This is a genomic window from Kistimonas scapharcae (genome assembly GCF_039540975.1).
Taxonomy (GTDB): Bacteria; Pseudomonadota; Gammaproteobacteria; order Pseudomonadales; family Endozoicomonadaceae; genus Kistimonas; species Kistimonas scapharcae.
On sequence record NZ_BAABFL010000469.1, the window covers coordinates 1 to 51,618 of the forward strand.

48 protein-coding genes are annotated in these 51,618 nt (G+C 53.3%); 24 read left to right on the forward strand and 24 right to left on the reverse strand.

Going from position 1 to position 51,618, the window contains the following annotated elements; genetic code table 11:
* Positions 1–248: 248 nt before the first annotated feature.
* From ABD892_RS23085 to ABD892_RS23100, 4 genes are all read right to left on the reverse strand, one after another.
* Positions 249–461 (reverse strand): DUF2061 domain-containing protein, encoded by a 213-nt coding sequence (locus ABD892_RS23085; protein WP_345198590.1) that lies wholly within the window; start codon positions 459–461, stop codon positions 249–251.
* Positions 462–593: 132 nt separating this feature from the next.
* Positions 594–1,265 carry a TIGR04211 family SH3 domain-containing protein gene (locus ABD892_RS23090; RefSeq protein WP_345198591.1) on the reverse strand — a complete coding sequence of 224 codons (672 nt, stop codon included), beginning with the start codon at positions 1,263–1,265 and terminating at the stop codon, positions 594–596.
* A 114-nt stretch (positions 1,266–1,379) separates the two neighbouring features.
* Positions 1,380–1,676 carry a YciI family protein gene (locus ABD892_RS23095; RefSeq protein WP_345198592.1) on the reverse strand — a complete coding sequence of 99 codons (297 nt, stop codon included), beginning with the start codon at positions 1,674–1,676 and terminating at the stop codon, positions 1,380–1,382.
* 59 nt (positions 1,677–1,735) lie between these two features.
* Entirely contained in the window at positions 1,736–2,323 is a 588-nt protein-coding gene (locus tag ABD892_RS23100) for a septation protein A (protein ID WP_345198593.1), read from the reverse strand.
* Between the two features lie 124 nt (positions 2,324–2,447).
* On the opposite strand from ABD892_RS23100, the gene ABD892_RS23105 reads away from it, so the two are divergent.
* The 6 genes from ABD892_RS23105 (at position 2,448) to rluB (ending at position 8,151) form a co-directional block, all read left to right on the forward strand.
* Positions 2,448–3,362, forward strand: a complete 915-nt coding sequence (locus tag ABD892_RS23105; protein ID WP_345198594.1) for a PHP domain-containing protein — start codon at positions 2,448–2,450, stop codon at positions 3,360–3,362.
* Between the two features lie 46 nt (positions 3,363–3,408).
* Complete coding sequence (locus tag ABD892_RS23110; protein ID WP_345198595.1) at positions 3,409–4,032, forward strand: L-threonylcarbamoyladenylate synthase; 624 nt, start codon at positions 3,409–3,411, stop codon at positions 4,030–4,032.
* 102 nt (positions 4,033–4,134) lie between these two features.
* Entirely contained in the window at positions 4,135–5,349 is a 1,215-nt protein-coding gene (locus ABD892_RS23115) for a tryptophan--tRNA ligase (protein ID WP_345198596.1), read from the forward strand.
* Between the two features lie 9 nt (positions 5,350–5,358).
* Complete coding sequence (locus ABD892_RS23120) at positions 5,359–6,222, forward strand: segregation and condensation protein A (protein ID WP_345198597.1); 864 nt, start codon at positions 5,359–5,361, stop codon at positions 6,220–6,222.
* On the forward strand, positions 6,219–7,175 hold the full coding sequence (gene scpB / locus ABD892_RS23125; protein ID WP_345198598.1) for an SMC-Scp complex subunit ScpB: 957 nt from the start codon (positions 6,219–6,221) through the stop codon (positions 7,173–7,175). Before ABD892_RS23120 ends, scpB begins: the two co-directional genes overlap by 4 nt.
* An 85-nt stretch (positions 7,176–7,260) precedes the next feature.
* The gene (gene rluB, locus ABD892_RS23130; protein ID WP_345198599.1) at positions 7,261–8,151 is read left to right on the forward strand and encodes a 23S rRNA pseudouridine(2605) synthase RluB; all 891 of its coding nucleotides are present in this window, start codon (positions 7,261–7,263) and stop codon (positions 8,149–8,151) included.
* A 70-nt stretch (positions 8,152–8,221) separates the two neighbouring features.
* On the opposite strand, the gene ABD892_RS23135 is transcribed toward rluB, so the two are convergent.
* The 6 genes from ABD892_RS23135 to ABD892_RS23160 form a co-directional block, all read right to left on the reverse strand.
* Complete coding sequence (locus ABD892_RS23135) at positions 8,222–8,506, reverse strand: DUF406 family protein (RefSeq protein WP_345198600.1); 285 nt, start codon at positions 8,504–8,506, stop codon at positions 8,222–8,224.
* A 214-nt stretch (positions 8,507–8,720) separates the two neighbouring features.
* Positions 8,721–9,032 carry a hypothetical protein gene (locus tag ABD892_RS23140; RefSeq protein WP_345198601.1) on the reverse strand — a complete coding sequence of 104 codons (312 nt, stop codon included), beginning with the start codon at positions 9,030–9,032 and terminating at the stop codon, positions 8,721–8,723.
* Between the two features lie 94 nt (positions 9,033–9,126).
* Entirely contained in the window at positions 9,127–9,921 is a 795-nt protein-coding gene (locus tag ABD892_RS23145; protein ID WP_345198602.1) for a hypothetical protein, read from the reverse strand.
* A gap of 158 nt (positions 9,922–10,079) precedes the next feature.
* On the reverse strand, positions 10,080–10,544 hold the full coding sequence (locus ABD892_RS23150; protein ID WP_345198603.1) for a YjiG family protein: 465 nt from the start codon (positions 10,542–10,544) through the stop codon (positions 10,080–10,082).
* The gene (locus tag ABD892_RS23155) at positions 10,537–11,274 is read right to left on the reverse strand and encodes a nucleoside recognition domain-containing protein (RefSeq protein ID WP_345198604.1); all 738 of its coding nucleotides are present in this window, start codon (positions 11,272–11,274) and stop codon (positions 10,537–10,539) included. The genes ABD892_RS23150 and ABD892_RS23155 overlap by 8 nt, the downstream gene beginning before the upstream one ends.
* A gap of 379 nt (positions 11,275–11,653) precedes the next feature.
* Complete coding sequence (locus ABD892_RS23160; protein ID WP_345198605.1) at positions 11,654–12,934, reverse strand: hypothetical protein; 1,281 nt, start codon at positions 12,932–12,934, stop codon at positions 11,654–11,656.
* 219 nt (positions 12,935–13,153) lie between these two features.
* On the opposite strand from ABD892_RS23160, the gene ppc reads away from it, so the two are divergent.
* The 15 genes from ppc (at position 13,154) to ABD892_RS23235 (ending at position 32,128) form a co-directional block, all read left to right on the forward strand.
* Positions 13,154–15,787 (forward strand): phosphoenolpyruvate carboxylase, encoded by a 2,634-nt coding sequence (gene ppc / locus ABD892_RS23165; RefSeq protein ID WP_345198607.1) that lies wholly within the window; start codon positions 13,154–13,156, stop codon positions 15,785–15,787.
* Positions 15,788–16,118: 331 nt separating this feature from the next.
* Positions 16,119–16,772 carry an adenylate kinase gene (adk, locus tag ABD892_RS23170; protein WP_345198608.1) on the forward strand — a complete coding sequence of 218 codons (654 nt, stop codon included), beginning with the start codon at positions 16,119–16,121 and terminating at the stop codon, positions 16,770–16,772.
* Positions 16,773–16,952: 180 nt separating this feature from the next.
* Positions 16,953–17,627 carry a tRNA (adenosine(37)-N6)-threonylcarbamoyltransferase complex dimerization subunit type 1 TsaB gene (gene tsaB / locus ABD892_RS23175; protein WP_345198610.1) on the forward strand — a complete coding sequence of 225 codons (675 nt, stop codon included), beginning with the start codon at positions 16,953–16,955 and terminating at the stop codon, positions 17,625–17,627.
* 17 nt (positions 17,628–17,644) lie between these two features.
* Positions 17,645–18,448 carry an undecaprenyl-diphosphate phosphatase gene (locus ABD892_RS23180; protein ID WP_345198611.1) on the forward strand — a complete coding sequence of 268 codons (804 nt, stop codon included), beginning with the start codon at positions 17,645–17,647 and terminating at the stop codon, positions 18,446–18,448.
* Positions 18,445–19,260, forward strand: a complete 816-nt coding sequence (locus ABD892_RS23185) for a class I SAM-dependent methyltransferase (RefSeq protein WP_345198612.1) — start codon at positions 18,445–18,447, stop codon at positions 19,258–19,260. Before ABD892_RS23180 ends, ABD892_RS23185 begins: the two co-directional genes overlap by 4 nt.
* 80 nt (positions 19,261–19,340) lie before the next feature.
* Positions 19,341–19,622: a peptidylprolyl isomerase PpiC gene (ppiC, locus tag ABD892_RS23190; protein WP_345198614.1), complete on the forward strand. Its 282-nt coding sequence runs from the start codon at positions 19,341–19,343 to the stop codon at positions 19,620–19,622.
* A gap of 313 nt (positions 19,623–19,935) precedes the next feature.
* Positions 19,936–21,543: a methyl-accepting chemotaxis protein gene (locus ABD892_RS23195; protein ID WP_345198615.1), complete on the forward strand. Its 1,608-nt coding sequence runs from the start codon at positions 19,936–19,938 to the stop codon at positions 21,541–21,543.
* A 190-nt stretch (positions 21,544–21,733) separates the two neighbouring features.
* Positions 21,734–23,782, forward strand: a complete 2,049-nt coding sequence (locus ABD892_RS23200; RefSeq protein WP_345198616.1) for a methyl-accepting chemotaxis protein — start codon at positions 21,734–21,736, stop codon at positions 23,780–23,782.
* Positions 23,783–23,859: 77 nt separating this feature from the next.
* Complete coding sequence (locus tag ABD892_RS23205) at positions 23,860–24,345, forward strand: chemotaxis protein CheW (RefSeq protein WP_345198618.1); 486 nt, start codon at positions 23,860–23,862, stop codon at positions 24,343–24,345.
* On the forward strand, positions 24,335–25,705 hold the full coding sequence (locus ABD892_RS23210) for a CheR family methyltransferase (RefSeq protein WP_345198619.1): 1,371 nt from the start codon (positions 24,335–24,337) through the stop codon (positions 25,703–25,705). Before ABD892_RS23205 ends, ABD892_RS23210 begins: the two co-directional genes overlap by 11 nt.
* Before the next feature lie 53 nt (positions 25,706–25,758).
* Positions 25,759–26,496 carry a chemotaxis protein CheW gene (locus tag ABD892_RS23215; RefSeq protein WP_345198621.1) on the forward strand — a complete coding sequence of 246 codons (738 nt, stop codon included), beginning with the start codon at positions 25,759–25,761 and terminating at the stop codon, positions 26,494–26,496.
* A 13-nt stretch (positions 26,497–26,509) separates the two neighbouring features.
* Positions 26,510–29,473: a hybrid sensor histidine kinase/response regulator gene (locus ABD892_RS23220; protein WP_345198622.1), complete on the forward strand. Its 2,964-nt coding sequence runs from the start codon at positions 26,510–26,512 to the stop codon at positions 29,471–29,473.
* Positions 29,470–30,522, forward strand: a complete 1,053-nt coding sequence (gene cheB, locus ABD892_RS23225) for a chemotaxis-specific protein-glutamate methyltransferase CheB (RefSeq protein ID WP_345198623.1) — start codon at positions 29,470–29,472, stop codon at positions 30,520–30,522. Before ABD892_RS23220 ends, cheB begins: the two co-directional genes overlap by 4 nt.
* On the forward strand, positions 30,519–31,562 hold the full coding sequence (locus ABD892_RS23230) for a diguanylate cyclase (protein ID WP_345198625.1): 1,044 nt from the start codon (positions 30,519–30,521) through the stop codon (positions 31,560–31,562). The genes cheB and ABD892_RS23230 overlap by 4 nt, the downstream gene beginning before the upstream one ends.
* Positions 31,563–31,576: 14 nt before the next feature.
* Complete coding sequence (locus ABD892_RS23235; RefSeq protein ID WP_345198626.1) at positions 31,577–32,128, forward strand: response regulator; 552 nt, start codon at positions 31,577–31,579, stop codon at positions 32,126–32,128.
* A 33-nt stretch (positions 32,129–32,161) separates the two neighbouring features.
* Here the strand turns inward: ABD892_RS23235 and ABD892_RS23240 are convergent, their stop codons facing one another.
* From ABD892_RS23240 to exaC, 7 genes are all read right to left on the reverse strand, one after another.
* Positions 32,162–33,319 (reverse strand): lysophospholipid acyltransferase family protein, encoded by a 1,158-nt coding sequence (locus ABD892_RS23240; RefSeq protein ID WP_345198627.1) that lies wholly within the window; start codon positions 33,317–33,319, stop codon positions 32,162–32,164.
* 15 nt (positions 33,320–33,334) lie between these two features.
* Positions 33,335–34,627 (reverse strand): glycerol-3-phosphate 1-O-acyltransferase PlsB, encoded by a 1,293-nt coding sequence (plsB, locus tag ABD892_RS23245; protein ID WP_345198629.1) that lies wholly within the window; start codon positions 34,625–34,627, stop codon positions 33,335–33,337.
* Positions 34,628–34,770: 143 nt separating this feature from the next.
* Positions 34,771–35,148 (reverse strand): hypothetical protein, encoded by a 378-nt coding sequence (locus tag ABD892_RS23250; protein WP_345198630.1) that lies wholly within the window; start codon positions 35,146–35,148, stop codon positions 34,771–34,773.
* 50 nt (positions 35,149–35,198) lie between these two features.
* Complete coding sequence (locus ABD892_RS23255; protein WP_345198631.1) at positions 35,199–36,056, reverse strand: methyltransferase domain-containing protein; 858 nt, start codon at positions 36,054–36,056, stop codon at positions 35,199–35,201.
* Between the two features lie 157 nt (positions 36,057–36,213).
* Complete coding sequence (gene dapE, locus ABD892_RS23260; protein ID WP_345198632.1) at positions 36,214–37,350, reverse strand: succinyl-diaminopimelate desuccinylase; 1,137 nt, start codon at positions 37,348–37,350, stop codon at positions 36,214–36,216.
* Between the two features lie 132 nt (positions 37,351–37,482).
* Positions 37,483–38,115, reverse strand: a complete 633-nt coding sequence (gene nth, locus ABD892_RS23265) for an endonuclease III (RefSeq protein ID WP_345198633.1) — start codon at positions 38,113–38,115, stop codon at positions 37,483–37,485.
* Between the two features lie 135 nt (positions 38,116–38,250).
* Entirely contained in the window at positions 38,251–39,771 is a 1,521-nt protein-coding gene (gene exaC / locus ABD892_RS23270; RefSeq protein ID WP_345198634.1) for an acetaldehyde dehydrogenase ExaC, read from the reverse strand.
* Positions 39,772–40,045: 274 nt separating this feature from the next.
* Between exaC and ABD892_RS23275 the strand changes: the two genes are divergently transcribed.
* Positions 40,046–42,529 carry an Rcat domain-containing protein gene (locus ABD892_RS23275; protein WP_345198635.1) on the forward strand — a complete coding sequence of 828 codons (2,484 nt, stop codon included), beginning with the start codon at positions 40,046–40,048 and terminating at the stop codon, positions 42,527–42,529.
* A gap of 167 nt (positions 42,530–42,696) precedes the next feature.
* Here the strand turns inward: ABD892_RS23275 and ABD892_RS23280 are convergent, their stop codons facing one another.
* The 6 genes from ABD892_RS23280 to rsxA are packed head-to-tail and all read right to left on the reverse strand — an operon-like array spanning position 42,697 to position 48,659.
* Positions 42,697–43,410: an electron transport complex subunit E gene (locus tag ABD892_RS23280; RefSeq protein ID WP_345198636.1), complete on the reverse strand. Its 714-nt coding sequence runs from the start codon at positions 43,408–43,410 to the stop codon at positions 42,697–42,699.
* A complete protein-coding gene (gene rsxG / locus ABD892_RS23285; protein WP_345198637.1) occupies positions 43,397–44,059 on the reverse strand; it encodes an electron transport complex subunit RsxG in 663 nt (220 codons plus the stop codon). Before rsxG ends, ABD892_RS23280 begins: the two co-directional genes overlap by 14 nt.
* 2 nt (positions 44,060–44,061) lie before the next feature.
* The gene (gene rsxD / locus ABD892_RS23290) at positions 44,062–45,123 is read right to left on the reverse strand and encodes an electron transport complex subunit RsxD (RefSeq protein WP_345198638.1); all 1,062 of its coding nucleotides are present in this window, start codon (positions 45,121–45,123) and stop codon (positions 44,062–44,064) included.
* Positions 45,124–45,125: 2 nt separating this feature from the next.
* A complete protein-coding gene (rsxC, locus tag ABD892_RS23295) occupies positions 45,126–47,468 on the reverse strand; it encodes an electron transport complex subunit RsxC (protein WP_345198639.1) in 2,343 nt (780 codons plus the stop codon).
* Positions 47,465–48,064 carry an electron transport complex subunit RsxB gene (rsxB, locus tag ABD892_RS23300; protein ID WP_345198640.1) on the reverse strand — a complete coding sequence of 200 codons (600 nt, stop codon included), beginning with the start codon at positions 48,062–48,064 and terminating at the stop codon, positions 47,465–47,467. Before rsxB ends, rsxC begins: the two co-directional genes overlap by 4 nt.
* A gap of 10 nt (positions 48,065–48,074) precedes the next feature.
* Entirely contained in the window at positions 48,075–48,659 is a 585-nt protein-coding gene (rsxA, locus tag ABD892_RS23305; protein WP_345198645.1) for an electron transport complex subunit RsxA, read from the reverse strand.
* 447 nt (positions 48,660–49,106) lie between these two features.
* On the opposite strand from rsxA, the gene ABD892_RS23310 reads away from it, so the two are divergent.
* A complete protein-coding gene (locus ABD892_RS23310) occupies positions 49,107–50,066 on the forward strand; it encodes a hypothetical protein (RefSeq protein WP_345198641.1) in 960 nt (319 codons plus the stop codon).
* Between the two features lie 26 nt (positions 50,067–50,092).
* Entirely contained in the window at positions 50,093–50,488 is a 396-nt protein-coding gene (locus ABD892_RS23315) for a calpain family cysteine peptidase (RefSeq protein WP_345198642.1), read from the forward strand.
* Positions 50,489–50,535: 47 nt separating this feature from the next.
* Here ABD892_RS23315 and ABD892_RS23320 read toward each other — a convergent pair whose 3' ends face one another.
* Positions 50,536–51,540 carry an MBL fold metallo-hydrolase gene (locus ABD892_RS23320; RefSeq protein ID WP_345198643.1) on the reverse strand — a complete coding sequence of 335 codons (1,005 nt, stop codon included), beginning with the start codon at positions 51,538–51,540 and terminating at the stop codon, positions 50,536–50,538.
* Positions 51,541–51,618 lie beyond the last annotated feature (78 nt).

The following is a 51,618-nucleotide window of genomic DNA, read 5'->3' on the forward strand; positions in this document are numbered from 1 at the left end:
ATGAAAGCATGAGCGGTAGCAACATACTGCGGATTTTCAGGCTTGGTTCAAGGCTTTCAATGAAACGTCAACAGCCCCTAGTATGAAACAAGGGCAAATTAGCAAATGCTATGGTAACAATCACTGTCCGTTATGTTATGTGATCTTACATTGTAGGCTCGTGGTATTTGTTGAGGTTTTTCAGACAATCCAAGAAGTAAGCAATAGGCATGCGTGCTGTTTTTTATTGATGCTTTAGCTTAGGAATATCATGCATGCAGGGGGGATAGGTAGCTATCACCCGCCTGCTTTTTCTTCTTAAAATACTCCCAAGCCTTTTCATGGAAGAAATAGGCGGCTGTATTACAGGCCGGTTCAATTAAAGCAACCAGTCCGCCAATGGCAAGGCTTCCTGTCAGAAGGTAGACAACAGTGAAACCAATAAAAAAATGGATGCCGGCAAAGGTGAGGGTCTTGGTCATGGGGCCAATCTCGTTATTCAGGGATTGGCTAAATAATAGTGATTATCATTTTTGTTTTTAAGTGAATCCGCCCTATTGGACTCATTAGGGTTTTTAATGGGCTGGATGAGCCAGCCCATCTCCCAGGCTGTATCAGATCCAGCTGGATTTCTTTTTGGGCTTCAGCAATGGCCCAAACAGGCCTAGCAGAACACCGATCAGCAGGGTCAGGGCGCCGTAGAGATACCAGCGCTGCTGTGTACTGTCCGAGAGTTGCTGGTTTTCCACCTGCAGGGTATTGAGTTGTGCTTTCAACTGCTCGTTGTTCACGACCAGTGTCTTGTTACGGCTGTCGATTTCCAGACTGTTGGCGGAGACTTCCCTGATACGGGTCAGTTCCTGTTCCAGTTTACGGATTTTCTGGGTGCTGTCGTTGAGCTTGTCCGTCAGTTCCCGGTTGCTGGCTTCAAACGCGTCCAGCTGCTTACGGTATTCTGTGTTTTGTGACGCCAGTTTACCGTTTTCTTTCTGAGCTCGCTCCAGCTGGTCTTTGGCGGGCTCCTCTTTCAGCAGGTATTGAACAGGGATATAGCCTTCGTTACCGGATCGTGTACGCACCTTGGCGTACTCTTCACCGTTGTCAGCGCTCGCTTCTTCGAGGACTTCCAATGCCGTACCGGTTTTCAGACCACGGTGAAGGATCCGGTACTCGTTGCCGGGACCAGCCCGAAGGGGGACATACAGGGTATCGGAGATATAGCGGGTTTCTGCCTGAACGACGCTGGCGGTCATGATGGCCATTAAAAAAGGAATCAGTCTTTTCAAGGCTGTGCTCTCTATCGGGCTGCCAAAAGATGGAACTATGACATAAATCTAGGCAGTAAAACCACAGCGCGTCGATAGTGATCGCTCGTACTGCGGCTTTGTTGCTGTAGTGGCTTACAAAACGACCTTAAAGGGTTTTACGGTCACTTGTGCGTAGACGCCTGCTTCAATATAAGGGTCGTCATCAGCCCAGGCCTGAGCGGCTTCAAGGCTGTCGAATTCAGCGATGACCAGGCTGCCGGTAAAGCCGGCATCGCCTGGGTCGGCTGTATCAATGGCGGGGTGTGGCCCAGCCGTCAGCAGGCGGCCTTCAGCGCGCAAGGCTTCCAACCGGGCAAGGTGAGCCGGTCTCGCGGTCTTGCGCAGCGCCAGACTGTTTTCAATATCTTCACTGATAATGGCGTAATACATCGTGTACTCCGGTTAACACAGGGCAGCTGCTTTCGTGGTTCAGGAAAGGCTGGCTTGTGTCAGGTGGTCTTATCTGTGTCTTCCTGCTTGATATAACGGGCCAGAAAGAGAAACTGAATGATTACAAAGGCAAACGTCAGGCCGAGGCTGCCGAAGACCTTGAAATCGACCCAGATGGTCTCGAAGGTAAAGGCCACGTAGAGGTTCGCTGCCCCCAGCAGAATAAAGAATATGGCCCAGCTGGTGTTGAGGCGTGTCCAGATGGCATCGGGCAGACTCATGGCATGGTCCAGCATCCGTCGGATCAGCGGCTTCTGGCCAATGAACTGGCTGGCCAGAAACGCCACGCCGAAGATCCAGTTGACGATAGGTGCTTTCCATTTCAGGTAGGCTTCTTCATGGAATGCCAAAGTCAGGGAGCCAAACAGCAGTACGGCAACGAGTGTGATCAGCTGGCTCTTTTCCAGGCTTTTCTGCTTCAGGTAGAGCAGGCCGTAGACAATCACAGAGGCAACAATCAGTACCATGGTTGCGCTGAATATGCCGCCGAACTCAAATTCATGGCCAGCCAGGCTGACGGTCCGGGGATCAATCTTGTAAACAATGAAAAAAACCAGCAATGGCAGGAAATCAATAAACTGCTTCATAGGTGAATTGGCTCGTCCTGTTTCAGGTCTGTTACCATGCATTGCTGCTACGTTGAACTGTAACGGCAAGGTTGGATCAAAAGATCTAGTTTACTGGGTGTCTTCGTCAGGATAAAGAACACAGATGTATAGTCGTGCTGACCTGCATTGTCATACTACCGCCTCGGACGGTGTCCTTGCGCCGGGACAGCTGCTGGCCCGCGCCCGGGAAAAGGGGGTGGATCTGCTGGCCGTGACGGATCATGACACGGTGGCCGGTGTCAGGCATCTGTTGTCTCTGGATGAAGACCCCGGGTTGACCCTGGTTGCCGGTACGGAGCTGTCCTGCCTCTGGGGAAACCTGGAAATTCATGTGGTTGGGTTGGGGTTCCAGTTGTCAGAGCCGGGCGTTGATGAGTGTCTGGCGCGTCAGCACCAGGCCCGCTGGCAGCGTTGTGAGCGAATTGCTGACAAGGTGGCTAAGCGGCTGCCGGGTATTACGGCGGATCAGATCCTGGCCGGCGCAATGGCGTTGGCCAGAGACGCCCAGCGTGCTACTGGCACCGATTTTGTGCCGGGTCCTGATACGCTGCAAATTGGTCGCCCCCATTTTGCTGACTGGCTGGTGCAGGAAGGACTCGTTCCTCACCGCGAGGCCGCGTTCAAGAAATACCTTGGAAACAAGCATATGGGTAACGCAAAATCTCACTGGCCTCATATCACTACGGTGGTGGGCTGGATTCGCAGCTGGGGAGGCGTGCCGGTACTGGCGCATCCTGGAAAGTACAAGCTGAGCGGGATGAAACTACAGGCGCTGGTTGAAGACTTTGCCAAAGCGGGCGGGCTTGCCATGGAAGTGGTTGGTTGTCTGCAGCCATGGGGTGAGCGTGATAAACTGGCCCAGTTATGTGGTCAATACCATTTGGCGGCCTCGCTGGGTAGCGACTTTCACGGTCCCTGGTCCGACCGGATTGAGCTGGGCCGACTGGGACCGATTCCTGAGGGCTGTCAGCCGGTCTGGGAGCTTTTTGATGACAGAGTCTTACCGGTTGCCTCCTGAGTTAGCATATAATCGCGGTTCTCCTTCCACTGATTGAAGCCTAGCCGTGAGCCAGTTTTTTCAGATTCACCCAGACAACCCCCAGGTACGCCTGATTCGTCAGGCCGTTGATATCGTGCGCTCCGGTGGCGTTATTGTGTACCCCACGGATTCTGCGTATGCCCTGGGTTGCCGCATCGGGGAAAAAAAAGCCATTGAACGCATTCGTCGCATTCGGCAGCTGTCGGACCGGCATAACTTTACGCTGGTTTGCCGGGACCTGTCTGAATTGGCGAACTATGCCAAGGTGGAAAACAGCGCGTACCGCTTTCTGAAAAGCAAGACCCCGGGGGCCTGGACCTTTATCCTGAAGGCGACCAGCCAGGTGCCGAGGCTGGTGTTGCATCCCAAGCGCCGAACCATCGGTATCCGGGTGCCGGACAGCGCCATTGCCCAGGCGTTGCTGGCCGAGCTGGGTGAGCCGTTGGTCAGCACCACACTGATCCTGCCGGGTGATGATTACCCCATGATTGATCCCTATGAAATCCGGCAGGTGCTGGAGCATCAGGTTGACCTGGTCATTGATGGCGGCTTTTGCGGCATGGAAGCGACCAGTGTGGTCAGCCTGGTGGAGGAAACGCCGGAGATCCTGCGCAATGGCAAGGAAGATACAACCGAGTTGGTGGACTGATAGGGATCCTGCGGCGTTCCGGCATATCAGGAACTTTCAAAACCGGATACACTCTCACGTTATTAGAACCGACTGAAAAAAACGGACTTCCTGGAGAACCTCTTGAGCGCCACAGACCCCGGTTCGCGGGTATTATCAGGCATGCGGCCGACCGGACAGCTGCACCTTGGCCATTATCACGGTGTGTTGAAGAACTGGCTGACCCTTCAGCATCAGTATGACTGCTTCTTTTTTGTGGCAGACTGGCACGCGTTGACAACGCACTACGACAACCCTGGTGATATCGAGAGCCATGTCCTGGAAATGGTGGTGGACTGGCTGGCGGTGGGCGTTAATCCCGGGCAGGCCACGTTGTTTGTTCAGTCAAAGGTGCCGGAACATGCGGAGCTGCACCTGCTGTTATCCATGATGACACCCTTGTCATGGCTGGAGCGTGTGCCCAGCTATAAAGATCAGCAGGAAAAACTGCGGGAGCGGGATCTGTCGACCTATGGTTTCCTGGGATACCCGTTGCTACAGAGCGCCGATATTCTTATCTATCGCGCCGGTCTGGTGCCGGTTGGCGCCGATCAGGAAGCTCACGTTGAAATTACCCGGGAAATTGCGCGCCGTTTCAACCATCTTTACGGCCGGGAGCCGGGGTTTGAAACCATCGCTGAGCAGGCCATCGGAAAGATGGGGCGCAAACAGGGAAAGTTGTATCGCAGTCTTCGCAAGGCGTACCTTGAAAGCGGTGATCATGAGGCATTGGAAACCGCTCAGGCGTTGTTGAAAGAGCAGCAGAATATCACCTTGGGTGACCAGGAGCGCCTGCTGGGTTATCTTGAAGGAACCGGCAAGATGATTCTGCCTGAGGCGCATGCTTTGTTGACGCCCATGGCCAAGATGCCGGGACTGGACGGTCAGAAGATGTCGAAGTCCCTGAGTAATACTATTGGTCTTCGTGATGACAGTGATACGGTGGCGGAAAAAATTCGTCGTATGCCGACGGATCCTGCCCGGGTTCGGCGCAATGACCCGGGTGAGCCGGAACATTGTCCGGTATGGAATTTCCATAAAGCCTATTCTGATGAGAAGACCCATGAGTGGGTGCAGTCTGGTTGCCGTAATGCAGGGATCGGTTGTGTTGACTGCAAACAGCCGGTCATTGAGCAGGTGATCAGTGAGGTTGAGCCGATTCGCCTGAGGATTGCGGATCTGGAAGATAACCTGGATGAAGTGCAGGGCATTATTGCCGAAGGGAATGAGCGCGCCCGTGATGAAGCGCAGGATACCCTCAAGGATGTACGCGAGGCTATGGGACTGGCTTACCGTTAGGATATGAGTATGGATGCGGACACGATTGATCAATCGGCGACACCGGATGAACAGGTGCCAGAAGCGCCCGCTGAAACCGTAGAGGGCGCACTTGAACAAAGTGTGCGTCTGGCGGTATTCCGTGGTGAGATTCTCAGCAAGCTGCCGGATGATCTGTATATTCCGCCGGAAGCTCTGGAAGTATTTCTTGAAGCCTTTGAAGGGCCGCTGGATCTTCTGCTCTACCTGATCAAGCGCAATAACGTTGATATTCTCGAGATGCCGGTGGCAGAAATTACCCGGCAATATATGAGCTATGTAGAACTCATGCAGGCGAGCCAGTTTGAACTGGCGGCAGAATACCTGGTGATGGCAGCGACACTGGCGGAAATCAAATCCCGGATGTTGCTGCCACGTCAGACGCAGCTCGATGATGAGGAAGAGGATCCCAGGGCCGAGCTGATTCGTCGTCTGCAGGAGTATGAGCGTTTCAAGATTGCCGCGGAAGATCTGGACAGTATACCGCGGCAGGGCCGGGATTTTTACCTGGCCAGTGCGGAGCCGCCCAAACTGGAAACGCAGAAGATTCATCCGGATGTGGATCTTCGTGAAGTGCTGCTGGCTTTGTCTGAAGTGCTGGGCCGGGCTGACTTGTTTGAAGACCACCATATTGAACGTGAAGCACTGTCAACCCGTGAACGCATGGCACAGGTGCTAAGCCGACTGAAATCGGATGGATTTACCCCGTTTGTGGCCCTGTTCACCGTCTCAGAGGGGCGGTTGGGTGTGGTTGTGACATTTCTGGCTATTATGGAATTAATAAAAGAATCTCTGGTCGAGCTGGTTCAGACCGAGCCCTTTGGTCCCATTCATGTCAAGGCACGCACGGAATGAGTAACGAAGAGCCATCGGTAAAACTGATTCTGGAAGGCGCCCTGCTGGCGGCGGGCAAGCCTATGAATCTGGAGCAGCTTGCCCATTTGTTTGATGAGCATAAGCGTCCGGATAAGCCCACTCTCAAGGCGGCGTTGGAAGAGATTGCTGTCGACTGCCAAGGGCGCGGGTTTGAGCTGAAGGAAATTGCCAGTGGCTGGCGTTTTCAGGTGCGACAAGAATTGAGTCCCTGGGTGGGGCGTCTTTGGGAAGAAAAACCCCAGCGTTACACCCGGGCGATGCTGGAAACCTTGGCACTGGTTGCTTACCGACAGCCGATTACGCGGGGTGAGATCGAAGATATCCGTGGTGTCAGTGTGAGTTCCAATATCATGCGTACCTTGCAGGAGCGAGACTGGGTGCGTATTGTGGGGCATCGCGATGTGCCTGGCCGGCCGGCGATGTTTGCGACCACACGGCAGTTTCTGGATTACTTCAATCTGCAGAACCTTGATGAATTGCCGCCGCTCAGTGAAATCCGCAACCTGGATGAAATGGCCGCTTCGCTGGAGGGGGACGTTGCAGCGTTACCTGAGGCTGCACAGCAGGCATTGCAGGGGCTGGAAGCGGAAGGTGGAGACTCTGCTGATGAATCCGTCAGCACTGAGCAGGCCCGTCAGCCTGCTTCGTTGGTAGCAGTGGCCCAGCAGTTTCAGGAAGAAAGTGAACAAAACGTTGAGCGGTTATTTGCCGAGCTGGATGACCTTGAAGATGGCCTGAAGACCAACTTTACCGATATGGCCCCACGCTATAAGGATGATGCGTGTGACGATGCTGAAGGGATTGAAACCGATGACGCAGTTCGTGTTGAGATAACCTATGATACACACGACAGCGGTGATGAAATTCAGTCATCTGATGAGCCAGAGCAGGATGAAGAAGATTCTTCTTCCATTGCTGATCTGCGGGGCTGACACCGATTAACCATGAAAGAAAATTGACCGGGGTTTTCGGCCTGATGCCGGAACCCCGGTCTTGTTTTTGATAGCAGTAAAGATTATGACAGATATTAAAGAGATCGAGTCACCGGTTGAAGGTGAGCGCCTGCAGAAGTTGCTGGCTCGCCAGGGGTTGGGCTCACGACGTGAAATTGAAGGCTGGATTGCGGATGGCCGTGTCACCGTCAATGGTGAGAAGGCGACGCTGGGTGTGCGTGTGTCGGGTGCAGAGGATATCCGTGTCGATGGCCGCCAGGTGAAATGCCAGACAACCAAAACGCGTCGTGTATTGGCTTATAACAAACCAGAAGGCGAGGTGTGCACACGTCAGGGAACGGATGACCGTCCGACGGTGTTTGACCGTTTACCCAAACTGAAAGGCGAACGCTGGATCAATGTTGGGCGGTTGGATATCAATACCTCCGGTTTGCTGCTGTTCACAACAGATGGCGAACTGGCTAATCGCCTGATGCATCCTTCTCACCAGATTGAGCGAGAATATGCCGTGCGTGTATTCGGTGATATCACTCAGGACAAAATCAGTAATATGTTTCGCGGTGTAGAGCTGGAAGATGGCCTGGCCCGATTCACTGACATTGTCGACAGTGGGGGCGAAGGTAGAAATCACTGGTTTCATGTCTGTCTGCTGGAAGGGCGTAACCGGGAGGTGCGTCGGTTGTGGGAATCGCAGGAGCTGGCGGTTAACCGGTTGAAGCGGGTGCGCTATGGTAGTGTCATTATTCCTGATCATCTGAAACAGGGACAGTGGGCAGAACTGGATCAGGCGACAGTCGATGCACTTGCGGCATTGGCAGGGTTGGATTCGGTTCCCGTGAATGTCAACAGCAGTCGCGAAGAGGCGGTGCGAATGAAACGCTTGCAGGGTAAGCGTATTGCGCCAGTAGCACGAAAGAAAACCCGCAATCCGAAGGCCGCTTCCGGCGTTCGCTAACAGCGTTATCAAATCATACTGCCGCTTATCTCATGCGGCAGTATGGTCTCGACCAAGGCAATGTCAATGATCAGAGGTAAGCGGCAGCCCGCATATCGAAGATCAACTTCTCTGCAGCACAGACAAAATCAAAGCGTGCCTGAATGCAGGTTTCCAGGTCAGCTTGGGTGATGTGGGTGCTGATGGTGCAGGGGTCGCTTTCAATACTCTGTGCCAGCGTCTGCAGTTTGACCAGCTTGGCCTCTGCCTCCTGCTGGCTGCCAGCTTTGATGGTCAGTTCCGTGGCGGTATCTTCTTCCTGGATCAGGGTGCCGATATCCATGCAGTTGCAGGCGGTGGTGTTTACTTCAGTCATGGTGTTTCCGATCTATCACATTCAGGGAGGCAGTCTAGAGGGTCTGTTTCTGGGCAGCACATGACTTGGGTCAATGAAACACCCGAAGACTGATGAATCTTGTATCGTATTACATTCCTGGGTTTGGTCGGATTGGTAGAAATGGCTACAGATTTCACCAATACCGTAAGAGGTAGGGACGTGTTGATGGGGTGGGTGCTTTCTGCTTTAAGGCTTACTCTGACGCTGCATTTTGCAGGGCGCCATACAGGTTTTTCCATTCCACCAACGGGTCACTGAAATCTTGTATCAGGTGATCCGGCATCTCATCAAGCCGTTCCAGCATATTGCTGTATTCGTCCCGAAAGTAACGACAGACAGTGTTGCTCAGTGAGATGTTATGCAGGCAGAGGTTGCCATAATCATCAATGCGATGGGCTGCCGCTGAGTACTCGGCATGGTATTGATAAGGGTATTCCGGCTCCTGTTCTTCGCATTGTGCAACAATAGGCAAAGTCCACAGTATTATCAGCGCTTTCCAGAACATACATACATCCCTGTACAGCCACGTAAACGCACTCGCCAGATTAAAGGCAGTTCATTACTGCAAAGTTTAGCCCAGAGAGATAACGGCTTGTGAATTAAGCCTCTGCCATCATGGTTGACGACAAATTTCTATCCGCGCTGTTCCCAGGGGGGGAGGCGCTGTCTTCTGGTGACAAGAAGTTGTCGTTATTGCTCGCTTCCATGGTGTCAGCAGGTGCAGGGCGGGATAAATCCTGTTGCTGGGCCGGGAGGAGGTTTTCCACATGGGGAGCTCTCTGTGAATAGATATAGGCCAGTGTGGTCAGGCCGGCTAAGAAGGCTGGCGCCTCCAGAATCGCGATGAGTCCGGCAAGAGGAGGGCCGCCAATTAGACCACCCAGGGCGATGAAGCCTGACGCTAAGAGCATCGATATGACGGCGCCAATTGCTGTGACATGTCGTTTGTTAATGTTGTAGTAATCAAATGTTTCGTTCATGGCATAGGAAACGCCTTGGTTCCAACTGGTTTTCATTGCTGAAGGTAGTTTGTATATGGCTCTGCCAACACCATATACAATGCCGATTAATAAACCGGGTACAACGGCAGTAATACCGACAATAAAGCCAAAAAAATACCCGACACCACAGCCTATAGTCCGGGTGACTTGATGATTACCACCTAATCGCACGCCCAGTTCCCCAAGTTTTTCCATCGGACGTGTGAAGGCAAGCTCCATTCCCTTAAGTGCGGAAAGGAAAATGTTGACGGTTATATGAGGGGCGACAGTGATGACTACAGAAATCACTCGTTGCCCAAATGTGCGTACATTCCCATTTTGGGGCGCATTGTCGCCATCATGAGGATGGGGGGCATGTGTTGCGTGTAAATGTATTCGTTGGGCCTCATCCATGAGGTTGCCTCTTACTTTCGTCTGATTATCATCTAAAAAATTAGACATTGTTCAGGTTGTGAAGTTCCGGAAAGAGGCTTGGTCGAAGGTATGAGCTGTCTAGGAAATGAAGGTTTTCAGGGGGGGCATAGTTTGCCTGAAAACCTTCTAATCCCTTGTTAAATAAGGATGTTCATCACGAACATGGACAGGAAGGCGTTAATGATACAGATGGCAAACAGTATCGGGAATCGGCGAGCATCGGTACCGATGACGCCAAGAATCCGGCCTGCATACTGAATCAGCGAGCCCATCAGATAGATCGCTGGTGCCAGAATGGCCAGATGGGTGCCATTCAGGATACCGTCGGAAAACAGGCCGACCGCCACGCCAATCCCGCCGCCCATGGACATAAAGGCGCCCATGAGTACAGCCGCGGCCTCGCCGGGAAGACCCACCAGTGCCATGACGGGGCCAAACAGCGCGCCCATCAACTCCATGGCACTGGTCACATTCAGGGCCTTGATGATGACAAAAGCCATCATGATGTTGGGGATGGTGCTGGAGGTGGCGATGCCCCAGCCTTTGCGTGCGCCTTCGACGAAGACGTCGGTAATCATCGGTTTTTTAGCCTGTTCAGCCATGGGCGACGTCTCCCTTGACGTTGGTATGATCAGTAGGTTGCTTCTTGCCTTCGGTCAGGGTGATGTACAGACGCATAAGGTTGGCACCAAAGACTTTAAATACCAGCATGACCATGAAGCAGAGACCGATGGACGCAGGCACAGCAAGCTCCCCATTGGCATCAGTCAGGGTGAATAAGATTGCACCTGAACTGAAGAAATTGACGATCATCGCGCCCGCCGAGAATTGGAAGGCAGTGAAGACATCGGCTTCCTTGTCGGTCAGGTCCTTGTTATCAATCAATGACTTGGTCATGGAGGCGCCGGCATCGGTGCTTTGCAGGCTTGCGATCAGTGCCAGGCCGGTATTGCCGGGTATACCCATCAGCGGCTTGAGCAGCGGCGTCATCAGGCGACGGGCGGCTTTCAGGGCGCCATAGTGCTCAAGGATGTTAACCATGGCCAGTGCAAACATAACCGTTGGCACAAGACTCAGGGCAAACATGAAACCGTCCCGGGCACCACTGCCACCTGCGCCGCGGAAGGTGGAACCGGCGGCGGTGACGACGCCTTCTGCATTTTCAGAGACGCCAGATACCAGCTTGCCAAACGATCCGTTCAGGGTTGTGAAGTCGAAGACTCCCCACCACTCATTGGATTTCATCAATCCGGAAAAGAAAACGACAGCGAATGCCAGTGCGACATAGCCGCCCCATGACACTTTGTCCTGAGAGCCCTCAGTGTTACTCATCAACGATTACCCTGTGTAGATCAATACGGGTCAGCCGGGATATTCAAGGGGGAATATTGGCCTGGTACCTGCTGCACGTGCGAACCTTGGTCTCTGTCACTGCAGCCGGTCAGGCGGTCCAGGTGGGGAGGTGCATCGGATCGTCGGGCAACGGGGCAGGCTGGCTGCAGGCGGGAGATGATAGTCAGAAACGCTGAATATGCTGTTGATCTGAGTCAAATCTGGCGCTTGCTGAATCAATGCTAAGGCTTTGGTGTTGATTAATGATGTATTGCTTGTGCTTTCTAGCTTGATTATTGAGTTGTCTGATATTGCTGCTGATTTTCCCGAAGCTGATACAGGTATGGTTGATCATATCAGGAGAACGGAAAGGTGCTATTTATCTCATGCCTGTATAGTTTGTGTAGACTCGGTCTGTTGTATCCATCAAGCCATTGCTTCGATAAGCCAGATCCTCAGTTAAGTCGAAATGTTTCATCTGATGCGATAGCCGATGGTTTGGCGCCAAGTGCTGTAGGGGTTTCGCGCCAATAGTAATTATTTCGAGTCCGGGTATTTTTTCGAAGAGGTCAAGCATTGGGCGACCAAAGGATTGTTCGTCAGGGCTTTGAGGGTAAATAGAGAGCACAAAGGGTGAAACGGGAATATCTATTTCCCTTAGTGTTTTGATAAGTGCTGTAAATCTGTATATAGCATGCGTCGCTAATGAAAAATATACTGTTTTTATTGAATCCTCATTAATGTAGTGTGACAGGCATATATCAATTGCAATAGCCAAAACGCCATATTCCTCTAGTGATCTCGATAACATGCCATTTCCCGCATATATTTCAAGGGCGATCGGATTAGCTTTTTTCCTCATGTGACGGCCTAGATTTCTAACAAATACCATGTCAATAGGGCCGACATTTACTTGGGTATACAAATTTGTTATGAAAAAATCAAAGTCATCTGGAGCGTCTTTTGCTTTGTTATGGGCGAAATCTTGTTCAACTATTGCTTCACAAATATTGAGTTGTTTGTCGGTCGGGAAATTTTCAGGTAAGCGCTTTTGCTCAAGGGCTTTTATAAAATCAAGCATTGTTTTTATGGCTAATTTTGTTTCGGCAGGAGTATTATTATCGTTTTGTTGATGTAGTTTTCTTTTGGATGATTGTAGTCGCTGATTTGTTATTTTTTTGTTGGTGTATTGTTCGGTGTATTCGTTGAAGCAGAAAAAATTTAGCTGGCAATTTGGTGCTATTTGCGAGATGGTTCCGCTGTCAGGCATGGTATCTTGAATTAATTCGATTGTGTTGCTGGCGCCGTTTAATAATTTTATTAGTTTTTTCTGTGCTTTAAAAGTGGCAGGGCAGCCAGACATCTGTTTTAGTTCATTAATTAATTCTGGTGTTATGCGCTTTAAATTTAAGTTAAAGGTATATTCTAGGCAGGTATTTTGCGAGGGTACTAACAGTAAGAGTTTCGGGCCATGACCACTGGAGTGGTCAATTGATAAGGTGTGATCATGAAGGGATACGCTTCTTGTTAATGGTCGAGCTGTCTGTTGTCTGGTTGCCAGCTGATCAAGTGATTTAGCTCTTGTAAGGCTAGTGCCTGGGGCTTTATGCGGCACGTATAACGTGGGCAGCGACAGTGACCTCGATAGGTTTTGCATCATACTCGTCATCACATGGGAGAAGTAAGTTCAAGGTGAACGTATTGGTTAGATCCTTTAAAAGACTTCCGTTATGTGGATTTGGTTCACATTTGAGCTTTGAATCATCATGGATGCTTTGGTTTTGTTAAAGCTACTTGGCAAATGGTAGGGTTCAGGTTACAAAGACCTCTCATAATTCCATGGTATTTGTTGGATTAACTCGGACAGGACAAAAGGTTTATGGCCAGTGAGCAGTCTGCACTCAAAAGCAACGTCCACCTGATGGGTGAGTTGTTGGGTAATACCATTAAGGCGCATCTGGGGGACGATTTTCTTGACCAGATTGAGCAGATCCGACACTTGTCCAAATCCGGCCGAGAAGGCAATGAGGCTGATCATGCCAAGCTGGTGAGCCTGCTGAAAAATCTTGATGATAGTCAGCTGGTTCCAGTCACACGTGCTTTTACCCAGTTTCTTAACCTCGCGAATATCGCTGAACAGTTCCACACGGTATCCCGCCAATGTGAGCAGGATGTCTGTGTACCCGATACATTGGATGATCTCTTTATTCGCTTGAAGGCCCGACAGTTCTCGCCGGAGCAGATTCGCGACAGTGTGGCGGCCATGACTATCGAATTGGTGCTTACCGCCCATCCCACTGAGGTGACTCGCAGAACAGTCATTCAGAAGCACTCTGAAATTACGGAGTGCCTGACCCAAATGGAACACTCGGATCTGTTGCCCAGGGAACGTGAACGCCTGGTCAATCGCCTCGAGCAGTTAATCAGCCAGATCTGGCATACCGAGGAAATACGCAGCCACCGTCCAACACCTGTCGATGAAGCCAAGTGGGGTTATGCCACGGTAGAGCACTCACTCTGGCATGCGCTTCCTGAGTTCTTGAGGCAGCTGGATGAGCGTCTGTATCAACATACCGGGTACCACCTGCCCCTGGATGCCATGCCGGTTCGGTTCGCCTCCTGGATGGGCGGGGATCGTGACGGGAATCCAAACGTCACGGCGACCGTTACCCGTGAAGTGTTACTGTTGAGTCGCTGGATGGCGGCGGATATGTTTCTCCGGGAGCTACAGCCATTGATCAGTGAGCTGTCCATGGCAGAGTGCTCGTCGGATTTGAGTTACCGGACCCGTGGCAGTCATGAACCTTATCGCCTGGTGCTGAAGGAGTTGCGGGAAAGCCTCAAGGCGACACGGCGTTATTGTGAGCAGAAACTGGCCGGTCGTGATGCATCAGATGAGGCTATCCTGGAATGCGATGACGCACTGGTTGCGCCGCTTCAATGTTGCTATGACTCCCTGTGTGATGTGGGTTTGTCGGTCATTGCGCGGGGGCCATTATTGGACACCCTGCGCCGCGCCCGTTGTTTCGGCCTGGGATTGGTCAGACTGGATATTCGTCAGGAAGCCGGGCGTCATACGGGGGTTTTCTCTGAACTGACCCGTTATCTCGGCCTGGGTGATTATGCCCAATGGACCGAACAGGAGCGGCAGACGTTCTTGCTGACAGAACTGGACAATCGTCGTCCGTTAATCCCCCTGGACTGGCAGCCGTCAGAGGACGTTCAGGAGGTATTAGATACTTGTCGTGTGATCGCAACGCAGCAGCAGGAGCGCCTGGGATCCTATGTCATCTCCATGGCGCGTGAGCCATCCGATGTCTTGTCGGTCATTCTGCTGCTTCGGGAAACCGGTTGTCGTTTTAATATGCCGGTTGCCCCACTGTTTGAAACCCTCTCGGATCTGGAACATGCAGAAACCGCGATGCAGACGTTGCTGTCATTGCCCTGGTATAGGGATTATGCCGGTAATCGACAGATGGTCATGATCGGCTATTCGGATTCTGCCAAGGATGCCGGCCAGATGGCTGCCGCCTGGGCTCAGTACCGTGCAATGGAGGGGTTGACTGCTATCTGCGAGAAAACAGGTGTTGGTTTAACGTTGTTCCATGGCCGCGGTGGCACTGTAGGCCGTGGTGGTGGTCCGGCACATGCGGCAATTTTGTCCCAGCCTCCGGGATCAGTCGACGGTTACCTGCGGGTGACGGAGCAGGGGGAGATGATCCGGTTCAAATTTGGATTCCCCGCAATAGCGGTGCAAAGCCTTTCTCTCTACGCCAGCGCCACACTGGAAGCGACTTTGCTGCCACCGCCAGCCCCTGAACCGGCATGGCGGCAGCTGATGGATCAGATGACGCAGGATTCCCTGGCGACTTACCGTGGAATTGTCCGTGAGGAGCCGGATTTTGTACCGTATTTCAGGGCGGCGACACCGGAGCAGGAGCTGGGTAAGTTGCCACTGGGTAGTCGCCCCGCTAAGCGTCGTCCAGGCGGAGGTGTTGAAAGCCTGCGGGCCATACCCTGGATCTTTGCCTGGACACAGTGTCGTTTAATGTTACCCGCCTGGCTGGGGAGCGGTGTGGCATTGCGTCGTGCTATTGAGTCCGGCCACAAGACGGTGCTGGCAGAAATGATTCGCCAATGGCCTTTTTTCCGTGCCCGTCTTGAGCTTCTGGAAATGGTCTATCTGAAGTCTGATGCTGAGACTGCGGAATATTACGAAGAGTGTCTGGTACCGGAAAATCTGCGTTATCTGGGGCAAAAGCTTCGTCAGTTGCTGGCTGAAGCGGTGGCGGTGATGGTTGAGCTCAAGGATGGTCACCCCTTTTTGGAGCAGGACCCCTGGGTGCGTCAGGCGATAGAATTACGCAATCCATATTCAGATCCATTGCATGTCCTGCAGGCAGAGTTGCTTTTCCGTGCTAGACATGACCCGGACTCTGTTAACCCGGCTGTGGAAAGGGCGCTCATGCTGACGATTGCAGGCATTGCAGCGGGAATGCGTAACACCGGGTAGTGCTGAAAGAGGCTTGCCATTGCGGGCCTCTTTCAGGGATGTATGTGTAGGTTCTCGGTATCATAATGAATTGCGGTACTCGAAAGAGATGCTGCTTGATACCGATAGCGCCTCAATTGTCGCCAACGTCATTTATTCATCGTACGGTTTGTGTTGATAGTGCCAACGGGCTTGAGTCAAACAGCGGTCATGTGTATCTTTGAGCCCTTTTGCGGCGCTAAAACGCTGCCATTAGTAGTGGGTTCTTGTTGCGATTGCACGTTCAACCATGGTTGGAGGCGTGTTCAATGGCAGGAAATCCGGAACCGGTCACATCCGAGGAGCATTTTACATGCGTGTCATTCTGCTTGGCGCACCTGGCGCTGGAAAGGGGACTCAGGCCCAGTTCATCTGTGAGAAGTTCGGTATTCCCCAGATCTCCACGGGCGATATGCTGCGTGCTGCCATCAAGGCGGAATCGCCGCTGGGACTGAAAGTCAAGGCCGTGATGGATGCCGGTCAGCTGGTGTCAGATGACATCATCATTGATCTCGTCAAGGAACGTATCCAGGCGGATGACTGCGCCAAGGGTTTCCTGTTTGACGGTTTCCCCCGCACCATTCCACAGGCTGAAGCGCTTCGCGATGCCGGTGTGGCCATTGATAATGTGCTGGAAATTGCGGTGGAAGACGAAGAGATCGTCAAGCGCATGAGTGGCCGTCGTGTGCATCCGGGCAGCGGTCGTGTGTATCACGTGGTGTACAATCCGCCGAAAGAAGACGGCAAGGATGACGTCACCGGTGAACCGCTGATTCAGCGTGACGACGATAACGAAGAAACCGTTCGTAAGCGTCTGGCTGTTTATCATGAGCAAACCCAGCCGCTGGTTCGCTTCTACACCGAGATGGCAGCTTCCGGTGCCGACGCACCACGCTACTCCTGTGTTGCAGGTGTGGGCTCTGTGGAAGCTATCACTGCTGCTGTTCTTTCCGCACTGCAGTCTTAATCGTCTGTGAAAGGCTGGCTTAGCATTTTATGCGGCCAGCTTTTTTCTCTGCTACTGAATAACAAACAAGTGAATCATTGCCGTTATCAACGCCAACCCGCTTGTTGTTGAATCCCTTATCGGCCTGATCGTTTTTTCAACGTATAATCCGCCGCAATTATTCCCGGAGTGAGTGTAATTATGCCCAGGATTCTGGCACTGGATACGGCCACGGAAGCCTGTTCCGTCGCCCTTTATCTGGATGGTGAAGTGCGTGAACACTTCGATATCCTGCCCCGGCAGCACAGCCAACAGATACTGCCCATGATCGAGGCTATCCTGGCGGAACATGGTCTGTCGATGATGGCGCTGGATGCTATTGCTTTTGGTCGCGGGCCGGGGGCGTTCACCGGGGTGCGTATTGCCACGGGTATCGCCCAGGGACTGGCGTTTGCAGCGGATCTGCCAGTGATTCCGGTATCCACACTGGCCGCGCTGGCGCAGCTGGGTTTGCGTCAATATGGCGCCCAACAGGTGCTGGCGACGATTGATGCCCGTATGGATGAAATCTATCAGGCGCTGTATAGCGCGGATAATGGCATCATGGTGTTGCAGGGGGCTGAGCAGGTTTCCCCGCCTGAAGCGGTAGTCGTAGAAACAGTTTCGAATAGCCTGGTAGGCATTGGCTCTGGCTGGCTTTACCGGGACCGGATCGCGGTTCCCGTCAGCCAGTGTTATCCCGATGAGTATCCCCATGCGGCGGATATTGCCCTGCTGGCCTCGGTTGCATTGGCGCGAGGGGAAGGTGTTACCGCCGAACAGGCATTGCCCGTATATCTACGCGACAATGTAGCCAAGAAGAAGCATGAACGCTGAGTGATGGAGCCTTAGCTTTGGAAACACTGCATTTGATTGTCCTGGCATTGATTCAGGGTTTAACGGAATTTCTACCGATTTCCAGTTCCGCGCACCTGATTCTGCCCTCGCAGCTATTGGGCTGGCCTGACCAGGGACTGGCATTCGACGTGGCTGTTCACCTGGGAACGCTGTTGGCCGTGGTGGCTTACTTCCGGCAGGATTTGATCCGGATGCTGGTCGACTGGAGCAAAAGTGTCACAGGCGGCCCATCAACCCAGAACAGCCGGATGGCCTGGTACCTGGTCTGGACGACCTTTCCTGCCGTGATCTTTGGTGGCTTTCTGAGCGTAACCGGGCTGGATGACGCCATGCGTTCTGCGACGCTGATTGCCGGTACCACACTGATCTTTGGTGCACTGCTGGGATGGGCAGATCGCAAGGGGAAATTGTCACAGCCTTTAGAGCACTTGACCCTGAAGCAGGCGCTGATTATCGGCTTTGCCCAGGCGGTTGCCCTGATTCCAGGGACTTCCCGTTCAGGGATCACAATGACCGCGGGCCTGCTGCTGGGATTGACCCGTGACGCCGCCGCCCGTTTTTCTTTTCTACTCTCAATTCCGGTTATTGTGGCGGCCGGCAGCCTGAAAATCCTGCAGCTGGTGTCTGCCGATGTGCCTGTTGAGTGGGGTATTCTGTTCAGCGGTATCGCCATTTCTGCGGTGAGCGCCTTTGTGTGCATTCACTATTTCCTGGCCTTCATCAACCGTATCGGTTTGATGCCGTTTGTCATATACCGCCTGCTGCTGGGGGTTGTATTGCTGGGTGTGCTCTGGCTATGAACGCCTTGAATCTGGCAGTGATGGCCTCGAAGGATGCTGGTATCCATGAGCGGATGAGCCGTCTGGCCCATCACCTGGGGTTGCCGCTGGTGGCCGACCAGCCGCTGAAGACCCTGAATGCCTTTGATGCTGTCCTTCATGAAAGCGAAGAAGGGCTGGGCCTGCAGCTGACAGGCAAAGGCGCACCTGGGCCGGTGAGGGTCGACTTTGTCGGTGGTTCTGCCGCCCATCGTCGTCGTTTTGGCGGGGGAAAGGGGCAGGATATTGCCAAGGCTGTTGGCCTGGCGGATGCCGGTAAACGGCAGCTGCATGTGTTGGATGCCACCGCAGGTTTGGGCCGCGATGCCTTTGTGCTGGCCTCCCTGGGGTGCCGTATGACCTTGATTGAGCGCTCGGACGTGGTGCAGGCGCTGTTAATTGATGGTTTGCGCCGTGCTGTGGATGACCCTGAGGTCAGCGCAATCGTCCAGAATATGACTCTGGCGCCAGGGGATGCCTTGCGTATCATGGCCGCCATGGAAACGGCGGATCGGCCGGATGTTGTCTACCTGGATCCGATGTTTCCCCACCGTCGCAAGGCAGCGGCGGTCAAAAAGGAGATGCGTTTATTTCAGGACCTTGTCGGTGAAGACCCCGATGCTGACGGCCTGTTGACGCAGGCGCTGGCCCTTGCCCGTTTCCGGGTGGTGGTGAAGCGGCCCAGGCTGGCGCCGGATCTTGCTGGCAAAATGCCCAATTACCGGCTTGAAGGGAAATCCGGCCGGTTTGACGTGTACACCCTTGCCAGTATCCGTCAGGCTGAGCCCGCCTAAGGGGGGGCAGCCGTATTGACGGTGATGATATGGGTGACTTTATAATTCATTTTCATTGATTTACGCGTATTCGAGAGACAATGGCACGTACTGCGGCAGCAATGCACATCCTGGTTAAAACGGAAAAACAGGCCCAGGAGCTTCTCAAGCAGCTGGAAAAGGGAAGTGATTTCAGCCTGTTAGCGAAAAAACACTCGATCTGTCCCTCCAAACGACGAGGCGGTGATCTGGGCGAGTTTCGGAAAGGGGATATGGTCGCTTCCTTTGAAAAAGCGGTATTTTCCGCTGATCTGCTCAAACCCACCGGGCCTGTGAAGACCCGAATTGGCTTTCATATCATCAAAGTCCTCTACCGCAGCTAATGAGTCGCATTTATTCAACAGCAGGGAGGCTGTGGATAAGGCCATCGAAAGTCCGTGATTAAACAGGCAGCAATAAATAGTTGACGCTTTTTGGGCAATGTCGCTTTTATAGACAGTCAATGCCATTTAATTAACGACTGATTCATTTAAGGCATTGAAAGCGATTTGATTCTTTGTTCTTTTATTTTCTGTCAGCCGTATGATGGGAATTTACGATACAGAATCGGCTAGGCTTTTATGTAGTTGCGGTAGAGATGTTTCCGGTTCGGGAATGCGATCTGCAGGATAATCGCTCGAGTGGAAGGGAATCTGTATGTTTAATCTGTTTATGAATAATGTGAAGCTCAAGTTACAGCTTTCCATTATTATGGGACTGGTGTTTATTATCACACTGGGAAGCCTTGGTGGTACAGGTATCTGGCTCTTCCAAAAGACCCAGCAATTAAATAATGCAGATCTTTTGCTGGAAAAATCCGAGGTGGATTTTGCCATGCAAATGGATGAATGGAAAAACATCCTGCTGCGTGGCCATGATGATGCAGCCTTTGAGCGTTACCTGAAGCGTTTCCATGAGATGGAAACCTTGACGGTCAAGCATTTCAATCAGGTCAGGGAAATCCTGGCAGGGCTTGACGTCGATACCGCGGGTATTGATTTACTGATTGAGCACCATGACACGCTGGTACTGCACCACCAGGAATCACTGGCAGCCTTCGATCGTCATGATCCACTCGCATTCAGGGCCATTGATGCAAGAACTGCCGGTGAGGAAGAGGCGCTTCTGCATGAGCTTGAAGCGCTGATCAAAGAGATTGAAGTGATGGTTGATGCTGAAACCGCCATCATGCTCAAAATGCTGCTGGTTGTGTGTCTCTGTGTGGTTGGGTTGGTGATTCTTGTGATCATGGCCTATGCCAGGTCTCTGACAGCACGGCTCGACAAGGTCGTGGAGGCCACGGACGAAATATCCCGAGGCAACCTGTCAGCCCGGCTTGCGCTTCCGGGGGAGAATGAAATCGCCCTGTTGGGGCAGTCATTTGACAACATGGCCAACAGTATTTCCGGCCTGGTCAATAATGTGCAGCAATCCGGTGTGCAGTTGTCCAGCTCCGCTGTCAGCATCAGTGCCACCACCAAGGAACAGGCGGCCTCGGCCAAGGAGCAGGAGGCCACGACCCATGAGATCATGGCAACGTCACAGCATATCTCGCAAACGGCCCGTGACCTGGTCAATAACATGGACGAAGTGGCGCGTGCGGTGGATGAAACCTCTGACCTGGCAGGGCAGGGGCATGATTCACTGACCCGTATGAGCGGTACGGTTGAACAGATGGTGCAGGCGTCCCAGAATATTTCCGACAAACTGACCGTCCTGAATGAAAAAGCCAACAATATCAATGCCGTAGTGACGACGATTAACAAGATTGCCGACCAGACCAATCTTTTGTCGGTCAATGCGGCGATTGAGGCAGACAAAGCCGGCGAATTTGGTGTGGGGTTCAGTACGGTCGCCACCGAAATCAGGCGTCTCGCCGATCAGACCGCCGTTGCAACCTACGATATTGAGGAAATGGTCAAGGAGATGCAGGCTGCCGTGTCAGCGGGGGTCATGGGCATGGAAAAATTCTCGGATGAAATCCGCCATGGTGTGGATGATACCCGCCAGGTCAGCGGCCAGCTGAGCCTGATTGTTGAAAAGGTACAGACACTCGCACCGCACTTTGAATCCGTCCATAAAGGCATGCGCTCCCAGTCGGATGGTGCGGAACAGATTCAGGAAGCGCTCTCCCAGTTGGGGGAAACGATCCGCAACCTCAATGATTCCATGCGGATGTCGAACAGTGTGGTGGATGAGTTGAACCAGGAATCGGACCGTTTACAGCAATCCGTCTCTGTTTTCCGGTTCGATGATGGACATTGATTGATATTGTCATGTGCCTGAATACAAAACAGCGACGTTATAATTCGCTTGCGCCCATGCCTAAAACAAGGAACTGTTCTGGAGTGATATGATGCGTGTGTGGAACTCCCTGAATTTTAAAAAGAAATTATTAATCATCTTTATCGTTACCGGGTTGCTTCCTGTCTTGTCCATCGGTTTCGTGAATTTAATGATGAAATCTGATGCATTGAAAAATCACACATTCAAACACCTTGAAGCGGTACGCACCATTAAGGCCAATCAAATCCAAAGCCTTTTACAGAAGAAACGTGATGAGATTGAAACACTGGCAGATGAAATGGGACTCCAGATTGAAAGTGAAGGCTTAAAAGCCGCCCGTCGTCATTTTGAAGAATTCGGAACACGTGTTTTTTCACGCTATATCGAGCGCAATGACTACTATGACCTTTTTCTGTTGGATTTAACGGGTTATTGCTTTTTCAGTGTTGAACATGAAAGTGATTACCAGACCAACCTGCTGACTGGAAAATATAAGGGCAGTGGTCTCGGTGAGGCGGTCCGGGCAGTGGTTGATACGGATGCCTTTTACATGAGTGACTTTTCTCCCTACGGTCCCAGTGGAGGTGCACCGGCAGCGTTTATTGCCATACCCGTCAAGGCCAAGGGCAAGACGGTTATGATTCTCGCGCTTCAATTGTCCCTGAATGGCATTAACAAGGTCATGAAAGAGCGTACGGGAATGGGGAAAACGGGGGAAACCTATCTGGTTGGTCCGGATCAGCTGATGCGGTCTGATTCTTATCGTGATCCTGTGAGTCATACGGTACTGGCATCATTTGCCAATCCGAACCTTGGCAAGGTCGATACAGAAGCTTCCCGTGCCGCGATTGCTGGCCAGAGGGGTTCGATGATCACGGTTGACCATAACGGAACTCCTGTGCTGTCTGCCTATGAACCCGTCAAGGTCGCTGAGAATATCTCCTGGGCGATACTGGCTGATATCGATGTGGCTGAAGCGTTTTTACCCATACGGCATGCGCAATATACCATGCTGGCGATCAGTCTTGTCACACTGGCACTGATCATTGGCCTGGCACTTTATCTGGCAGGCATTATTGCCACACCGATCAGGGCTATGGCAAATGTCATGGTCAATGTGCAGGAAAGCGGCGATTTGTCTCAGCGTCTCCCTGTGGCCAGTATGGATGAGACCGGGCAAGCCTGTAACGCATTCAACCGAATGCTGGAAGTTCAGCAGGCGGCCCTTGCTGAGGTCCAAGATGTGATGGCATCTGTTTCATCCGGTGATTTCTCCGAGCGGGTCACATTGGCAGTCAATGGTGATTTTGCCACCCTCAAGGATGGCACCAACCAGATGGCCGATAGTCTGGCGGGTATCGTGGAGAACGTCCAGCAATCCTGTGTTCAGCTGTCCAGTTCCGCCGTCAATATCAGTGCGACCACCAAGGAGCAGGCGGCGTCGGCCAAAGAGCAGGAAGCTACCACCAATGAAATTATGGCGACGTCCCAGCATATCTCGCAAACGGCGCGGGAGCTGGTCAGCAACATGGATGAAGTGGCCAGAGCTGTCGATGACACCTCAGAACTGGCTGCGCATGGGCATGAAGGGTTGACCCGGATGCGCGGAACGGTGGAGCAGATGGTGTTGGCTTCCCAGAATATTTCCGACAAGTTGACGGTTCTCAATGAGAAAGCCGGCAACATCAATGCCGTGGTAACCACGATCAACAAAATTGCTGATCAGACCAATCTGTTATCGGTCAATGCGGCTATCGAGGCCGATAAGGCCGGGGAATACGGGGTTGGGTTCAGTACGGTGGCCACTGAAATACGCCGTCTGGCGGACCAGACCGCCGTGGCCACCTATGATATTGAAGAAATGGTCAAGGAAATGCAGGCTGCGGTGTCGGCCGGTGTCATGGGCATGGAGAAGTTTTCGGATGAAATCCGCCATGGTGTTGAGGATACCCGGCAGGTAGGTGATCAATTAAGCCAGATTGTTGGAAAGGTCCAGGCACTGGCGCCCCATTTCGAGTCGGTACACCAGGGGATGCGTTCCCAGTCCGATGGGGCTGAACAGATTCAGGAAGCCCTGTCCCAGCTGGGTGAGACCATCCGCAACCTGAATGATTCCATGCGGATGTCCAACAGCGTGGTGGAAAAACTTAACGAAGAATCAGAGCGGCTGCAACAGTCAGTGTCGGCTTTTCAGGTCGATGACAATACGCAGCGCTGATCTGGCATTGGCCAGGGAGATTTGACGCAGAGCGGTCAAGTTAGGAATTAATCATTAGTCAAGGAATGACGCAGTCAATGATTTACTTACGCTTTGAAATTGCCGGGCAGGTCTATGCCCTTGCCAGTGAGGCCATCGTTGAGGTAATTCCCTGTATCCCGGTCAATGGTATGGCGCATACGTCACCGGCTGTTGCCGGCACGCTCAACTACCGTGGCGGACTGATTCCCGTGATTGATCTGGCCATGCTTTTTAATGAACAGCCCAGCGCCCGGTATACCAGTACCCGTATCATCATTGTTAATTACCGCGACATTGCCGGTGAGACGCTCCATCTGGCGCTGATTGCCGAACAGGCGACGGAAACCATGAAGCTGAATGATGACGCTTTTAATCCCCAGGTGATTAATAACGGGCATATTCCCTATTCTGGCGCCGCTACGCTGGAGACCGGCCAATTGCTTTATCGCCTGGAGGTTCACGACATCTTGCCGCCGGATTTGCAGGGCCAGCTCTATCCGCAGCACCACCTGGATGAGGAGTCTGTGCATCATGTCAATTAGCGCACTGACAGGCCTGTTGCGGCAACATATTGGGCTTGATCCCGAGTCCATTGGCCAGGAAGCTATTGAGCAGAGTATCAAGCGCCGGATGAGTGCGGCCGGATTGGACAATCCTGACCTTTATTTCATGAAGGTGACGGAAGACCCTGTGGAGCTGACCGCGTTGGTGGATGAGATCACGGTCGGTGAAACCTGGTTTTTCCGGGAATTCAGGGCGTTTTCCGTGTTGCAGGAAAAGGCGCTGAGCAGCCGGAGCCGGCTCAATGGACTCACACAGTTCCGCGTAGCCAGTATGCCATGCAGTAGTGGCGAGGAAGCGTACTCCATTGCCATGGCGCTGTTTGATATCGGATTTCAGGAAAACCAGTTTGTTGTTGATGGCTATGACATCAACACGGACGCCATGCGCAAGGCCCGGAAGGCTGAATATGGCCGGGTCTCCTTCCGTGGCACCATGCCTGATTTCTCCAAGCCTTATTTTAAGAAGCACGGTGATGGCTTCAGCCTGAAACCGATGGTGAAGCAATGTGTCAGTTTTCACCAGGCCAACCTGCTGGAGCTGGCCAATAATGCTGAACCGCGCCTGTATGATGTGATTTTCTGCCGCAACTTCCTGATTTACCTGGATGCGCCCAGTCGCAAACGGATGGCGGATGTCCTTCGCCGCAGTCTGGCAGAGGATGGCATTTTGATGGTGGGGCATTGTGAAGCCCCCAGTATTGCGCAACTGGGTTTCCATACACTGGCCCGGGATAAACGCTTTGCTTTCAGTAAGGCTTCAAGGGATGCCTTGGCTGTCAATGTGATGCCTCCCTTAACCAGGCCTCTGGCAACACCGGACACCCAAAAACAGCCTGTGAAACCATCCCTTCCCACTGGGAAGCCAGCATTGCGCTCTGGAGCAGAATCACCCAAAGCCTCCATTCTTTCACCCGCGAAAACAAAGCCGCCAACACTGGCGTTTACGAGACAATCCGATGAATTTGTACGTCCAGCGGTGAAGACGGCAGCCGTCCGGGGAGCGCTGCCAGGTCAGTCGTCAACGGCTGGCGAAAGCCTGGAGGATCAGCTGGATGCCATTGAAATGCTGGCAGACAGCGGCAAGCTTGATAAGGCCAAGGAAGCCTGTCGGCAACTGATGCGCCAGCATCCAGAAAACATTGAAGCCCAGTTCCTGATGGGAGTGATCAGCGAAGCGGCCGGTGAGTGGGCATCGGCTTTCCAGTATTTTCGTAAAGTGCTTTATCTCCACCCCGAACATCACGAAGCACTGCTCCACGGCGCCATGGTGTGTGAGCGGCAGGGGGAAATGACCAAGGCGGAAAATCTCAGGACTCGGTTAAGCCGTTTGATCGGTTAGGGCAGTTTGACAGAGGACATTACAGGGCAGGTGTGCTGTAAAAGGAGTTAGGTATGGCGGAAGAAGAGTCATCTCCGGAAATCATCCAGACCGATGCGGATGCACGGGAATCCATTGATGCCTGCTGGCAGCGAATCGGCGTCTGGGCGACCAATGGCGCCACCTGCCCGGCATTAAAGGACGTCATTCACTGCCGTAATTGTCCAACCTATGTGCAGGCGGGGCGGCATTGCCTGGCCGGACAGCCTCTGGCTGATGACCAGGAAATGCAGCAATACAGTGAATTGTACCGCAAAGCCAAGGTCCAGACGGATGCGGGGTTGCGCAAGGTGACCCTGTTCCGCCTGGGGGATGAGTGGTTTGCACTGGATACCGCCATGGTCGGCAGTATTCTGAAACCGCAGCCCTGTTGCTGGGTACCACACAGGAGCAGCAAGGGGATCAAGGGGATCGCCAATATTGATGGGGATGCGCTGGTTGTGGTTTCCCTGGCCAAGCTACTGGGTATTGCTGCCAGCCAGCCACAGGCTACTGAGAGCAGCCAGGGTGTAGTCAACAAGGCTTATCCCAGAATGGTGACACTGGGCAAATCAGACAAGCCGCTCGTTGTTGAGGTGGATGAGGTCTGGGGGCAGTCGAGATACAGTGCTGACAAAGTCATGCCGTTACCATCCACGGTGAGCAAGGCGGTGCAGAAATACAGCATCGGATTGCTGGAACTGGATGGCGCACTGGTGGGTTTGCTGGATGCAAGCCTGCTGCTGTATGGCCTGGAACAAGCCATGAAATAATGGACAAAGTGTTATGACAGAAAAGGACGCCAAGAAACAGGGCAAGTCAACGAAAGACAATCCGGCGATGGCTGCTCGCAAGCTGTTTCAGACAGAAGTGGAGAATCAGACCGGTAAGGTTCAGGAGCTCTTGAAACTGAAATCCACTGCCGGGGTTGAACGGGTTGACCTGACGGAGATGGCAGCGTCTGTCCGAACGGTTCGTGGTGGCGCCAAGCTGGCCAAGGTCACCAATGCCATGGGCTTGCTGGACGCGATGCTGCAGTGGTGCGAATTCTATTGTGAAAACTGGTGTCAGGATGTCTCAGAGGCACGCCAAGAGCAGCAGGCATCCATCAGAAAGCAGCTGTCTACCCTGTCAAAGGCTTGTAATTGCCTGCGTGCCATAGCGAAGGAGGCTGTCAGTAAGGAGAAGATCAGTGTTGATCTGATTCGTGAAGCCTCGGAGCTCAGTTCCCAGTTAGCGGCAACACCGGCAGCAGTGAGCAAAGCATCGGAAACCGGTGATTCTGAAGCCGTAAAGTCTTCTGGTGACGCGTCGGTGAAGAAAAAAGAACAGCAGAAAGCAACTGATCAGGATACAAGTCAGGTTGAACCATCACCCGTAGAGCCAGCGCCTTCACCCGCTCCGGAAGCGCCGGTTGCAGAGCAGCAGCCTGAACCGGTACCGGAACCCGCAAAGGAGGTCACACCGGCCATTTTGAAAATGCGCTCTTTCTTCTGGAAAGAGCTGGAAGAGCGTGTCGAGGTATTGACCCGACACCTGCTGGAACTGGAACAGGGGCTGAGCTCCCCGCAGAGGCTGGAAACCATGATGCGTATGGCGCATACCATCAAGGGGGGAGCCCGTCTGGCGGATATCGATCCGGTCATGCAGCTGGCGCATACACTCGAAGATATCTTTGTCAGTGCCCAGAAACAGCAGATTACCATCAACAGCAATCATACCGACTTGCTGCTGAAAGGTGTCGACAGCATTGTGCAGTTGTCAGAGCAGGCGACACAGCAAAGTGGTATTGATCAGGCGGCCATGACCCAGTACCAGTCACTCAATAAAGAGCTGGGCAAAGTCCTGACGGATCCCGAGAGTTTCAAGGCCAAAGAGGGTGAGCACCAGACGGAACCTGCCGTGGTTGCTGAGGCCAGTGAATCCGCGGATGTTGCCGATGCGGATGGCGAGGAAGCGGTTGCCGAGCGCGTCATCCGTGTGAATGCTGAGAAGCTGAACAAGGTCATTGGTCTGGCCGGCGAGCTGTCCGTTGAATCCCGGCAGCTGAAAAAATTCTGGCAGGAAAATATCAAACTCAGACGCAACGCCCGCACCATGAACCAGGTGGTAGAAAAGTGTGTGGCATTGATGAAAAGCTACCAGATTGATGAAAGTGACCGGCACTACCTGATGGAGCTGATGCGGGAATCACTGGCGATCGAAGAGGCAGTCAATCATAACTGCGAGGTGCTGGAGGAGTATGAGCGCAAGACCACCGGGCTGACGGATAAACTGGTGCGCGAGACCCTGGGGCACCGGATGCGCCCTTTCAAGGAGGGCACACAGGGGTTGTTACGGTTGGCGCGAACCGTATCGCAAAAGCTGGGAAAGAAAGCCCGCCTAGACATTCGTGGGGAAAACACCCAGGTTGACCGGGATATCCTGGAGCGGCTCAATGTGCCGTTGACGCACCTGATTCAAAATGCCCTTGACCATGGGTTGGAACCCACCGACGTACGTCTGGCCAACGGCAAGCCCGAAGAAGGCCATATTGTTGTTGAGGCAAGTCATAAGGCGGGTCTTCTGGTGGTGACGGTCAAGGATGACGGGGGCGGGGTAAACCGTGAGAAGTTAAGGGCCTCCATCCTTAAGAAGAATATGGCGACCGAGGATATGGTTGCCAATATGTCTGATACCGAATTGTATGAATTCCTGCTGTTACCGAATTTTTCCCTCAAAGACAAGGTCACTACTGTCTCCGGCCGCGGTGTTGGCATGGATCTGATTCATGAGATGGTGCAGGAACTGCGTGGGCGTATCGTGATTCACTCGGAAGAAGGTAAGGGTTGCTGTTTTGAACTGCTCCTGCCGCTGACGCTGTCCATGCTGCGTTGTGTGGTGGTGGAAGTCTCGGGCTTTTATTACGCACTGCCGGTTGGCCCGCTCAACAAGGTGCTGACCTTCACCTCTGACGCAGTGAACATCCTTGAGAACCGCCAGTATCTTCGTGACAGCAGTGGTGTTCAGCTCGGACTGGTGAATGCCCATCAGTTACTGGAATTACCGGAAAAACAGCAGCCGAGTGGTCGACAGGAAGCCATTGTACTGGGGCGCGGGTCGCATCAGTACGCCATGACCGTCGATTCCGTGATTGGTGAGACCACCCTGGTTGAGCGCCCCCTTGACACCCGCATGGGTAAAATCAAGGACATCAGTTCAGCGGCATTCCTCGATGATGGAACGCCAATATTGATTCTGGATGCCGATGACCTGGTGATTTCCATTGAGCGCCTGGTAGCGGGTGGCCGGGTGGATCGATGTGACAGTGGTACCACAGAGGATGAACGGGCGGCTTCGGCCAAACGGGTGCTTGTGGTTGATGATTCTATGACCGTTCGAGAGCTTGAACGGAGTCTGCTCGAAGACAATGGCTACCGGGTGGATATTGCCGTTGATGGCGCCGATGGCTGGAATGCTGTACGGATGAATGAATATGACCTGGTGATTTCCGATATCGATATGCCACGAATGGATGGCTTTGAGTTTATCTCATATATTCGCAGTGAACATCATCTCCAGCATCTGCCCGTCATTATCATTTCCTACAAGGATCGGGAGTCTGATCGGAAACGGGGTATGGACGTCGGCGCCGATCACTATCTCACCAAGGGTAGCTTCATGGATGAAACGTTTATCCGTACTGTCAAGGACCTGATTGGTGATGCGCAGCCGGATGAAACCAACAGCGGGGATATCATGAGCTCATGAAAATAGGGATTGTCGAGCCTGATTTAGTGCAGCGAGAGAAGCTGGCCCGTTTGGTGCGAGATAAACTGGGCTGGCAGGTGCTTTGGGAGGTCAGTAATGGTCCTGCGGCCATTCGCCGTTGCCTGCACCAGAAGCCGGAGTTGATACTGATGGCGCTTAAGCTGCCTGGTGGTGAGGATGGCGTGGCAGTGACTCGCAGCATCATGAAAGACAATCCCTGCGCCATTGTCATCATTACCAATAAAGAACACAAAAGTGCCGGCATCTTCAAAGCCTTGTCTGCTGGTGCGTTGGATGCCGTGGAAATGCCGTCTGATCACGCAGATGGCATTGCCCATTTTCTCGGTAAGATGCAGTCCGTCAGAACCCTGGTTCAGGATAACGGGGCAGGTGAAGCAGGCGCCAGAAAATCCACTATGCCTCTCCAAACGCAGGCCGTCCAGGGTGCGGAGATGTTGATTGCGATTGGCTGTTCAACAGGCGGTCCAGGTGCAGTTGCTTTGCTGCTGGCTGAGTTGCCTGCCGATTTGCCGGCAGCGGTCGTGATCGTTCAGCATGTAGACGAGGAATATGCCACAGGTATGGCGGAATGGCTGGATTCCCAAATCCCGATGTCTACCCGGATCATTCAGGGGGGCGAAAAACCTGAAATGGGCACGGTATTGCTGGCAAAAACCAATGATCACTTAGTCATGGATCCAACCGGGCGACTGGCCTATACCCGTGAGCCGGTTGAAAACCCCTACCGGCCCTCCGTCGACGAGTTTTTCTGCAGTGCCGGCCAGTACTGGCGGGACAAAATGATGGCCGTTTTATTGACGGGGATGGGGCGTGATGGTGGTAGGGGACTACTGGCCCTCAGGCGGCTGGGTTATCACACATTTGCACAAAATGAAGCCAGTTGTGCGGTATATGGCATGCCGCAGGATGCAATTCAGCGTGGTGCTGCCGATGACATTATGACACCGCAGGACATTGGACAACGGCTACGGGACATGATTGCTTTGCCCCGCAATGGAGGAGTCAGGCAGGGAGGGAGACGCCTGTGACAACCGATGACAAGTCAGCCAGCAAGATGGTTGATACACAGGATCACTGCCTGGTGCTGCTGATTGATGATGATCCGATGGTGGCTGAAGCGCTGCGCCTGATGGTCGAGGGGGAGGATGATCTGCGCATGCATTACTGCTCCGATGCCAGCACGGCGCTCGATGTGGCTGAGCAGCTTAAACCGACGGTTATCCTCCTCGACATGGTCATGCCGGATATTGATGGCCTGACGCTGCTGCGCTATCTCCGGGTCAGTGAAGCGACGAAGTCGGTGCCGGTTGTGGCGCTATCGATGAAAGATGACGCCAAGCTGAAAGCGGATATTTTCAGTGCTGGCGGCAATGACTACCTGATCAAGCTGCCGGAATCCATCGAGTTGCTGGCGAGAATCCGTTATCACTCACAATGTTATATCCGGTTGTTACAGCGGGATGAGGCGTTTCGGGCCCTGGATATCAGCCAGCGCAAACTGGCGGCCAGTAATATCAAGCTCCAGCAGCTGGCCAGCATGGATGGCCTGACCGGTATTCCGAATCGTCGTACCTTTCAGGAAACCATCGATACCGAATGGGAGCGGGCGACCCGCGATGCCGATCCCCTGTCCCTGATCATGATGGATATCGATTTCTTTAAGAAGTGCAATGACCATTATGGCCATCAGCATGGTGACGAAGTATTGCGCCGGGTGGCCAAGGCTTTGTCCGGCTGTCTGAAGCGTCCGGCTGATATGGTCGCCCGTTATGGCGGGGAAGAATTTGCGGTGCTGCTTCCCAGCACCGATCTGGAGGGGGCTGCCAACGTTGGTGAACAGCTCCGCAGTGCAGTGGAAGGGCTGAAGCTGGAGAATGCCAAGTCAGAGGTGTGCGACTGGGTCACCATCAGTCTCGGTGTTGCCAGCTGTATTCCCATGCCAGGCGAAATTGAAACGGAACAGCTGATAAAACGGGCGGATGAAGCCCTGTATGAAGCCAAGGAGCACGGTCGGAACCGTGTCATCAAGGCGTCTGAATCGGTTGAAGGGAACAGTGCATCGTCATGATGTCGGGGGCGAACATGAGTAGTCGCAGTTATCGCTATCGGGTGCTTTTGGTCGATGAGAATCCCAAACCGGTTGAGACGTTGCGTAACCTGCTGTCATCCCGGGGATATGGGTGTGAGGTTGCACTGACGTGGCGGGATGCATTGGCACAGGTTAAACGGCAGGTGTTTGACCTGGTGGTGTGTGGTTACCGTCTTAAGGACAAGAATGGTGTCATGTTGATTCAGGAAATGCAGGGAATAAAGCCGGGGTTGGCCGGACTGGTGCTCAGCAACTTCAGTGATATGAAAGCGGTGGCGCACGATACCGATCAATCGGACGCCATACACTTTATGACGCGTCCTTTTCAGGACGATAAGCTACTCAAGACCGCTGATGATGTAATTAGAGCCTCCAGAAAGCAGAAAACAGCGAAGACGGAAAGATCAGCGAGTGACTATATCCTGGATCATAAGGTTTATAGCCACAGTGCGATCAGTGACCTTGAGCGTGTTTATCCCGGTATTACTCAGGGTGTCTGGGATGAGGCCATTGACAAGGTTAAGTGGCGGCGTTACAGACGTTAATCTCTCGGCCGCCACTGGCACGAACGCAGCCGATCAACTACCTGCGTGGGTTACCTGAAGAATACTGTGACGGATCTCGCTGGGTAGTACTCGACGGGCATCACGTGCGACGACCGCAATCTCCTCACCAAACTCCAGCTTGTTATCCGCATTAATGCGAACAACAGAATTTTTCTGCAATTCCTCGATAAAATGCCGGAACAGCGTTTTATCAAAGAATTCCGGTGCATTGAGACCGTGAATGATCGACAGGCGTTGAGCCATATCCCGACTCTGGCCTTCCAGGGATTCTGCATCGACTTCGCCGGAACCATTGCGCAGCATCAGGCTGATCACGACATAGAAACGCTCCAGGGCCTGCTGGATCGGGCGCGACAGGATGGTCAGCGTAATGAATCCGGTGCTGCCGGATTCCGGACGTCGCAAGAGCGTGCCGTCAACTGTCAGCAAGCCGGCTTCCGCCATAGCGGACAACCAGTGTTTAACAATATCGTCCAGCGCTTCAACATCCCACTGAAGGAACAGCTCGGATTTCAGGTAGGGATACAGAATCCGGCAGAAATTGATGACTTCCTGTTGCTCAATGGCGTGGCTGTTGGCAAACATCCGGCTGATCAGCGAGGGAATGGCAAACAGGTGCAGGATATTGTTGCGGTAATAAGTCATCAGGACCGCATTACGATCGTCCATCCGGATGATATCGCCCAGGCTGTCGGTCTGGCGGTATACCATTTTCATGGCTTCGACATACCGGATCATATCCTGGCCGGACATGCTGGTGGGTTGGGTGGTGTGGCTGTTGTAGGGAACCTTGGCGAGCAATTCCTGACAGGCTTCCAGCTGAATGACCAGCTCTTCTTCACCCAGCGCGTGACGGGGTGAGCTCAGCAGTACCATGGCCACCAGGTTGACCGGGTTGATGGCTGCAGCACTGTTGATTCGGCTGGCAATCAGTGTGCCTAGCTGGTTGGTTGTTTCCCACAGCCAGGCAGGGCGGGGGTTATCACCGTATTCCTGCTCGTGCCAGGCGGGTTGCGTCTGGTTGAGGAACTGATCCAGCAGAATGGGTTCACCAAAGTTGACATAAGCATGACCGAAACTGTTTTTCAGACCAGCGACGGTACGGATAATGTCCAGTGGTGATTCTTTTTTCTTCGTTTTGCCATGAAGCTCACCCAGGTAGGTGTTCACTTCCAGCAGCTTCTCTTAGCCGATATAGACCGGGATAAAGGCGATCGGCTTGCGGCTGTCACGCAGGAAGCTGCGCAGGGTAATCGACAGCATGCCGGTCTTGGGTCGCAGTGTGCGCCCAGTCCGGGAGCGGCCGCCCTCGACAAAGTATTCTGTTGGAAAACCCCGTGTGAATAGGGTGTGCAGGTATTCATGGAATACAGCGGTATAGAGCGGGTTGTCCTTGAAGCTGCGACGCATAAAGAACGCACCGGAACGACGCAACAGGGAGCCGACCAACGGCATGTTCAGGTTTATGCCCGCAGCAATATGCGGTGGCTGCAGACCTTTGTGATACAGCACATAGGACAACAGCAGGTAGTCGATGTGGCTGCGGTGGCAGGGGACATAAATCAGTTCATGGCTGCCCGCAAGGTCACGAACGGGTTCGATGTGATTAACGTCCACACCGTTGTAGATCTTGTTCCAGAACCAGGTCAGCAGGATGTCCAGGAACCGGATGGCGGAATAGCTGAAATCGGAGACAATCTCGCGGGCATAATCCCGGGCCTTGGCTTCGGCTTTTTCAAGGGGAATGTTGCGGGTTTCCGCCTGCTCGGTGATGGCTTTGCGGACGCTATCGGAGCCAATGATACTGTTGACGAGGGTGCGTCGATGGGACAGGTCAGGCCCCAGTACGGAGGCTCGTGTCTGCCGGAAATGGACACGGAGAATACGACCAATCTTGCGAAGCGTCCGGTTGTGGTCCTGCCCTTCATCCACAATTTCTCGCAGTGACAACGCCGGGCTGAAGTTCACCAGTGTCTGGCGGCCATGCATCAGGATCGCCAGGAATTTACGGAACCGGCTGCCAACGTTGTAGTTCCAGGCAAACAGCAGTTTCAGCGGGGAGTCTTCCTTATCCGGTGCCCGGCCCCAGAACACGCTGACCGGCACAATCTGTACCTCCTGATTCTGGTTGGCTTCAACCGCGTTAACCAGTCGCACCAGCCGGTCAGAGTGGTACATGCGCTCACGTGTCAGAAACAGGCCTTCCGGACGGGCAAGGAAAAAATAGGCGTGCTTTTCACTGATCGCCTGGCCTGTCAGCGGTGCATAAGGGCGGGGCAGGCCGGCTTTCTGGCATTCGCGGTCCAGTACCAGCAGATCAGACAATGAACGGCTTTGCAGTACATAGATGACAGGTTTTTCAGCGTCGAGCCCGAGCGCGTCAGTGGTGTTGTTCTGTACCCGGGTCCTGACCCAGAAAAACATAAGCCGCCGCAGCAGGTTGAACAGGAAGCGGCTGAGTTGGATCGGTTTATCCATAAAAGTCTGCAGATTCGGTGACATGGTGATGAAACTGGCTGTATAGCTCCGAAAACCCGGTTCCATGCCTGCACTCACAGAGGGCAGGCTCAAGGGGCGCTATTCTACCATCGGGCGTTGATGCCAGACAGTCGTTTCATGGGTTATGCCCATTCAATGAGTCGCTCTTCGCCGTTCTCGGCAATCTGCCACCATTCATCCATGTTGGCGCTCTCTTCCTGCCAGAAGGCGCCATTGCAGCGGATCTGGCAGTTCAGCGCCGTATGGCAGGCGCGGGCACAATCGACATCGTTTTCCCAGGGTGTGTTCGGTGAGTTGAGCCAGATACTGGTCCAGGCTTTGCCGGCCGCATCTTCGACAACGGTGACGGGGATCGTCTGGCCATTGAGTGTCAGGCTCAGTGAATGACTGCGCCCCTGTTGCGTGACATCCGACATGTCGTCGGCACAGGTTTCCAGCCAGGAAAGGATGGCGTCGATCGGCGTGCGCTTGACGTAAATTTCAATATCGGGCTGCTGCATGATTGATGTCTCTGTGGGCTGGTCGGCGAAAGGCCGGTGTGCAAGCCGGGCTACGGTGTCAGTTGCAGGATGTAGCGTTTGATTTCGGCCGTGCACTGGAGCTGGTGCAATGCATCCAGTCGCTGGCGCTGGGCGGCGCTAATATGCCAGTTATGGGGCGTCATGGCCAGCAGATCGCGGATCTCTGCCGCACTGTTGAGGCAAAAATCCGCCTGAATGGTGTGTTCGCTGATGACGCTGAATGTTTCCGGCATGCTGTTCAGGATTTTGCCGACCGGATAACTGCGTACTTCCTCATAGATCGCTTCCCGCAGCGACATTAAATGGTTCGCGCCAGGTGCCAGAATGATCAGGTAGCCTGAAGGTTTGAGCACCCGGTCAAAAGTCTCCCAGTCAATCCGGGAAAAGATGCTGACCACCACATCGGTACTGTTATCTGCCAGTGGCAGGTCTGCCACACTGCCGATCAGCCAGTGAATGTCGCGACTGCGTCGGCAGCAGGCCCGTATGGCTGGCTTGGAGATATCCAGCGCATACACGTCGGCATTGGGCAGGGCCGTTTTCAGCTGGTGGGTGTAATAGCCTTCACCACAGCCGGCATCCAGAATGACGGGTGCTTCCTTATCGGTGAGTATCTGAGTCGTGACCTGTGCGACGGCATCACTGACAGGCTGGTAATGACCTGCGTCCAGAAACCGGGTACGAGCCGCAACCATGTCCTGGTTGTCACCGGGCTGTCGGCTGTTCATCTTATGGCTGAGTAGCAGATTCAGGTAGCCTTGGCGGGCGAAGTCGAAACGGTGCCGGGAGGCGCATTCCATACCATTGTCGGACACAGCCAATGGCGCATGGCAAACAGGGCAACGAAGTATGTCTCGGGTAACGGGGACTTGGGAGACTGATGTCATTGGAGGTTAACTGCAGGCTGAGAGGGTAAGGGTGAAAGACCGATTACCGGAGATGGATGTATTGAAAGGTTGAAATTGTATCAGAGCTTACGGGGTATCAGACAGCACTTCTGCAACGGGAGCATCCATTCTCCCGATGGCAGGTAAAACAGGGTTATCAGGTCAACAGGTTCACCAGAATCTGCTCATAGATATTACTCAGAATATCCAGATCCTCGGCTTTCACACATTCATTGACCTGATGGATGGTCGCATTGCAGGGACCGAGTTCAACCACTTGGGTGCCGGTCGGTGCAATGTAACGGCCATCGGAAGTTCCGCCCGTGGTCAGTAGCTGGGTTTCCATGCCAGTGATGTCGCGGATAGCAGCAACCGTGGCATCAATCAATGGTCCCTCGGAGGTCAGGAACGGTTGGCCGAACAGTGTCCAGTTCAGATCATATTCGAGATTATGGCTTTTAAGAATCGCATCAGTGCGTCCCCTGAGCTGCTGGTCTGTTTGCTCTGTCGAAAAGCGGAAGTTAAACATCACATCCAGTTCGCCAGGGATCACATTGCCTGCCCCGGTGCCCGCATGAATATTGGAGATCTGGAAGCTGGTGGCCGGGAAAAATTCGTTACCTTCATCCCAGACGGTTTCAGCTAACTCTGTCAGTGCCGGTGTAGCCCGGTGAACCGGGTTGTCGGCAAGGTGCGGATAGGCGACATGGCCCTGATGTCCTTTGACAGTGAGTTCGCCTGTCAGAGAACCGCGTCGTCCATTTTTTACGACATCTCCCGTTTTTTCCGTGCTGGAGGGTTCACCGACAATACACCAGTCAATTTTTTCGTTACGGCTCTCCAGTGTTTCCATGACTTTCTGGGTGCCATTAACCGCCGGACCTTCCTCGTCGCTGGTGATCAGCAGGGCAATAGACCCTTTATGGCCAGGATGCTTGGCGAGGAAGCGCTCAATGGCAGTGATCATGGCCGCCAGACTGCCCTTCATGTCAGCAGCCCCGCGTCCGTACAGGTAACCGTCTTTGAACGTTGGCGTAAAAGGTGGAGAATCCCAGCGATCCTCGGGACCTGTTGGTACAACATCGGTATGACCGGCAAAGGCCAGTACCGGTCCACGGTTACCGCGGCGCAACCAGAGGTTATCCACGTCGCCATAGCGCAGTCGCTCAATCATAAAGCCAAGGGGGGCAAGACGATCGGCCAGTATATCCTGACAGCCAGCGTCGTCTGGGGTGACTGAGGGGCGCGAAATCAGGTCACAGGCAAGTGTGACAGTAGGCGAATGTGACTCCATTGGTGCTTCCGGTAAAACTGTTGTGATTATTAAAGAGACGCTATCTTAGCAGAATGTTTCCACCCTATGTGTTGTCATTCCTTTCAAACCGGTCAGTGCTGCTACCAAACGACGGTAGCCAACCAGGTACCACTATTCTGTTTTGTCCCGGTATTCACACAGATCCTCAATGATGCAGGAGCCACACTGGGGGTTGCGAGCCTTGCAGACATAACGACCATGCAAAATCAGCCAGTGATGCGCATCAATCAGGAATTCCTTGGGTACCAGTCGGAGCAAACGCTTTTCGACTTCCAGCACATTTTTGCCCGGGGCGATGCCGGTGCGGTTGGAAACCCGGAAAATATGGGTATCCACCGCCATGGCTGGCTGACCAAAGGCGGTATTGAGGATGACATTGGCGGTTTTGCGGCCAACACCAGGGAGTGCTTCCAGGTCCTCCCGGTTATCCGGAACGACGCTGTTATGTTTGTCGATCAGCATCCGGCAGGTTTTGATGACATTCTCTGCCTTGCTGTTAAACAGACCGATGGTTTTTATGTATTCCTTCAGGCCATCAACGCCTAGGGCGTAGATGGTTTCCGGTGTATTCGCCACGGGATAGAGTTTACGGGTTGCCTTGTTGACACCAACATCGGTGGCCTGGGCTGACAGTATCACGGCGATCAGCAGTTCAAACGGCGTCGTGTATTCCAGCTCGGTGGTAGGGTGCGGATTATTCTCACGTAGACGTTCAAAGATCAGCCTGCGTTTTTCCTTGTTCATTTATGATGCCTTAGATTCTCATCAAACGGCGGCATCATAGCATGACAGGCAGTGGAATGTGGGTGCTGTCGGCGGTAATCAATTTTACTGACATCTAGAGTCCCGGCTGGTTACTCCAGCCGGGTTTGGCAGGGCTTAGAAGAAGCCGAGCGGGGAGCTATCGTAGCTGACCAGCATGTTCTTGGTCTGCTGGTAGTGATCCAGGATCATCCGGTGGGTTTCACGACCCACACCCGATTGCTTGTAACCGCCAAAGGCAGCGTGTGCCGGGTAGAGGTGGTAGCAGTTGATCCAGACACGACCGGCTTCAATACCGCGGCCCATACGCTGTGCACGGTTCATGTCGCGGGTCCAGACACCGGCGCCAAGACCGAACTGGGTATCGTTGGCAATGGCGAGGGCTTCCTGCTCATCCTTGAAGGTGGCAACGGACAACACAGGACCGAAGATCTCCTCCTGGAAGATTCGCATGCCGTTGTTACCCTTCAGGATGGTTGGCTGGACGTAGTAGCCGTTTGCAAGCGCACCATCCAACTGGGCGCGGTCACCGCCCAGCAGGCAGGTAGCGCCTTCTTCCTGGCCGATCTTCATGTAGCCAAGGATCTTGTCCAGCTGGTTCTGGCTGGCCTGGGCACCGATCATGGTGTCGGTATCCAGCGGATTGCCCATTTTGATCTGGCGGGCGCGTTCCAGCACCTTTTCCATGAATTCGTCGTACATGGACTCCTGCACTAATGCGCGGGACGGGCAGCTGCAGATCTCGCCCTGGTTCAGGAACGCCATCAGCATGCCTTCGACGGCCTTGCTGATGTAGTCCTCTTCCTGCTGAAGGATATCCGCAAAGAAGACATTCGGGGATTTGCCGCCCAATTCGACGGTGCAGGGAATGATGGATTCCGCCGCACAGTGCATCATGTGGGAACCGACCGGGGTGGAGCCGGTAAAGGCCAACTTGGCGATACGCTTGCTGGTGGCCAGCACTTCACCGGCCTCGCCGCCGAAACCGCTGACCACGTTGACAACACCCGCGGGTAGCAGGTCGGCAATCAGGTCGACCAGCATCAGGATGGATGCCGGGGTCTGGCTGGCGGGCTTCATCACCACGCAGCAGCCGGCGGCCAGGGCCGGCGCCAGTTTCCAGGCCGCCATCAGCAGCGGGAAGTTCCAGGGAATGATCTGGCCGACAACGCCGATCGGCTCGTGGAAATGGTAGGAGGTGGTGTTGGCGTCGATTTCGCCGATGGTGCCTTCCTGGGCGCGGATACAGCCGGCGAAATAACGGAAATGGTCAACCACCAGGGGCAAATCGGCATTCAGGGTTTCACGGATCGGCTTGCCGTTTTCCCAGGTTTCAGCCACGGCCAGCATTTCAAGGTTCTGCTCCAGGCGGTCTGCAATGCGCAGCAGGATGTTGGAACGTTCGGTAGTGGAGGTCTTCGCCCAGCTGACGCGGGCCTTGTGGGCGTGGTCCAGTGCCAGTTCGACGTCGGCGGCGCTGGAGCGGGCCACTTCACAGATGTGCTCGCCGGTCAGTGGCGAGTGATTGGTGAAGTAGCGGCCTTCGAGCGGTGCGACCCACTCGCCCCCGATGAAGTTGTCGTAGCGGGGCTTGAAGTGAGCCAGTGCGCCTTCATGGCCGGGTTGTACGTAGATCATGAACCTTGGTGCTCCGATACTGTACGGATTGTGTTGTGGTTCTCACCTGATCAGTACAGGTGTGTACCGAAGTCTAATGATGGTATGAAAACATCCCTTATGTAATTAGGCATTTGACGCAGATTTCAGGGGGGAGCCTATTGGCAGGTAGGCGATTCAGGCGGAGGTCAGGCACGATAGTTAGTATTGCTGATGGCTTTGTTAGTGTTTCCGGTTTTTCAGTGTTCTATTGTCTGAATATTTCCGGGGTGAACTTAACAAAGAGATAGAATAAATGTCTGTATCTTTCGTGCATGATGGTCGTCAAATTACACATACAGTCGTGGATCCACAAAACCTCGCTGAAAATCCCTTTCTGCGGTGTTTAAAGGCTATTGGCCATGCTATCAAGCGCTTTTTTCAGGGGTTATGTCAGTGCTTTTGCCCTTGTATCGCAATTGCAGACAGGCGGGTTGCAGCGCTGGGCGGATGGTGGGAGCAAGTCTCAGTCTCCAGGACGCTTGAAGAACGATTTTATGATGTTTTGCATTGTCAATATCATGGGCAAAATTCGGCAGTGGATTTTCTTAAAGAGGTTATTCGTCATCAGGGACGAATAGAGCCGTCTGTGGAACAGGCTCATGGGAGAATGTCGCCGGCTATTGCCGAGAAGACCAATGGTATTTGGGCCCGGATGCAGGGGGGAGCGGACTATGCTCAGCTGGTAAGGCAAGGTGGAGAGGCGTATGCCCGCAACCATATTCCGGGTGGGGAAGGCTTCGCGCGTCAAGCGTGTTTGGAAGCGCTGGCCTACCTGGAAGTCTGGATGCATGAAGGAATACCGGAGGATCTTGAACCCAATGCCTTAGGCGATGACGATGAGCTGTCAGGTGAGTCGTTGCAGGGAGCGGTAGGTGGTTATGACCCATCGTCTGCAGCCGGTCCCGTCGTGGGCAAGAGCACCGAAATGGCGCCCCCGTATGAAGAGTTCTTATGGTGTATAAATAAGAATACAAAAGAATCAGTCAAACGGGCATATGAACTGATGTTAGGGCTTTTGCCCACAGACGTAGCGAACCCCGAAGCTTACGTTAATGATATTTTTAAGACATATGACTTTCCATTTCCTGAGCAGACTAAAGCGTTAATATCGCCAGCTATTCATTTTATTCTCGTTCATAAAGGCGAGAGACGTCTCGAGCCAAGGCATATAGAAGCTATTCAGACATATCATACTGTTGTTGAAATGTATGAGAGGGAAAAGGAAGCGTCAAGCCGCGAGATGCCTACTGCAATACCCTCTGGTTTGGGTCTTCAGAATCCGGGGTTTGAGGGAGGAGGTCGTGATGACTCCAGGCGATGGTGGGAAGATGATGACTCAGATATGGAGGTTTGGGGAGTCCGACGTCGGCGGCCACAACAACGCGACGATAGAGTCGATGCGTTGGAGCTTCCCAGGTCGCAGCAACGTCGAAGGGATCTTGAAAGTTCCTACGGGCCGAGTAGTTTGGATTCCAATGGTCCAGCATCCTTAAGTCGTTTCCACTCCTTGGGCCGTGATCTGAGCCCTATTGAAGAACTCGCGCATGCCTTGCTCGATAACCTTGATGATCATGAAGTGCAGCAGACTCAAGTTATTGAGGTTATAGAGAAATATCACGAAAACCCTAACGTTCACACGGATCTCAGATACCTATCGATTGTTAGTTATATTCAGCGAGGTGATTGGGTGCAAGCACAAGCGCTTGCAGAAGGAATGCAATTGAGTATGTTGGGCAGTGCTGGCGTCCACCATCTGATCAGGCGCTCTACAAGCCGAAGTCCGGACAGTAGTCTTGAATCACATGCCTCTGTACCTGTACGTGCATCTAAGAAAATGACAGCTCCTGACGCATCAGATGAACCTGACGGTATAGAATCTGATGACAAACCTCTTTGTGATCTGTGTTATGCAGACGACGGTGAGATCGAACTCGGATGCTGTAGTGCCAGAGAAGGGAAAAGGGTCGCTCTTTGTGTTGGATGTATGGATCAGTGGTTTGGAGAAAAGGCCGGTGAGTTTGATGCATGGCTTAAACATGGTATGACGTTACCCTGTCCTATGGTCTGTGATGGTCGTATTCTAACCGGACCGGTTGAAAACAAGCTCCCGGAGAATTCGGATACTGCTGCGATGTTTAGAAAGTTTCATCAAAAGCTAGGTATGAAGCTAACCGAAGAGCACTCTGATGGCAGAGGGATTTTATGTATGGAGCCCCAATGCGACTTTGGTACTGTCATCGATAAGCATATGCGGTTATATCAATGTGCTAACCGGCTGTACCATAGAGATGGAAAAATAAAATTGTATTGTGCGCTTTGTTCAGCGGAGGCATCGTATGATCATAACTGCCCCAATGGCCCAACGCGAGTAACACGGGAAGAGATTGAGGCCAGACGCTACTATAAGAGAAACTTGGGTCGATGGAAAAGATGCCCCCAGTGTAAGACCATGACGGAAAGAATTGTTGGCTGTAATCATATGAGCTGTAAAACATGTAAGCATCATTATTGTTGGAAGTGTCTGGGGCCTTTTTATGAGCGAGATGGTAGAACAATGACCCATCAAGGTTATTATACTTGCTTTGGTTTTGGCGATAAAATAAGGCAACGGCGAGAGCGTAATGCTGAGTACGATCGTGAAATTGATGAATTGAAAGCAAATTACCGACGAGTTACTGGCAACGCATATAATGATAGCTTCTGGTCACAGCTACGGTCTGCTGTTTGTTGCTGCTAATGCCAATGAGTGCTGTACGTACATAAAGACAATGAACAATAAGATTTTGATAATGACAGCGGTGATACGGCTTAGTAATAAGTTGCATTCTTTGTAGAATGTTTTAAGAATACCAATGCGACAGTCATTGATATTGTTTAACTTATGTCTAAGCCGGTTTTGCCAGCTTATTGTATTGTTCCGGTAACTCGCACACGCTTACTACCCGCTACGTTTTCTACCTTTCTGGCTGACTGCCAACGATGAATACGGCTATCCATCAGGTTTTTCAGGGCGATCAGAAAACCCATGAAGACAAAGGCGCCCGGTGGCAGAATCGCAAACAGGAATTTCTTGTAGTCGGGTATGACTATCATTTGCCAGCTCTCAGCAACCGGTCCAAACAACAGGTGCATGTTGGCAAAGAGCGTGCCCTGTCCAACCAGTTCCCGTAAACCGCCCAGCAAGACCAGCACCAGCGTAAAACCGGTACCCATCATGAAGCCGTCCAATGCCGCTGGTGCGATAGCGTGTTTTGACGCGTAGGCATCCGCACGACCAAGAATGATGCAATTGGTGACAATCAGTGGGATAAAAATCCCCAGTATTTTGTACAACTCATAGGTATACGCCTGCATCAGCAGTTCAACGCAGGTGGTCAGCGAGGCAATCACCATCACGAAAACCGGCAGACGGATTGCTTCAGTCATCTGTCGTCTGAACAGGGAGACCGCGATGTTGGAAAAGGTCAGAACTGCAATCGTTGCGATACCAAGGCCCAGTGCGTTCACCACACTATTGGAGACACCGAGCAACGGGCACAAACCCAGCAGCTGCACCAGTGCCGGGTTGTTTTTCCACAGGCCTTCCAGGGCTATGTGGCGTGGATCAGAGCTGGCCATGGGGTGACTCCTTCAGGCGTTGAAGCCCGTTGGTGAACAGGGCGCTATGGTATTCAGCAAAATAGTCCAGGCTACGGCGAACGGCCGCAACAACTGCGCGGGGGGTGATGGTTGCGCCGGTAAACTGGTCAAACTCACCGCCATCCTTGCGCACGGCCCAGCCTTCCCCGGCAGGATTATTGATGGACTTGCCATTAAAACCCAGAATCCAGTCAGAAATGCGGGTGTCAATGCTGTCACCCAGGCCGGGGGTTTCCTTGTGGGTAATGACCCGCACGCCGGCTATCCGCCCGTCGGCATAAATACCGACCAGCAGGTTGATTCGGCCACTGTAACCGTCAGGTGCGACGACCGGCAGGATGATGGCTGACGGTGTATCGCCCTGAAAGGCGATATACGCCTCAGGCGGTTGCGCGTAGGAACCCAGTCGCTCGGGTTCCGGCAGTATGACACGGGTATCGAGCAGGCTGTTGTCAAAGGTCGACTGGGGCAGCACCTCGTGTAGCGCTTTTTCTTCGCTGGCGCGTACCTGGCTGGCAATCTGGTCGCGCGTGGCGTACCAGGTCAATGCCACGAGGCCGGTCGTCAGTACTGCAAACAGACCCAGCGTCAGACTGTTTTTATTGATGGTTCGAAAGAGTGCAGTCATGGTTATTCAGACTTCGCCAGCCCCCGTTTCGGTTTTTTGTGTCCGTAGGTACGGGGTTGGGTGTAGTAGTCGATAGTGGGGGCAGCCATGTTCATCAGCAGTGTGGCAAAGGCGACACCGTCAGGGTAACCACCCCAGGCTCGAATGATATACGTGATCAACCCAACGCCCAGGCCGAAAATAAACCGTCCCTTGGCCGAGGTTGCGCCGCTGACCGGATCAGTAATGATGAAAAAGGCCCCCAGCATGGTTGCGCCGGAAAAGAGATGGAGCAGGGGGGATCCGTGTGATTCGGAGCCTGATCCTCCCCAGAACACCAGTGACATCACGAACAGGCCAGCCAGCATACCTGCGGGTGCGTGCCAGGTGATGATTTTCCGGTACAGCAACACCAGGCCGCCAACCAGAAACGCCAGGTTGACCCAGAACCAGCCGATACCGGTCATCCCCTCCAGTTGGGGGTTGCTTTCCCACAACTCTGGCATGGTCAGTGAGCGGTTTTCGCGCACGATATCCAGTGGGGTCGCCAGGGTCCAGCCGTCAATTGCCAGCGTACTGCTGGACGGTGTGAAAATAGCCCTGAAGGCATCGCCGAAACTGGTAATGGCCGGATGCCCTTCAATCCCCGTCGGAGGGGCCCAGCTGGTCATTTCCTGAGGGAAGGAGATCAACAGAAGCACGTAGCCCAGCATGGCCGGGTTGAACGGGTTATAGCCCATGCCACCGTATAGTTGCTTACCAATCAGAATGGCAAATACCGTACCGGTCAGTGTGAGCCACCAGGGGGCGAACGGGGGTAGCGCCAATGCCAGCAGCAGGGCTGTGACTAGTGCGGAACCGTCTTTCAGATAGAACGACAGGGGACGTTTGCGCAGGATAAGTACTGCCGCTTCAGCCGCGAGGGCGATCAGCGAGCACCAGACGACATTGATCAACGTGCCCCAGCCAAAGAATCCGGACAGGGCCAGCAGACCGGGCAGGCTGGCAACCAGCACCCATAGCATGATGTTAGGCGTCCGGTTGGCGCCGAGGGTATGGGGTGACGTTTGTCGTATAAGCGCCATGGTCATTCCTTCGGCTGTTCGTTGGAGGCTGTAGACTGCGCGGCTTCCTGTGCCAGGCAGGCCGCCAGGGCATTATCAGCCTGTTGTGCCTCGGCTTCAGCCGTATTCAGCGCCTGTTCGAGGACGGTCATATCGTCATCGGCAGAGGCACTGTCCAATGCTCGGCGTGCTTTCTTGACCATGGCCCATGCCATGGCGCTCTCAATCTTGTATTTTTTGGCCGCATCACTTAACGGTGCCCGTTTAGGCTTGGCTGGTTTTTCCTGGGTGGGCGCAGGTGAACTGTTGTCAGTCGATTCAGCGACCGCCTGCTCACGCTCGGCCAGGGTTTGACGACAATTTTCGACTTTGACTTTGAGAGCTTCGGTCTGGTCGTTGTCAATTTCGAGTGCTTCTGCCAGCGCCCGTTCCGCCTTGCGCAGCTCGGCACGCGCCATCGCCAGCTCGATTTTCAGTTTCTTCTGGTCATCACTCAGGTCTGGTTTGGTCGTTTTTTGTGGCTGGGCTGGTTGTGAGCTGGGTGTGCTAACTGGCTCAGTGGTGTCACCTGCCCTGTCAAAATCCTGCTGGAGTTGTACCTGCTGTTCACGCAGGCGAGCAATGTCCACTTGAAGTTTAGTGGCTGCTTCTGCATCGCTCTCGTCCAGCTGGGCGAACGTCCGCTCAGTCTTCTTCAGTTGGGCATTGACCATGGAGAGCTGTATCTTCAGCTCTTTCTGCCTGGGGTTCAGTATTGGGCGCGCCTTGCGCACAGGCTCGGTCGTGGGTTGTCCGGCCGCTGCCTGTTTGCGTGCTTTTGCCCGTTCAATGGCTGCCTGAATGGCATCCTGTTTGCCCTCATCGGCTGTTTCAGACGGCTTGCTGGGGACTGATTTTTCTGCTTCCCGTGCCGCCTTAAGCTGGGCGGCTCGCTCAGCGTTGGCTTTGCGCTTCGCTTCTTTTTCTGCCGCGATGCGTTCCAGGCGTTGCTGACGATTTTCAAAACGACGTTTTGACTGTTCGGCTTTTTCGTGTTTCGCCTGTTGCAGCCGGATCTCATCCTTGCCAGCGCGGAAATACTGTACCAGCGGAATGTTGCTGGGACAGACATAGGAACAGGCGCCACATTCTATGCAGTCAAACAGGTTATGGTGTTGCAGTTGATCATTATTCGCGGCCTTTGCATGCCAGTAGAGTTGCTGTGGCAACAGAGACACCGGGCAGGCGACGGCACAGTCTCCGCAGCGTATGCAGGCACGGGCAGGGGGGGCGGGCGGAAACTCCTGCGCCGTACCGGCAATCAGACAGTTAGTGGTTTTAATGACAGGAATATCGGTGCTGTCCAGGGTGAACCCCATCATGGGTCCCCCAAGGATCAGGTTGTTCATCGAATCCTGCCTGAGACCGGCAAAGGCCAATAGATCGTTGGCCGGGGTGCCGATGAGTGCCTCAACGTTTTGAGGTTGTGCCAGTGCATCCCCTGTCAGGGTTGTGATCCGGGAAATCAATGGCCTGCCCAGAATAATGGCATCATGGATCGCAGCAATCGTGCCAGTGTTGTAGCAGAGAATGCCGATGTCAACTGAGCGTGCATCGCTGGGCACTTCCTTCCCGGTTAACAGGTAGATCAGTCGTTGGGCGTCGCCGGACGGGTATTTGGTGGGCACGGTAACGACCTGGTAAGCACGGTCCCTACAGGCGTGTTCCATTGCCCTTGCAGCGTCAGGCTTATTGTCTTCAATGCCAATAAGCACCTGTTCCGGATGCAGCAGGTGGCAGAGGATATCAATACCGCTGACAATGCGATCAGCACGTTCACGCATCAGCATGTCATCAGCGGTGATATAGGGTTCACACTCGGCGCCGTTGACGACCAGGGTATGGATTTTGTCTTCGTTGCGTGACGCCATTTTTACCGCAGCAGGGAAGCCCGCGCCACCCAGCCCGACAATGCCCGCGTCGTAGATACGCCGAATCAGAGCCTGATGGTCTATCGTCGTATAATCGGGCTCGGGGAACAGTTCGCACCAGCGGTCTTCACCATCACTGGCCAGCACGATACAGGTTTCGGTCAGCCCGGAAGGGTGGGGGACTTTACGGGCTTCAATCGCCGTGATGGTGCCAGAGGTCGGCGCATGCACCGGTGCACTGACAAAGCCGCTGGCACGGGCCAGCAACTGCCCTTTCAATACACTGTCGCCGACCTTGACCAGCACCTGGGCCGGTGAGCCTGAGTGCTGGTTCAGGGGCAATACATACTCTGCAGACAGCGGTGGCGTAGCGATTGCTGTCCCGGTTGATTGCTGCTTGTTTTCCGGTGGATGAACGCCACCCGGGAATTCGTGAATAGTGATCAGGTTACTCATGCAGCCTGATCCCCCGGTCCGGACGCGGGCCGGCGGTCAGTGGCGATCAGTTGTTCCGGTGGCACTGGCAGGCTCCATGCCCAGCTTTTTGTTGTCACTTCAAGCGGTACCATATCGATACAGTCTACAGGGCAGGGTTCGACACAGAGGTCACACCCAGTGCACTCATTGACGATGACGGTGTGCATTTGCTTCGCGGCGCCAAGGATGGCGTCCACGGGACAGGCCTGGATGCACTTGGTGCAGCCGATACATTCGTCTTCCCGGATATAAGCGACCATGGGCGGCTTTTCGGTGCCATGTTCGCCATCCAGGGGAACGGCTTCGACATCCAGCAGATCGGCCAGTGCGTTAATGGTGCTCTGGCCTCCCGGCGGACAGTGGTTGATGGCTTCACCGTTAGCAATCGCTTCGGCGTAGGGACGGCAGCCTGGGTGGCCACACTGACCACACTGAGTTTGCGGCAGCAGCTCGTTGATCTGGTCAACAATCGGATCGCCTTCTACCTTGAATTTTTCGGAGGCAAATCCCAGCAGTGCGCCAAAAATAAGGGTCAGCACCAGCAGGGCGAGAATCGCGGTAATGATGATATCCAACAACGCCCCCTTACAGCTTGATCAGACCGGTAAAGCCCATGAAGGCCAGGGACATCAGGCCGGCGGTAATCATACCAATGGCTGCGCCGCGGAAGGGAACCGGTACGTCTGCGACGGCGATCCGTTCACGCATGGCAGCAAACAAAACCAGTACCAGGGAGAATCCGATGGCTGCGCCGAAACCATAGGTAGCCGAGTCCACAAAACTGCTATGCATACGGTTGCTGTTCAACAGGGCAACACCGAGTACGGCACAGTTGCTGGTGATCAACGGCAGGAACACGCCCAGGACCCGGTAGAGGAGCGGACTGACCTTTCGTACCACCATTTCGGTAAATTGCACGACAACGGCAATAACCAGGATGAACGACAGGGTTTTCAGAAACTCCAGCCCCAGTGGGATCAGAATGTATTCGTAGGTGATGTAACTGCAGATGGACGCGAGGGTCAGCACAAAGGTAGTGGCCATCGACATGCCCATGGCCGTTTCCAGCTTGTTGGAAACCCCCATAAACGGACAAAGCCCGAGAAACTGCACAAGGACAAAGTTATTGACCAGTATTGCGCTTAACAGGATCAGCGCTAGCTGGGTCAGGGTTTCGGTCATGACTCTCACCGATAGCTGCAAGGCAGCCGGTGTTATAACACCGGGTCTGCAATAAGCGCTGTTTACCACTGCGTTATAGTGCCTACAACGCACATCCTGGTAACAGCGCACTTTATTATATGGCGACCCGCGCCTGAGGCGGTCTATTATCCGGCAGGGCGTTATTCCATACAATAGCGGTTGGTTATCTGATCAAGCATATTTGGTTATATGCTTATTGTCGCGGTCCCCTATGTCGGGTGTTCCCACGCATCTAAAAGGCAGTATGTACGACAAGCCACCGTTAAGGTGCCGGATTATAAGACTTTAATGGAAAAAGGCCAGATACCTGCGACTAATGTCGGTAATACTCTGCTCGGTTGACAGAAACATTGCCTGAACCCATTCCGTATATCGACGTCTAATACAGTAAGCACACTCATTTATGGTTTATGTATGGCATCAATTGTCTCCCACCACGGCCCTAAAGCTCTTTATTCCGTGCAGTCGGATCAGGAACGTGCACACCTGAAGGCACGACTCAGGCAGTATGAGCTGAGAGTTGTCGGAACAGCTGAATCTTATTTTCAGGAACAGCGACTGACGCACATGCGTGACAACCTTAGTAAGGGAGATGCCTTTTTTAACCGATACCGTTTTTTTCGTTTTATTTCTCGTGTCATCCGCCTGTTTCTTCCGACACGTGTGTATATGACTGTCCCAGTGGTTGATCGGCAGGATCCGCCGATTCAGCCGACTAATGCCAAGCACGTATTGGTATCAGACGCGATGCTAGTGGACTCTCTGGGGTTCAATAGCAACGATTGTCGCTATGTTGATCAGAGTGAGAAGCCTTTATTTGATGCAAGGGAGCAGGGGTTGCCAAATCAGCGAGATGTCGTGCAGTCAGACAGTCGTGATACATGTTGTATCCTGAGTGCTGCACTTGCCTATTGTCGAACCAGAAATGGCCGGGAACGGTTTGAAACCTTATTTAAGGACAATGGTGATAATACGGTTACCGTCAGGCTGTGGAATACCTATACATGTAAACCCGTTTCAATTGTTGTGTCGAAGGACAGGCCGCTCACCCCGAGTGGGCATGATGTCTATTCGTTTAATAATGCCAGCAACGTGGTATGGCCCGGAATTTTTGAAAAGGCGGTACATGGTCTTCGTTTATTGATGCTGTCCCAAATCAATGAAGACGAAAGGAGTGCAGACAGTGTAGCGAGAATAAATGCGGAAGCTGCAAAGCCGCAGCTGCTATCCGATCGCAAACAAAATGTTCTTGATTATATCAACGTATTTGAGGGGTTGAGCTATTTGCCGCCTATTGGTGTTGGGAGCGATGCTGCTGGGGGAGCTGTTGTTGCATGGGTGGATGAGTTTATTGAAGTGAAATTAATCGGTTAAAACAGGCCGTCGCAGAAGGGCGTCCTGTGGCTCTGGCGCGTGATCTTTCGTTAAGAAATACCTTTAATGCATTGCCCAGCGGCATAATCGCTAATCATGCGGTCGCAGTCTTGGGAGCTGCACGCTGTGATGGCGAAGATGGTGTATTGATCAGGGATCCGTATGGGGCAAAGATTAACAATAACGGTGAGGTGCAATTGTCCGACGGGCAATCATTGGGTTGGCGACAGGGTGACGATGGCATTCAGTTTATACCGTGGCGTCAATTTCCTCATTATTTCAATATGGCGGTTGAGGTTCGTGACAGGGGTAAGTCAGTCATGCCTGTGGAACTCAGCTCTTCCTCTGTGCATGAAACATCATCAGCGGTTGTTGATCTAGAGGATGACGATTTATCTGATATTGATACGTCCTTGCTATAACTGTCAGTTGTCTGGCTCCGTGAACCATTGTTGGTCGACCATGGTATTTATACTTTAGGTTGGAGAATGCCTTTACGTGTTAACACATACTGATCAAAATCATTGGCAAGAAAGAGCGTGTTTTTAAAATATTGCTCAGCCTCCAAGCGTATCTCATCCAGTGAATGTTTGTCATGAACCTTGTCACTATTGGCATAGCGTGGGCTGAAATGCGTCAGTATAAGGTTTTTTAATCCCGCTTTGGTGGAGCTTGACCCAACGGAGGCTGCTGTCGAGTGCTGAACCCTGACAGTCAGCTGATTGAATACTGATTCAGTATACGTTGCTTCGTGCACCAGCAGTTGACAGTTCGAGAGATAAGGCTCCAGTAATGCCGGTTGCTCGTTATCACCCGCGATGATGACGGTTCTGCCTGGCATATCGGGCCGGCAGTAGTCGGCACCGTTAACAAACCGGCCATCGTTGAGCACGAAGCTGTCACGTTGTTTTAACCTACCATAAACCGGTCCTTCCGGAATGCCATCGGCAATAGCCAGTAACTTGTCAAATGAACCCGGAAAATCAGGCTCTTTGATTTGGTAGGCAAAGCTGGTGATATTGTGCTTAAGAGGAATGGCCTCAATCCCATGGTTATGCCAGTGATGCTCACCGCCATGTTCAGGCAGCTCAATAATCTCCAGGGGGAAATTCAGTGACAGCTGCGAGTAATGCATGATGGCTTCAAGCATGGCCTTCAGGCCTTTTGGGCCGATCAGTGTCAGTGACTGATGCTCGCGAGCGAGTGTGGCCATGGCGCGACTGGCCAGCAGCCCGGGCAGGCCATAGCAATGATCACCGTGCAGGTGCGTGATCAGAATAAGGCCGAGTTTAGCCACCGAGAGTGGGCAGCGTAGTAAGCGATGCTGAGTGCCTTCACCGCAATCAACCAGAATCCAGGGGCGCGCTTGTTCAGGCTGCAGGGCCAGCGCTGTGACATTACGGTGTCGGGTGGGTACCCCGGCAGAGGTGCCAAGGAATGTCAGTTCCATGAGGGTTCGGTTATCCAGAATCACCTTAACTCCCGCTTAACGATCTGAAGAAGTAAGGCTAAATTGAATGAAGAGAGCGTCCCCTGTGCTCTTCAGGCAAAA

Bases quoted from the DNA above. Each gene is read 5' to 3' on its own strand.
- tsaB (WP_345198610.1), top strand. From the start codon at position 16,953: ATGCCCAGGATTCTGGCACTGGATACGGCCACGGAAGCCTGTTCCGTC.
- ABD892_RS23150 (WP_345198603.1), bottom strand. From the start codon at position 10,544: ATGGCTGAACAGGCTAAAAAACCGATGATTACCGACGTCTTCGTCGAA.
- ABD892_RS23155 (WP_345198604.1), bottom strand. From the start codon at position 11,274: ATGAGTAACACTGAGGGCTCTCAGGACAAAGTGTCATGGGGCGGCTAT.
- ABD892_RS23250 (WP_345198630.1), bottom strand. From the start codon at position 35,148: ATGCAGCAGCCCGATATTGAAATTTACGTCAAGCGCACGCCGATCGAC.
- rsxC (WP_345198639.1), bottom strand. From the start codon at position 47,468: ATGAGTAACCTGATCACTATTCACGAATTCCCGGGTGGCGTTCATCCA.
- ABD892_RS23100 (WP_345198593.1), bottom strand. From the start codon at position 2,323: ATGAAGCAGTTTATTGATTTCCTGCCATTGCTGGTTTTTTTCATTGTT.
- ABD892_RS23140 (WP_345198601.1), bottom strand. From the start codon at position 9,032: ATGTTCTGGAAAGCGCTGATAATACTGTGGACTTTGCCTATTGTTGCA.
- ABD892_RS23235 (WP_345198626.1), top strand. From the start codon at position 31,577: ATGAGTAGTCGCAGTTATCGCTATCGGGTGCTTTTGGTCGATGAGAAT.
- ABD892_RS23205 (WP_345198618.1), top strand. From the start codon at position 23,860: ATGATTTACTTACGCTTTGAAATTGCCGGGCAGGTCTATGCCCTTGCC.
- rsxG (WP_345198637.1), bottom strand. From the start codon at position 44,059: ATGACTGCACTCTTTCGAACCATCAATAAAAACAGTCTGACGCTGGGT.
- exaC (WP_345198634.1), bottom strand. From the start codon at position 39,771: ATGATCTACGTACAACCCGGCCATGAAGGCGCACTGGCTCACTTCAAG.
- ABD892_RS23200 (WP_345198616.1), top strand. From the start codon at position 21,734: ATGATGAAATCTGATGCATTGAAAAATCACACATTCAAACACCTTGAA.
- ABD892_RS23280 (WP_345198636.1), bottom strand. From the start codon at position 43,410: ATGGCCAGCTCTGATCCACGCCACATAGCCCTGGAAGGCCTGTGGAAA.
- rluB (WP_345198599.1), top strand. From the start codon at position 7,261: ATGACAGATATTAAAGAGATCGAGTCACCGGTTGAAGGTGAGCGCCTG.
- ABD892_RS23275 (WP_345198635.1), top strand. From the start codon at position 40,046: ATGTCTGTATCTTTCGTGCATGATGGTCGTCAAATTACACATACAGTC.
- scpB (WP_345198598.1), top strand. From the start codon at position 6,219: ATGAGTAACGAAGAGCCATCGGTAAAACTGATTCTGGAAGGCGCCCTG.
- ABD892_RS23215 (WP_345198621.1), top strand. From the start codon at position 25,759: ATGGCGGAAGAAGAGTCATCTCCGGAAATCATCCAGACCGATGCGGAT.
- ABD892_RS23210 (WP_345198619.1), top strand. From the start codon at position 24,335: ATGTCAATTAGCGCACTGACAGGCCTGTTGCGGCAACATATTGGGCTT.
- ABD892_RS23095 (WP_345198592.1), bottom strand. From the start codon at position 1,676: ATGTATTACGCCATTATCAGTGAAGATATTGAAAACAGTCTGGCGCTG.
- ppiC (WP_345198614.1), top strand. From the start codon at position 19,341: ATGGCACGTACTGCGGCAGCAATGCACATCCTGGTTAAAACGGAAAAA.
- ABD892_RS23160 (WP_345198605.1), bottom strand. From the start codon at position 12,934: ATGATGCAAAACCTATCGAGGTCACTGTCGCTGCCCACGTTATACGTG.
- dapE (WP_345198632.1), bottom strand. From the start codon at position 37,350: ATGGAGTCACATTCGCCTACTGTCACACTTGCCTGTGACCTGATTTCG.
- ABD892_RS23085 (WP_345198590.1), bottom strand. From the start codon at position 461: ATGACCAAGACCCTCACCTTTGCCGGCATCCATTTTTTTATTGGTTTC.
- cheB (WP_345198623.1), top strand. From the start codon at position 29,470: ATGAAAATAGGGATTGTCGAGCCTGATTTAGTGCAGCGAGAGAAGCTG.
- ABD892_RS23145 (WP_345198602.1), bottom strand. From the start codon at position 9,921: ATGGATGAGGCCCAACGAATACATTTACACGCAACACATGCCCCCCAT.
- nth (WP_345198633.1), bottom strand. From the start codon at position 38,115: ATGAACAAGGAAAAACGCAGGCTGATCTTTGAACGTCTACGTGAGAAT.
- ABD892_RS23185 (WP_345198612.1), top strand. From the start codon at position 18,445: ATGAACGCCTTGAATCTGGCAGTGATGGCCTCGAAGGATGCTGGTATC.
- ABD892_RS23135 (WP_345198600.1), bottom strand. From the start codon at position 8,506: ATGACTGAAGTAAACACCACCGCCTGCAACTGCATGGATATCGGCACC.
- ABD892_RS23310 (WP_345198641.1), top strand. From the start codon at position 49,107: ATGGCATCAATTGTCTCCCACCACGGCCCTAAAGCTCTTTATTCCGTG.
- ABD892_RS23120 (WP_345198597.1), top strand. From the start codon at position 5,359: ATGGATGCGGACACGATTGATCAATCGGCGACACCGGATGAACAGGTG.
- rsxD (WP_345198638.1), bottom strand. From the start codon at position 45,123: ATGGCGCTTATACGACAAACGTCACCCCATACCCTCGGCGCCAACCGG.
- adk (WP_345198608.1), top strand. From the start codon at position 16,119: ATGCGTGTCATTCTGCTTGGCGCACCTGGCGCTGGAAAGGGGACTCAG.
- ABD892_RS23220 (WP_345198622.1), top strand. From the start codon at position 26,510: ATGACAGAAAAGGACGCCAAGAAACAGGGCAAGTCAACGAAAGACAAT.
- ABD892_RS23255 (WP_345198631.1), bottom strand. From the start codon at position 36,056: ATGACATCAGTCTCCCAAGTCCCCGTTACCCGAGACATACTTCGTTGC.
- plsB (WP_345198629.1), bottom strand. From the start codon at position 34,627: ATGGATAAACCGATCCAACTCAGCCGCTTCCTGTTCAACCTGCTGCGG.
- ABD892_RS23105 (WP_345198594.1), top strand. From the start codon at position 2,448: ATGTATAGTCGTGCTGACCTGCATTGTCATACTACCGCCTCGGACGGT.
- ppc (WP_345198607.1), top strand. From the start codon at position 13,154: ATGGCCAGTGAGCAGTCTGCACTCAAAAGCAACGTCCACCTGATGGGT.
- ABD892_RS23195 (WP_345198615.1), top strand. From the start codon at position 19,936: ATGTTTAATCTGTTTATGAATAATGTGAAGCTCAAGTTACAGCTTTCC.